Here is a 57,671-nt window from a genome sequence, read left to right on the forward strand (position 1 = left end):
ATGGCAGGCACGATAATTTCAATTTGGTTCGACAATTCCACCACACATAGTAAAGCAGCTAAAGGGGCATTTAGCGTAGCCGCCATAAATCCAGCCATGCCCATTAAGGCAAAATCGCTTGCCTGTATATTCATAGGGACAAAATAACTGGCAATCATAGCAACACAGGTACCAACTATGGCACCAATACCTAATATAGGGCCAATGATTCCACCAGGAATCCCCAGTCCTAACGCGATAATAGTCATTAAAATTTTCGCGATAAGTAAGCCTAGCAATAGTTGCAATTCAGGATTGTGCTGCAAGGAAAAGTCGATAGCACTTAAATCAGTGCCCATGGCAAAAGGTACAGCATAACCAATAGCACCAGTAATAAACGCCGCGGTTAGAATTCGCGGTACAATATGAAAACGAGCACTATGCTTGATAATCAGTACTAAATAGCGGTTAAAGGCAAAGGCAATAACACCTAATACAATCCCAAGTAGCACTAATGTTAAATAATGCTGGCTATTTAAGGTAATGGTTGTGAAGTATTCAAATTCATGGGCAGGACCAAAAATACTACTGGTTGTCATTGAGCCTACAATTGCCGCGATCATCACCGGAATAAAAATATGTACTTTATATTCTCGTAAAATCACTTCCATCACAAAAAGTACCGCAGCAACCGGGGTATTAAAACATGCGGCAATTCCGGCTGCGATACCACAAGCACTTAAGCTTCGAATTGCGTTATAAGGTAAATTCAGTTTATTACCAATATAACTACTACAGGCAGCGCCTAAATGAACCGCAGGACCTTCTCGCCCAACCGAAAAACCACTAGCAAGGGCAATAGTGCTACCAATAAATTGATTAATGGTGTTACGTAGTGGCATAACACCATTGGCAATTTTTAAGCGATGTAAAACAAATGGAATACCGGTACGGATGTATTTATAGCCAGTTAACCAGGCAAAGAATAAAATGATTACTGCGCCAATAATTGGTAATTGAAAACGACTTAATGAACTTAAACTGCTATAGTCGTCTTTTTCGTTCAAATAAAATGATTGAATGCCCTCTGTGGCAAATACAAACAAAACGACGAGCATAGCGGATGCCAAGCCACCGATGGCGGCAAGTAAACAAAGCTGCCATGAGGTTTGTGGCATAGCTAAACGCTTTTTAAGCTGGATTAACGTTTTCATATTATTATCATTTTAATCAAGCGAATTTATAGGCTTTTTGGATATCATAATACTTTTCAAATGAATTGGTTAGCAAAAATAAATCTCAGTACCGTTGTTACACGCTTAGGCGCTTTTCGTTCAGCGCTTCTATTAGTTGCAATTATCGCTATTTGCTTGTTCTGTGGTTATCGAATAGGCAATTTTTACCATGGATTTCAAGTACAAACTTTAGCGCAACAAGAAAACAGGCTAGATATGCTTTATCAAAAGCTTGTTGAAAAATCCCAGCGTATTAATACCTTAGAAGTTGAGCTTGAAGTGGAGCGTATGGCTAATTTACGTAGTCAGCAAGATCTTAAGGCAATTGAACAAGAACATTTTCAAGTAAAAAAAGAGTTGGCATTTTATGAAAAAGTGATGGCGCCAGAAAAACAAGCAAATGGTTTAGTTATTGATGGTATTAAGCTAACAAAAACAGAAAGTGCTAATCACTATCGCTTTCAAGTGATACTTGTACAGCAATTATTACGAAAACGCTATGCTAAAGGTTACGTTGAATTATCATTGACGGGGAGTTTAGATGGCAAGCCGACAAAATTATCATTGGCTGAGGTGTCGTCAATAACAAAAAAAGAGTTATCCTTTAGTTTTCAATATTTTCAAATTGTTAGCGGCGAAATAACACTACCGGAAAATTTTATTGCGGAGAAAATCGATGTTTCTGCAATTTTACCTAAAGGCAAATGGCAAACTTATAATCGTGTTGATCACAGTTATTCTTGGCAGAAAACACTAGAAAATATTGAGCAGAATCTACCATAATACTTGATTAAAACAGTCAAGTTTAAGATAATTAGCCCAGTTCATTCGTATTAAGTAGAGTTTTATGTCAAATCCTGAATTACCAATTAAATTTTCTGATGCAGCGGCCACTAAAGTATTGTCGTTGATCACGGAAGAAGAAAACCCAGACTTAAAACTACGCGTTTATGTTACTGGTGGTGGTTGTTCTGGCTTTCAGTATGGTTTCACCTTTGATGAAAATGTAAACGATGGCGATATGACCATAGTAAAAAAGGGTGTCACTATGGTGATAGATCCTATGAGTTTACAATATTTGGTTGACGGCGAAGTTGATTATATTGAAGGCTTAGAAGGAAGTCGTTTCTTAGTGAATAACCCCAATGCCAGTACAACCTGTGGTTGCGGCTCTTCATTCTCAATCTAACGCTAGATAAATAGTTTAAAGAAAAGCCGACTTTATGTCGGCTTTTCTACTTTTACTAATGTACAAATATTTTCACACTGTACATATGTATTGGATACCTTATAATGTGCGGATTTTTTACGCATAAACACTTTATAAATCAATAAATGGAATTAAATTTTGATTAAATTTACCCCCCTAATATTTATTTTATTTTTACTTTCTGCTTGTGGTGGAGGTTCATCATCTGACTCACCAGCACTAGCACCAGCACCAGCACCTAATACAGCGCCAACTATGAGTGGTACATTTACCTCTGATGCAAAAGCAATGCAAAAAACCGTAGTGGTATTTGATATTGCTGATGCCGAGAATGATTCATTGACCTTAGCTATTACTGAGCAGCCGCAGTGGTTAAGTTTTGAATTAAGTAATAACAATCAAGTAACGATTACAATTGAGCCTGACTTTTTTGATATAGATAATTATGAACTCGCATTGTCCTTATCTGATGGTAAAGCAAGCACAGAATATAAATTCATTGTAGACGTTATTGATAACCCTGCACAGTGGCAACATGTTGACATGACGGAGCAGGAGCTTATAGGTACATGGTCAACGGATGAAAATGGTGGATTATCACTTACCTTTTTTGAAAACGATAAGGGGCTTTATTTTTCTGATAATAAATTAGTACCTCATTCTTGGGAGCTAGATGGCACAATTGTCGTTGATATACAGCAGCCGGGTTGTAATTCGAGTTGTGGAATTATTGATTTCATGGAAGTTGCATTGCTTGCACAAGAAGGCGATAAATTGAGAGTTGAGATAGATATAGAAGACGGTGTACGCCAATATGTCAACCTTACTAAAGAACAATCAAATGAATTTATCTATGAGAACTTTATTAATATTCCTCAGGCAGCATATAACACTCTTTCTGTTGTTAAAGTGGATGATGGTATAGCCAATATTGGCGTAACTGTAGAAGATATTTCGTTAGGTGATACTTCATATGGTTCTTTTTTTACAATTGAAGGTAACTTAATAGATAAGTCAGGGCACTTTGATATCTCCTTAACGTCTTCTAATAAATTGCTCGACGGTAAAACGGGTAGTTTTTATAATTTTGATACTAACCAAGAAGAAGAATTAATGTTTGATGTTATTGTTGATAATGTCGAGCTGCAGCCAATATCATCAGGATTTGTAATTGTAAAAGTTTTATATCACGCTGAATTATTAACGGATATTGAGCCTTCAAAATATAATAATTACAATAACCTAGGGCATTCGTTAGAGCCTAAGTATACTTACGATGTTCTGAATGGAATATCAGAAAACAACGAAGTTAACTTAAATTTAAATACAAGTTATGCCGCTAGGTTGTTACCTATAGTTTCAACAAATATTGACGGTGTTGATTATCGAGGAGGAGCAAGTGTTTTTAAATTTGTTAGCGATAAAGACGGTGAAACAAAACTAAAAGTAGCTGGCGAGAATAGCTCAATAACGCAAAACTTTTCGTGGTCGAAAGATGGTGGAATTTTAACGGTAACAATAGATGGCAATACTCGGGCTCATCAATTTTATACTTTACCTAACGGTATGCTAGGTTTATCGCTAACCTTTGAAGAAGATGGTACTGAAACTCGAACATCTATTTATGAATTTTCCGAGGTAACAGAAAATAATCTAAATGCTGAAAAATATATCGGTCAATTTGAAACTCAATATCAGTCATTTTTTGGTAACTCAAGTTATTCTGATATGAAAATTGGTGCAAATGGACGAGGTGATAATTCTTATTTTGGTGGTGATGAGCTTAAGGATTTTTGGAAGTTTGAAGAGGATGGAAGTATTTCTTTTATTAATTCATATGACTGTCCTAATGCCTACAGTAGTGCTCTTGATTTTGATGCTTGTTATGCCGAAGCAAAAACAAATATGTTAAATAGTTTTGGGTTTGCTATTCGAAGCTATAAGTTATTGTCAGTAATTGATGATACTTATATTTTTCAATATGGATACAGAGCAAAATACGCTGAGGAAGATTGGGCCTACGAAAGCATTCGCCGATTTAAGAAAGTCGCGGAATAAAATAGCAGCATTTAAAATGTTAAAAAAAACCAGCTTATAAGCTGGTTTTTTTTAACTTAGCCTTGCAATACTATTTATGGTGCTGTTAGAAAGTAAATTAAATATGTTTATCTTTTCAAGCTGTTTTTGATTTACGTTTTGTTGCAAAGCTAGACAAGACGTAGGGCCGATTGCACTGTATTATTATCAGTAATATGACCAACAAGTGTCAGTTAAATAAAAATATTTAGGAAGAATTATGAGTACCGTAAGTCAGCGTCGCGAATGGTTAGCCGAACGCCCATATATCATTGCGATAATTATCACCTTAGCACTGGTATTGTGGATGACATCGGGATTAATGCAAGCGCAAGAAGTTCCCAATGAAAAAACACAACATAGCGTGATTATTCCAAAAGTGAAAGTAGAAACTAGGTATGCGGAAACTATCAGCGACTCTGTTGCGCTATACGGACGCACTGAGCCTGATCGCATAACAACGGTGAAAGCTGAAATTTCCGGTCAAATAGCACAAGTTTTGGCTAAACGAGGCGCTAAAGTAAAGCAAGGCCAAATTATCGTAAAATTAGAAATTAACGATCTTGAATCACAACTAGCGCAAGCAAAAGCGCTATTAAAGCAGCGGGAAATTGAGCACCAAGGTGCGTTAAAGTTAAGTGCCGACGGTTACCAAGGAAAAGTACAGGTTAGCAGTGCAGCAGCAAATTTAGCAGCAGTTAAGGCACAAATTAAACGTTTGCATATTGATATTGCAAATACAGTAATTCGCGCTCCTTTCGATGGAGTGCTAAACACACGTTATGTTGAACAAGGTGATTATGTACAAAGTGGCGACGATATCGCTATGATCGCTGATCTTGATCCGCTAATCGTTCGAGCCCATGTAAGTGAAAACAATATTAGTCAACTAGCGGTTGGTCAAAAAGCTAATGTGCGATTACTTCACAAAGAAAGCTTATTAGGGCAGGTGCGTTATATTGCAAGTGTTGCGGATGATGCAACCAATACCTTTAAAATAGAGGTAGCACTGGCCAATAGTGATAGTTCATTACTGGCAGGCTTAAGCAGTGAAGTTAATATTAGCCTAAATCACGTTCATGCTATTAAAGTTTCTCCTGCGCTTTTAGCATTAGACGAAGAAGGTAATATAGGGGTAAAAACGGTAGAAAAAAGCCATGTAAAGTTTACGCCAATAAATATCGTTAAAAGTGAAAAGGATGGCATTTGGTTGTCTGGGCTTGGCCAACAAGCGGATATTATTACCTTAGGGCAAGGTTTTGTTAGAGCTGGCGATAAAGTTGAAGCCGTTTTTTCGACAAATTCAGCATTAGCTAATAAAAGCGAATAAGGCGGGAATATATGCTAACACTTATTGATGCAGCATTAACTCGCACACGTTCGGTGTTAATGGTTTTTGTACTATTGCTTATTTCAGGGGCAATTACTTATGCCAATATTGCAAAAGAGTCTAATCCAGATATAACGATTCCTAATATTTATGTTTCTATTGTTCATGATGGTATTTCGCCAGAAGATGCGGAGCGAATGCTTATTCGGCCAATGGAAAAGGAGCTTAAATCGATAGCAGGCATTAAAGAAATGTCTGCAACAGCAAGTGAAGGCCATGCTTCAATTAATCTCGAGTTTATTGCCGGGTTAGATCCAAAAGAAGCACTTGCCGATGTTCGCGATAAAGTGACATTAGCAAAAGCTAAGCTTCCATCTGAATCAGAGGAGCCAGAAGTACATGAAGTGACTATGGCTAATCAAAATCCAGCAATAACCGTTATTCTGTCAGGGGCAGTGACTGAACGTGGTTTATTGACGATAGCACGTGACGTCAAAGATAAAATTGAAGCATTACAAGAAGTCTTAGAAGTTGATATTGGCGGTGACCGTGAAGATATGGTTGAAATCATCGTTGACCCCTTATTAATGGAAAGCTATGGCTTAGATCAAAACGATATTTACAACCTTGTTGAGCGCAATAACCGCTTAGTACCTGCAGGTACTATGGACACAGGTAAAGGGCGTTTTGCCATTAAAGTGCCGTCAGTATTTGAAACCATTCAAGACTTACTAGAATTACCAATTAAAGTTGATGGCGACAAAGTTATTACTTTTCAGGATGTTTCAACTGTTCGTCGGGCGTATAAAGATCCGAGTTCATTTGCTCGTTTAAATGGTGAGCGCTCCGTTGCAATTGAAGTGAAAAAACGTTCTGGTGAAAACATTATTAACACTGTTGCTAAAGTTAAAGCATTGATTGAAGTTGAACGTCAGCGTTGGCCAAATCAGGTGTTTGTTGATTATGTTGGTGATCAATCTATTGATGTACAAGATACCTTAAATGATTTGCAAAACAATGTACTGTCGGCAGTTTTATTAGTTGTAATTGTTATTATTGCTACCTTAGGTTCACGCACTGCGTTATTGGTTGGCTTAGCAATTCCAGGAGCCTTCTTAACGGGTATTCTTGTTTTAGCCATTGCCGGATTAACGGTTAACATCGTGGTGCTATTTGGTTTGATTATGGCTGTCGGTATGTTGGTTGACGGTGCAATAGTTGTTACTGAGTTTGCTGACCGAGAACTCAACGAAGGAAAAACCAAACGCCAAGCCTACGGTTTAGCTGCGAGGCGTATGGCATGGCCTATTATTGCATCAACAGCAACAACGTTAGCCGCTTTTGCACCACTAATGTTTTGGCCGGGCATTATGGGCGAGTTTATGAAGTATTTGCCTATTACCTTAATCGCCGTATTAACGGCGTCATTAGCAATGGCGCTAATATTTGTACCTACAATAGGTAGTATAATCGGCAAGTCGCGCAAAGTTAGTGCGAAAGAACAAAAGCAAATAGAACAAGCTGAAGAAGGAGACTTAACTCAGCTAAGGGGTTTTACTGGCAAGTATGTTCGTGTTTTAAAAAAGGCAATTAATCACCCTTGGAAAATATTAATTGGGACACTTGCCATGTCGGTATTTGTCATGTTCATCTATGGGGCATCTGGTTTAGGCGCTATTTTCTTTCCTGAAATAGAACCGTCCAGCGCTACTATGGTGGTGCGCTCTCATGGTGATTTATCGATTAAAGAAAAAGATGAAATTATGGTTTCTATTGAGGACCGTATTTTAGATTTAGCAGAAATTAAAACACTCTATACTCGTACAGGTGGCAATGATCAAATTGGTACTTTTCAAGTTAATTTCACTAACTGGCAATTTAGACGAACAGCCGATGAAGTGATTGAAGATATTCGTAAGCGAACTGATGATTTAGCTGGTGTTGAAATTGAAGTACGAAAAAATGAAGACGGCCCGCAAAACGGCAAAGATTTGGTCATTGAGTTAAGCTCACGTTTTCCTGAAAAACTTAATGAATCAGCGCATATTATTAGTGCAGCATTACATAACCACGATAAGTTTACCGACATTGAAGACTCGGGCTCTAAGCCAGGTATTGAATGGCAATTGCAAATTGACCGTAGTTTGGCGGCAACTTATGGAGCTGATGCTGCATTGGTTGGTTCAACAGTTCAAATGGTCACTAATGGCTTGAAACTCGGTGAGTATCGTCCGGACGATGTAGATGATGAATTAGATATTCGCGTACGCTTTCCAGAAGATAAACGCAATATTTCCAGATTAGATACCTTGCGATTAAAAACTTCGGCAGGTTTAGTGCCGGTCAGTAGCTTTGTTGAGCGCAGCGCAGCTCCTAAAGTTGATAGTATTCGTCGCATGGATGGTAAGCGCATTGTTAGCATTAAAGCAAACTTAATTCCCGGGGCGCAGCTGGTTAAAGAACTACCTCTTTTGCAGGAGAAATTCCCTGAATTAGGTATAGATCCATCAGTAGAAATAGCGATAAAAGGGCAAAATGAAGATCAGCAAGAGTCAGAAGACTTTTTAGTAAAAGCGTTTGGAGTTGCGCTGTTTGTGATGGCAATTATTTTAGTGACCCAATTTAATAGCTTCTATCAAGCATTTCTTATTTTAAGTGCCGTTATATTTTCAACGGTGGGCGTATTCTTAGCCTTGTTTATAGTACAAAAACCGTTTGGTATTGTAATGGGAGGTATAGGGGTAATTTCATTAGCGGGTATAGTGGTTAATAATAATATTGTTCTTATTGATACCTACAATGTGTTGCGCCGAGAAGGCTATGCCGTAGTTGACGCTATTTTACGAACTGGAGCGCAACGTTTAAGACCGGTTATGCTAACAACCGTAACAACTATTTTAGGTTTATTACCTATGGTGTTGCAGGTTAACTTAGACTTTTTTAACAGAACTGCGGTTGTTGGTGCGCCGTCAACGCAATGGTGGAATCAATTAGCAACCGCTATTGCTGGCGGCTTAGCATTTGCCACTGTTTTAACACTTATTTTAACGCCATGTTTATTAGCATTACGCGATCTTCGAAAAGTGAAGAAACAAGCACGCAAACAAACACAGCCAGTTGATATTAAAGCAGTAGACTCTGCAGCTTAAGTAGCAAGCAAAAAGCGCATTAGATGATGGTTTAGGCATAGTTATGGTTGTTGCCTGGCCGAATTACCATTCGGGTGATTTTATTTGCTGCTGAGGAAGTTGGATTGCTTGGGCAAAGGAATACATCAAAGTTCATAAAGATAATGCTAAGTGACACAATGCTATAAAGTCTTGTGTCACTTTTAGTTTTGGCGCAATGTGATGTTTTCGGGCTTAACCTTCCATTAATAAAAACTCAATAATTCTATTCATGTCTAAATCAAAGTCACTGGCTTTAACCCCACGGATGATAAAGTCAGGCTCTTTTGCCAAGTCGATATCTTTCGCTAGTGTGTACCTATGTTTATCTAGGCTATAAAAACTGCGCACTTTTGGGTTGATGGGGTCATCTTGGTTACGGCTTTCAACAATGGCCAATTGATGAGAGTTTAATTCTACCAGTGTACCGACAGGGTAAACCCCTAAGCATTTAATAAATAAATCGACTAGCCTTGGCATTAGCTTACCTTGCATGGCCAAGTTTCGTAACACACTAAAAGCCTTAATTTGGCTATAACTGTCTCGATAGCAACGGTCTGCGGTTAGAGCATCAAAAACGTCACATATTGCGATCATTGCACCGTAATTAGAAATATTGTCTTGTTGCAAGTGTAGCGGATAGCCCGAACCGTCAGCTCGCTCATGGTGCTGAGCGGCTACCTCAACACTTAGCGCTGAAATACCTGGTATTGTTTGAATAATATTAACAGAGTGATTGACGTGTTTTTGAATAATTTTATATTCATCGCTTGATAGTTTTCCGGGTTTATTAAGGATTTGGTCCGGTATTTGTATTTTACCAACATCATGTAAAAAGGCACCAATAGCCAGTTGTTGAATAATATCTCGTTCTATTTTTAAAAAGCGCGAAAAAATTGTCATTAAAATAGAAACCGATACTGAGTGTTCAAGTAAGTATTCATTTTTATCACGAATATTTATAACACAGGCCAAGGCATCGGGGTTTTTAAATATCGCATCTATGGTTTGATTAGTTACATCGATTATTGGTGCGATATTGACAGGGTGGCCTTGTTGAATAGAGCGAAAAACTTGCTGTTGTATTTTTTTTGAAGCAGTAAAAAGTTTTTTGGCTTTCGTTACTTCTAAAATCACCGGGCCAGTACTGACTTGACTTATCGCAGAAGCTTCACTGAGGGCCTGGGCAATGCTTTTTGTGGTATCAACTAATACTGAAACTACACCTTTAGCTTTTAAATGCTTTATGGCATTTTGATTTTTAATATGGCCAGCACGCGTTAAGTTATAACTACCTTGTTGTTTCACAATATCGACAACAAAGTGGCCAATTTTTAATTCGCTAATACTGACTTCTATGATCATAGGTAACCTAGTTAGCCGAGAATAATTTTAGTATAGATGAGTGAAGTGCGATTAAAAGTAGCTAAAGCTAAGGTTACAATTTAAATACCATGCCATTTTGTGCTTTCTTGTTGGCATATAAATTTTTATCTGCTGTTTTTAATAGCTCATCCATATTCTGCTTGCCATCACTAGCAGCTGCGCCGCAACTAATGGTGATAGGTAAACGCATATTCTGATACGGCATTGGATTATTAATAAAAAAATCACATAAACGATCGCTAGCTTGTTCGGCTTCGGGCAAGGTTTGGCTAGCAAGTACCACAACAAATTCATCACCAGCATAACGAAAGCATTTATCATTTTCTCGTACTAGCTCTTGCAACTGGCTTGCAACATACGCTAAAACCTTGTCGCCGCAGTCGTGGCCATAAGTGTCATTAATGGCTTTGAATTTATTACAATCGATAAAAAGTACAGAAAATGGTACGCCATAACGTCGTTGGCGAATTAGTTCTTCGCCAATACATACTTCCATTAAACGGCGGTTAGCAACGCCTGTTAAGCGGTCATAATGTGCCATATATTCAAGTTGTTCTCGAATTAGTACATTAGATAAACATAAACTCACTTTTACCGCTAATTGCTCTAAATGAAATGTTCCAAGTTTGCTGTGAAAACGAGAAGACGCTTTATCGGTAAACAGCAAGCTACCAAACAACTTGCCTTCAAGTGACAATGGTGTCAATGCGGCAGATTTTGCCCCTTTTAATAATGCTTTTGGTAATATTTTATCAAGCTGTGCTAATTGGTTGGTTAAAAAAGGTTTTCTGTTGGGGTGTAACTGACTTAATTTTTCTACCGAAATATGCTTAGTGTTTTTTTGGTGCCAGTTTGACTGTAATTTACCGTTAATTAAGTAACTTAATGGTGTTGGTTCAGCCAGTAATAATGAAATGCCTGATAATTGAAACTTATCCTGAATTAAGCCAAGTAAACGTTGTAGCAACTCTTCGCTTGATTGACAGGCAAGTATTTCTGTTTCAATTTCAAATAACTTGCGGGCAATGCTTTCATTAACTTTTGAGTTTTCAATTAACTGCTGAATATTTGACACTTGCGTAGCTCGGCTTGCTCAAATTTTGCTCATTGTGAGGTTTTCTTCGCAAATGTGCAAGTACGGTTTTTGGCCGCTGAGTAATCTCAGGCGGATAACTGACTTTTATATACATTGGTACTATATTTGCTTTAAAATTACTCATAGATTCTTAAAATATTCTGCTGACAGAATATGTTGAAAACTTATATAACGTTTGAGTTAAGTTTTTCTCTGATTTTGACGATAACTGGGTAACTGAGTGAAAAGTTTCACTGTACAAAGAGGCCATATGCAACGATTAATCATAGCAATATTATTAGTGTTAACTAGTGTTTTCAGCACTTCGGCTGCGGAATTAACCGCTGTACAAATTTATAGCGATAATGTTTTGCTCGATTTAATTAAAGAGAATAAGCATTTAAGCCAAGTAGTTATTGATGACTGTCAGTTAGTGCAAGATATTGAAGCAAGAGCAGTTAAATCAAAAATGCCTTCTTATCAATTTTTGTGGGGAGACATGTTAGCCTATGGCGTTTGTGTGAAGAAAAATGTGCCCTTAGGTTTGCACTATATGCAAGCCTCGGCAGATCAAGGCTTGTCTGAAGCTTTAGAACAAATGGGCCGTTATTATCATGTTGGTAAGTTTGTACAAATCGATATTAATCAAGCAATTATTTTCTTAAAAGAAGCAGCCGCTTTAAATAATTTAAAAGCCCAGTTGCGCTTGGCAGATATCTACTTAGCAGGCAAGGGTAGTCCGTTAGATTTTCCACAATTATATGTACAATTGCACCAATCGGTTACCGATGATAAAAAAGTCCATAAAAATATCGCCACGCAATTAGCCAGTTTGGCAGAAAAAATGCCCGAGCGGGTAGTTAATGCCGCTAAAAAAGGCAAGTATTAGCCTTTAAGTGGCTAAATGATCTTTCATGATAAGAGTCGGTAATGGTGGTAGTGGTTTGGGGATAACACAAATCTACGATATACTTAATAAAAAACCATTATTGAACAAATGTGACCGAAAACGATCCGCACCAACAGCGAGAAGCTGAAAAATACGAAAAGCCGGTAGCTAGCCGCGAGCTACTTTTGTCTTTGATTGAAAAATCCAATATTCCACCAACTTTTAAAGCCTTAGTTAAGCAGCTTAATTATCATGATGAAGACATGTTAGTTGGCTTAAAACGTCGTTTACGTGCGATGGAAAATAGTGGTCAAATAGTTTTCAATAAATTTAAACAATATGCCATAGCTTCGCGTAGCAATGTTTTGACGGGTAAGGTTATTGGACATCGCGATGGCTTTGGTTTTTTTGCGCCAGACAATGGCTCTAAAGATTTATTTATTTCCTCACACGAAATGCAACGTGTACTTCATGGTGATGTGGTAGAAGCTATATTGCTCGATCGCACCGATCGTAAGGGTCGCAAAGAAGTCAAAATTCTCGATGTTATTGAACCTCGAAAAGCTGGTGTTGTAGGTCGATATTATGTTGACCATCATATTGCTTGTGTAGTGCCGGATGACGCTCGCATTCAGCAAGATATTTTGATAAAACCTGATAAAAAGTCTGGTGCTCGTCATGGACAAGTGGTGGTGGTAGAAATTATTCAACGGCCAACTAAACGCTCTAATGCCGTTGGTAAGGTGGTTGAAGTTTTGGGAGAGCATATGGCTCCCGGTATGGAAATTGAAATTGCCTTGCGTGAACATGATTTGCCATATCAATTTTCGGCGCAAGTCAAAGAAGAAATTTCAGTGTTTGCCGATGAAGTGGAAGAGTCAGCAAAAGCGCCACGGGTTGATTTACGCGATTTACCATTAGTGACTATTGATGGTGAAGATGCTCGCGACTTTGATGATGCCGTTTATTGTCAACCTAAACCAAGCGGTGGCTGGCGTTTATGGGTGGCAATTGCAGATGTTAGCTATTATGTTCGCCCGCAAACAGCACTTGATGATGAAGCAATATCGCGTGGCAATTCTGTTTACTTCCCTAGTCAAGTTATTCCTATGTTGCCGGAAAAACTCTCTAATGGTTTATGTTCGTTAAACCCTGATGTCGACCGGCTTTGTATGGTTTGTGAAATGACCATTAGCGCTGCAGGTAAGTTGTCAGGTTCAAAATTCTATCCGGCGGTTATGCGCTCAAAAGCTCGTTTTACCTATAGTAAAGTGGCGACTATTTTAGGGGTTAATCCTCAGCAAACAGATGAAGAATCTCGTGAGGCATTAAGAGCTGAATACGAGCCATTAGTGACGGATTTAGAAAACCTTAATGAAATGTATTTAGCGCTAACCAAAGCGCGTGCGGACCGTGGTGCGATTGCATTTGAAACAACCGAGTCATTATTTCTTTTTAATCAAGAGAGAAAAATTGACTCAATTGTGCCGCTAGTGCGCAATGACGCACATAAAATTATTGAAGAATGTATGATCCTGGCCAATGTGGCGACGGCAAAATTTATTGAAAAACATAATAAGCCAGGATTGTTCCGCGTTCACGATAAACCAAGTGAAGATAAGTACAATAACTTTATGAGTTATATCAGTGAGCTTGGTTTAGATATAGCATCATTGGGCGAGCGAAAGGCACAACCTGAGCCAAGTGACTATTGCCATATTTTAGAAAAAATAGCTGAGCGTGCAGACCAAGAGTTGATCCAAACTATGTTGTTGCGCTCAATGCGACAAGCAGTTTATCAAAGTGAAAATATTGGTCATTTTGGTTTAGCGTTACCCTCTTATAGCCATTTTACGTCTCCTATTCGTCGTTATCCTGATTTAGTGGTTCATCGCGTCATTAAAGCGATACTGGATGAGCAGGCGCAAAATGATGCTAATGTTGGTAGCCATAGCTATACACCCGAAGCCGTTATTGAACTTGGTGAACATTGTTCGATGACCGAGCGACGTGCAGATGACGCCACACGTGATGTTTCAGATTGGTTAAAATGTGAATATATGCAAGATCATGTTGGGGCAATGTTTACCGGTGTTATTTCTACGGTCACTAATTTTGGTCTTTTTGTCCGCCTCGCTGACTTACATATTGAAGGTTTAGTGCATATAACCTCGCTAGGCCATGACTATTATCATTTTGATGATGTGCGTATGTGTTTGTCTGGTGAAAATACGGGTGCCAAATATCGCATTGGCGATACCATCGAAGTTCAGGTCGCCGCAGTTAACCTAGATGAAAAGAAAATTGATTTATCGTTAGCGGGCGATGGCTCGGTATTAAAACGTGCAAAACCACTACCTGCCGGCCGACGTTCAGATAAGAAGTCAAACGGTCGAGCTGGTAAAAAAGCTGCTGTGACATCTTCAACGCAAGCACAAGAGCCTTCTCAAGGGCGCCGAAAGAAAAAAAGCGCGGCAAAGAAATCGACTAAAAAAGAACAGAAAAAAGCCGATAAGACGAGTACAGCTAAAGCTAAAAAACGCAAAGCGCGGAAAAAAAGACCTGGTAAAAATGCACGAAAGGCTAAAGCCCTGTAAATATTTATAATAAGTAACAGGCAGTTATTGTGATGACTGCCAATAGCTCCATTTGAAAAATTAATAGCGAAAACATTTATGGCAAAGCAAGAAGAGTTGGTATTTGGTATTCACGCCGTTAAGGCATTGTTAGAGCACGCCCCTGAACGATTTATTGAATTATGGTTGTTAAAAGGTCGCGAAGATGAACGCTTAATGCCAATTATAAATTTGGCTCGCAAGTTTGGTATTGCCACGCAAATGGCTAACCGTAAGGTGCTTGATGATAAAAGTGACGGTGAACAGCATCAAGGTGTTGTTGCCCGTGTAAAGCCAGGTAAAACTTTTACTGAAGCTGATTTAGATGACATTCTTAGTGCAGCAGAAAGTAAGCAACAAGCACCATTTTTGTTGATTCTTGATGGCGTAACCGACCCGCACAATTTAGGGGCTTGTTTACGAAATGCCGATGCTGCTGGCGTACAAGCCATTATTGTCCCTAAGGATAACGCGGCTCGAATTACGGCAACAGTACGTAAAGTTGCTGTCGGTGCTGCAGAAAGCGTGCCTTTAGTGCAAGTTACCAATTTAGCTAGAACCATGAAAACTTTGCAGCAAATGGGGATTTGGATTATAGGTACAGCTGGTGAAACTGATACTTGTCTTTATGACGAAAAATTATCAGGACCTATGGCTTTAGTCATGGGAGCTGAAGGTAAAGGTATGCGCCGTTTAACTCGAGAAAATTGTGATCAATTGGTGAAATTGCCGATGGCGGGGGAAGTTTCTAGTTTAAATGTCTCTGTGGCTACAGGTATTTGCTTGTTTGAAATTGTGCGTCAACGCATGGGTAACTAAGATATATCTGTTAAAAAATAATCAACATGATGAAGATAAGTATAAATAAGCAGCTTGAGTGTCAAGCTGCTTATTCTGTTTTATATCAGTGATATTTTAAATACTCGTGTTTAACTTATAGGTTAAAAGGCTTAAGGTTTTTTCATTAGCCAAAGAGCAAGTTTTTACACTTTGCTGTGCTTGGGTAAGCATGGCGTCATTATCATCTTTCATATCCGTAATGTTTTCAGATATTTCATGAATCGCTATACTTTGCTCTTTGATAGCTCCTGCTATGTTGGCAGTCATTTCTTGGATTGAACTTACCTCAGAAATAATATCGTTCAGTGTTTGAGTCGACTGCTGCACTTGCTTCACATTATTAATGCTACCATCGCGACAATGGTTCACTTTCTCAACTGCGCTAACTGTCATCGCTTGTAGCTCTGTAATTATGTAAGTGATTTGTTCTGTAGAGGTTTGCGTTCTGTTGGCTAAGGTACGTACTTCATCGGCCACCACGGAAAAGCCTCGACCTTGTTCTCCAGCCCGAGCCGCTTCTATGGCGGCATTTAAAGCCAATAAATTTGTTTGCTCGGCAATGCCTTTTATTTCTTCAATAAAGCCATTGATGGACTGACACTTCTCTTTTAGTTGGCCAATGTCTTTGGTTGAGTCTATCAACTCATTGGTGTTTGTGTTGAGAAAGTCACTCAAATGACTTAGTTGTTGTTGCCCAACTTCGGCTTGTTGTGCAATCAAGTCTGCCGTTGAGGTTGTGTGTTGGGTACTTTTAACAATTTCAGCTGCTGAGCTGTCGAGTTGTACGGTTGCTGCTGATACTTGTTCATTTTTCATTGCTTGCTGATGCAAACTTTGCTGGGTTGACTGAGCATTTTGCTCAACCGAGGCACTGACTTTGCGTAAGTCTTCAACCGCGGAGTTTATTTTATGTGTAAATTTAATGAAATTGTTAACAGCATCAATAACTTTACCAAATTCATCATCAGTTTCTTTTAACACTTGTTTGGAAAAATCTCGCTCTTCAATGATGGTTTCTATATTGCTAATTGCACTTTTAATCGGCGAGATAATAATTTTTATTAATTTGATGATAAAGACAGATAACAGCGAAGAAATAATGAAAAATAGCATTAAAGAGCTCCAAAATGCTCTATTTTCTTGTTGCGTAACAAATAAATTGGTTTCTTGAATTGTCTCTGCTAATAAGGTTTCTGCTTTATGCGTTGCCGTGCGCATATTTCCACGAATACCAGTACTTTGTGTTAGACCAATACGCTTTTCTGCTGCGCTAAAGGCGGTCATGGCATTTTCATATTTATCAATTAGTTTACCGGTATTATTAATATGTTGAGAGTCTAACCTTAATGTGGCGAGTGCCTCTGATAACTTTGTTAGGTATTTAGTATCACCACGGAGCATATAGTCTTTTTCATGACGTCTGATCGTGAGTAAGATAACTTGCAGTTCGGGCACATTCAGAGATTTATAGATTGCTTCTAATTCGTGAGTTGCTTGGCGTAATTCGCCATATCGGCCGGAATCTTTGTCTAGGCCTTTTGCTTTCATTGCGGTCACCAATTCAACAAAATATTTTCTATATTGCGTGAAATTATCGTTTAGTTGTGTAATAGGAATATGACCACCTATGCTATTATTGAGCGTAGATAAGGTGGCTAATTCTTGCTTAATTTTTGCAAAGTTATCATTGTGTTTGTCAAAGTACTTGGGCAGTTTTCGTATTAAAAAATCCTTTTCATTTCTTCTTAGTTGTAATGCGGTAATGCCAACTTGTTGAATGGTAGATTTTGCTTGTTGCAATTGTTTAATTTGATAAGAAAAATAGTTAGTGGTAAACAGTAAAAGTAGTAAACCTGCAATAACGGCTGACAGTAAAACTAGCAGTTTATTTCTCAATGAAAGCGTTCTCGACGGCATGTGCATCTCCAGCATAATTAGAATTATTTTTTCCTTTTTCTTTAAGCTAGAACGTCATTTGGGGAAATGCAATAAAAACATGACATATGTCACACACTGTTAACAAGTTATTAAAATTCAACATGAAAAGTTGTAAATTGTACAATTTTGTTCAGATTAGTTTTTGGCTGCGTATTGACTAAACTGTTATCATAGCAATATTAACTTTTATCGATGAAAGCGAGTTATGTCACTTTGTATATAAAAGTTTTTTTACTGACTTAGTCAGGCACAGTAAAAAACAATGGCAGATTTATGATATGAGCAGAACAATATGGCAACGACTGTTTTTTACTTTTTGCTGGGCAATGTTAATAAACAAAGTCTGTGCCAGAGAAAGTCTAGATGATGATATTGTTTTAATTAGCTCAAACGCATTAACGGGCCCAAATCAACAGGTTGGGAAAAAGTTAACGCAAGGAGCACGGCTTTATTTTAATAAAGTTAATCGGCAAGGAGGTATTTTTGGCCGGCAAATTAAGCTAAAAGTGTTTGATGACGGTTATGAGCCTTTTAAAACTGTAGAAAATACCTATAAAGTATTGGATGCTGAAAAGCCTTTAGCCTTATTTAATTATGTTGGCACGCCAAACGCGCATGCAATATTGCCTTTTATTGAAAAATATCAATTACCTTTGTTAATGCCATTTACCGGCGCGGAATTTTTGCGTCAGCCGAGTAAACCTTATATTTTTAATCTTAGAGCAAGTTATAACCAAGAAACGTTAGCCCAAATTGACTATTTATTCACAAAAGTTAAGGCAAAAAAGATAGCGTTATTAGTACAAGCTGATGAATTTGGTTTGGCAGTGGAAAGTGGTTATTTATCGGCGATGGCAAGGTATAACCTTAAACCTGTTGTCACTACCCGCTTTCGTCGTAATACGCAAGATATTGAACTAGCGCTCGCTGTTATGCTAAAGCATGATATTGACGCCGTCGCCTTTGTCGGCACTTACACGCCATTGATTAAATTTATTGAACAAGCTTTCCATCAAGATTTTACCCCTTTTATCACTACCGTTTCTTTTATTTCCAGCCATGATTTATTTGCTGGCGTGAAAGTACCAGCAAAAATTGCAGTAACTGAGGTGGTACCGAATCCGCAAACATGTCAGTTAGCTATTTGTGAAGAATTTATCGACGACCTTAAGTCCTCAAATATATTTGCAGATCAGGTAGTTTTTGAAGGCTACCTAAATGCAAAACTATTTGTTGCAGTTGCCAAGCAGTGTGGCTTGTCGTTAACACGCGAGTGCTTAGTCGAGCAGTTTTTAACATTTGAAGCAGACTTTGGTGGCTTGGCAATTAAGTTTACTGATAAACATCATCAAGGAATGAGCAATATTTACTTCTCATTTTTTGATAATAAGTAGTTGATAGTAAAAAGCTGGTGCAATTGAGCGAGCGCAAAATAGCCGGCTTACAATTCCTACACGACTTACCGTTGCCTGTTTTAATTGAATTAGCTTGCTAAATATTAATCGCTTGCTATCAGCGCTTGATTTATCTACAATACGCGACCTTAATTCAGCCTGAACTTTTTTGTTCCTTGCCTCAACTGGTGTTGGCTGAGCCAGATAATGAGGCTACAACCGTAAGGAGCTCGTAATGCGTCATTACGAAATCGTATTTATGGTTCACCCTGATCAGAGTGAACAAGTACCAGCTATGATTCAGCGTTACAGTGATATCATCACTAATGCTGAAGGCAACATCCACCGTCTTGAAGATTGGGGTCGTCGTCAATTAGCTTACCCAATCAATAAACTACATAAAGCACACTATGTTCTTATGAACATTGAAGCGCCACAGTCAGTTATTGATGAATTAGAAACTTCTTTCCGTTATAACGATGTAGTTATTCGTAACATGATCATGCGCACTAAAGGCGCGGTTACTGAAGCTTCAGCTATGGCTGCTGCTAAAGAAGACCGTCGTGAAGAGCGTCGCGAAGTGAAGAAAGAGGTTACTGAAGCACCAGCTGCTGAAGCGCCAAAAGCTGAAGAAGCTGCGAGCGAAGAATAAGTAACCAGTGACCAACTCTTTGCCTATGAATAATAGTCAAGAGAATTGCCTAGTGTTGACCGGCCAGGTGGTAAAGCCGCCAAAAACGTCAACCAGCCCAGCGGGTATTCAGCATTGTCAGTTTTCAATAGACCATAAGTCTATACAAAACGAAGCTGGCATGAACAGACAAGCGTTTGTTCGAATACAAGTTGTTGCAACGGGTAATGTGTCGCCAAACTTAACTCGTGATTTAATTGAAGGCTGTAATGTTAAAGTGACTGGTTTTATTAACCGTCATGAATCTAGAAACGGTAATCCGCTTTTAGTGTTACATGCCCAACACATTGAAATGATTTAATTTAGGCCATTTTATTTAACCGACATTTTTCAGTTAAAATAAAATTAGCCAATTTAGGAGAAATCCATGTCTCGTTTTTTTAGACGTCGTAAGTTCTGCCGCTTTTCAGCGGAAGGTGCTGCTGCAATCGATTATAAAGATACAGCTGTACTAAAAAACTATATCACTGAAAGTGGTAAAATTGTTCCTAGCCGTATTACTGGTACAAGTGCTAAATACCAACGTCAACTTGGTCGTGCGATCAAGCGTGCTCGTTACTTAGCATTATTACCATATACTGATTTACATAAGTAACCTAATAAGGGGTTTTGAAAATGGAAGTAATTCTTCTTGATAAAATCGCCAAATTAGGCGGCCTTGGTGACAAGGTAACAGTTAAATCTGGTTACGCTCGTAACTTTTTATTACCAAAAGGTAAAGCTGTATTTGCCTCTAAAGCAAACGTTGAGCACTTTGAAGCTCGTCGTGCTGACTTAGAGAAAAAATTAGCTGAAACTTTAGCTGCTGCTGAAGCTCGTGCTGCTAAATTAACTGAATTAGCCGAAGTTACTATCGCTTCTAAAGCAGGTGACGAAGGTAAATTATTCGGTTCAATCGGTACTCGTGATATTGCTGATGCAATCACTGAAGCTGGCGTTGAAGTTGTTAAAGCTGAAGTACGTTTACCTTTAGGTAGCATCCGTGAAACAGGTGAATTCGATATCGTAATTCACGTGCACAACGATGTAGATGCAACAATTAAAGTTGTTGTTATTGCTGAAGCTTAATCGCGACTAGCAAAAGAATAATGAAAACCCTGAACTCTATGCGGAGTTCAGGGTTTTTTTATGCATTTAATAGGCTAGGACAAAGAGCATTGGGAGTAAGGCCGTATTTGGGTTCCCGTACTTATTACTAGGTTTGTGATTAACAACTCGTTTGGCTGAATATCGTCTACACTTACTTTTAATAACTGATGAACAGGGATATTTTTGTGATTATCGTGCAATTGTGGAGTGCTTATGTCATCGGCGGTTAACGCTTTAAAAAAAGACCTTAACCGTTTTTTTAGGCAATTATTTATCGGGCTTTATCTACTATTTAGTGTATTAATAGTTTTAGCTATTTATCAATCTCAAAATAGTGTTATTAGTGAGCTTGATGCTGGCTTAAACCAAGATGAAGTGACCACTGAATTCGCAAAAATATCAGCTCTGGATATTAGGGAAATTAACAAGCCGGTAATCACTAATGATATTGGCTATCGAAAAATTCCGCTTGCTAATGGCAACCAGTATGTTCAATTTAAGCAACCATTTTGGTTATTGATTTCCTCACCGTTTTTCATCATTGCAAGTTTATTGTTTTTTGCAATATTGATGTTTAGTCGTCGTAAGGCGTTGAGCTATTATCAAGAGGAATTCGCAGTTTTAGACAAATTAAGCACCTGGGCAAACATAGCGGTTATTCGTGGTGAGATAAATGACATTGAACTACCGTCAGCTACTGAAAAGTATCATGAAATATTGACCGCAATTCATAAAGTACAGCAGCAACTATATGACAACACAGTTAGTGATGTTAGCTCAGATCAAAATATTCGCTCAAGTGTGTTACTTGATCAAGAAACTCGTATTGGTAATCGTGCATTTTTTGATAATCGTTTGCAGGCTTTTTTAAAAGATGAAGATGTTCAAGGAGCGGTACTCTTAATTCAATTTCGAGAATTAGAATTAGTGCAAAGTTTGTATGGCTATCAGCAGGCGATGTCATTGCTATCTATGCTTATTCAAGTAACAAAGCAAAGGTTACATGGGCAACCTAATTATTTTTTGGCTCGCCGCAGTGATTTTGAATTGTCGTTGTTATTACCTGGAGTGTTTATCAATGAGGTAGAAAAGCTATCTGAACGACTCTTAAAAAATCTACAAGCCGTGGCCCTTCCTGTTGGTATTAACCAAGAGGAGTTTATTCATATTGGTGTCAGCTATTTTGGTCATGATCAGGCGGCATATCAGGTTATGGCAGAAGCTGACATGGCTTTACGTACCGCACAACTGCAAGGGCCGTCACAATGGTTTATGTTTGAAGCAGGTGAACTGGAAGATATAAAAGCTAAGGGGTCTTTGAAGTGGCGAACGTTTTTAACGGCAGCGATAGAAAGTAATGCCTTTGTTATTTTTTTTCAGCCTGTTATTGCCTGTGATACCGCGCAGGTTTTACATCATGAAGTGTTATCAAAAGTAAGGGATAGTAATGGCGCACTAATTAGTGCCCGTGTATTTTTACCTATGGCGCGTAAGTGTGCTCTCACGGTAAAAATAGACCTTCTCATTCTTGAGCAGGTTTGTCGCGTGTTGGCATATGAAAAAAAGCAACAAGATGGCTGTAGTATCAATATTTCACTTGATTCATTATTATCGAATGACTTTGTTGAAAAATTTCTGGGTATTGTTCATCAGTTTCCTCAATTACAAGGGCAGCTGATGATTGAAGTAAGTGAGTATCAATTGGTGAGTCACCTTGGTGAGTTAACTCCTGTTATTCATAAGTTAAGTAAAATAGGTGTTGAAATTATTGCTGATAAAGTTGGACAGTATGTTGTAAGTGCTCACTATTTAAATGTGTATCCTATTAAGGCCATAAAGTTACATCGAAGTATTGTACTAAATATTGATAAAAAAATTGAAAACCAAGTTTTTATTCAAAGCTTAAAAACACTCGCCACAGCGAAAAACATCCCGATATATGCGTTAGGTGTTGAGCATAAAAGTGAATGGAGAACACTAGTACAGCTTGGTGTCAAAGGCGGGCAAGGCCATTTCTTTACTGAGCCTGTGGCACAGGTAGCGAAGGCCATTCACTTGGATTAAGAATACCTCGCTCAAACATACCACCTAGCCCTTGTAAGCCGCCAGTATGTAGTAACACAATATGATGTTGCTGTGGGAAATATCCAGCTTCAACAAGATCTAATAATGCCAGTATCATCTTACCAGAATATACCGGTTCAAAATCTACTCCTGATGTGGCATTAAATGCTCTTATTTGATCAGTATCTTGAAGGTTAAACTTAGCATAGCCACCACAATGATATTGGTTTAGTACAGTCCAGTTTTCATGTTCTTTAGCCCCTTCAGGAAGTAAATCTATAATTTTATCCGTTAAGTAGTCTTTTTGTTTTAATACCGAAATACCAATAATGCGGTGTCGTCCTTTATCACCTAAAATTAGCCCAGCGAGTGTACCACCACTACCAACAGGAGTTATTAAGGTATCAAAATCTGTTTGCTGATTTAATTCCTCAATAACTTCAGCAACACCAGTTAATGCTAACGTGTTACTGCCGCCCTCCGGTATTATTGTGTAGTCAGGGTACTGTTGTTGAAGTGTTGTTAAATAATCATCATTGTCTCGTAAGCGGTAAGTTTTCCGATCGACGAAAATTAATTGCATTCCCCAGTGCTTTGCCCAACTTAAAGTGTAATTACTTTGATTGCTTTTTTCGCCGCGAATAATACCAATGGCAGGAATGTTTCTCTGATAACAGGCAAATGCCGCCGCATGAATATGATTAGAAAAACAACCACCAAAGGTAATTACCCCTTTGGCATTTGAGTTTTCTATGTGGCGTATATTGTATTTAAGTTTTCGCCATTTATTGCCAGAAATAATACTGTCAATTTGATCATCACGTTTTATTGATACACGCAGGTTGTGCTTTTTAAAGCTTGGGTGGTGAAGAGGTTGTAATTTTGAAAGTACAGCCATAAATACAGTATCTCAGAATAAGCCAAATAAAATGAAGTAATTAAAACACTTGCGTCGAAATTAGAATCAGCGATAATAGTTTTTATCTTGCACGTTTATAAAATAACAATATCGCTTAATGTCAATTATTACACGTATCACAAGTATTTTCTCGAAACCAAAATCCTCTGATGCGATTGGAATCGCACTGCGACAGCACTCAGTTGCATTTTTTGTAGAAAATGAAGAGGGTATTCAGTGTGATGCGGTTGATAATAAAGCGCTACCAGTTAATGAAACTTTGAAAACAATAACACGTGAATATAACTTTGCAGGGCAATGTCACTTAGTGTTATCGAACGGCCATTCCCAAATAGTACAGGTAGATAGACCTAATGTACCTGATGCTGAAATCAATGCTGCGTTAAAATGGCAAATTAAAGATTTGGTAAGTATTACACCCGATAATATGGTGCTAGATTATTTTGATGGCCCTACGTTAGCAGGTGGTCATGAAAAAATTAATGTTGTTTGTGCCGCAAAAAGTGATTTAGTAGAACTGGTCACCGTATTAACAACAGATAATTTAAATGTTGCAAGCATTACCACTGAAGAGTTTGCATTTGCGAGTTTAGTTCCGGTTCAACAAGATGCTGTGCTATTTGTTTGTCAGCAACCCAATGAAGAAGTTAACTTATTAATCATTAAAAATGGCCAGCTATTTTTTAGTCGCCGCTTACGCGGGTTTAATCAAATTGCTAATAAAAATGAATTAGAATTAAGTGCTGGTACAGTTGACTCATTAAGCTTAGAAATCCAACGTTCTACAGACTATTTTGAACGACAGCTAAAGCAAGCACCCATTAAAACCATTGAAGTGCTGATACCGATGAAAAACGAAGCCTTTTTGGCCCGTAAACTGGCTGAAAACACTAACGTTGAAGTTAAATTATTTACTATGCCTAATTTGCTTGAAAATGAGCGTGAAAAAGCGGTAGCAATAGCGGCAACTCAGCTAAACTTTATGGAGCCAGAAAATCATGGCTAAATATTCAATTAATTTATTGCAAGCTGATTTGCTGCCCGCAAAAGAATTGTGGACACTAAATCGTGTCATTAGCTTATGGTTAGTGGCATTAGCATTGATGCTGGCGATAATTTTTGCAGTGAAACTGCAAGTTAATAGCTTAAACGCCGAATTTCAGACATTAAATTCAATCAATAGTCAGCAAAAAATGCAGTTGCAAAGTCTTGAGCTGGCAATTGCCAATAATCAACAAGACGCTAACTTATTAGCGCAGTTAAATACAATAAAGTTAGTTATTGAAAACAAACAACATTTACATCAGCAATTAACCGATCCAACGCAAACATACAGTGCTGGATTTTCTACGGCAATGGCTGAATTGGCTGAGCTGCATAATAAAAATATTAGCTTGCAGCGTGTTAATATCGGCAATGGCAATATGACATTTGAAGGCTTGGCTCGCACCCCAGATGCGGTACCTAATTGGTTATCGGGTTTTGAATCTTCTACCTTCCTATCTGGCAAGCGTTTTGTTAATTTCTCTTTGTCAGAAAACGAGCAACGGGTTACTGAATTTGTCGTTAGCTCTTCTGAAGTGAAGGGAGAATAACAAGATGGCTCAGTGGCAGGTTTATAGTGAAAAATTCAGCAATACCTCAAACCGTGAGAAATACCTTATTATTGCGACAGGTTTAGTTGGTATTATTTTTGTTTTATATAGTTTATTTATAGATGCGCCTATGCAGCGTATAAGTCAGCTTAATAAGCAAATTGTACAAACCGAGCAAAGTAATCAAAATAATATTGATTCAATTGCCATGTTTGAGCAAGCATTAAGTGAAGATCCTAATTTGGCACTGAAAAGAGAATTGGTGCAGTATCAAACAAAATTAGGCGAAATTGATGAAAAACTGTTGCGTTTAACCTCAGATTTAATCGACCCAATTCAAATGCGCCATGCTTTAATTAAATTATTAAAGCTGCAAAAGGGCGTGAAAATGCTGTCTTTCGAAGTACTACCCGCTGTACCTGTAACAAAGCCTAAAGCCACTGCCGTGCAAGTAAGTACTTCACAGGATGATAACGCTGATATTAGCAAAAACGATGAGGACGCTGGCCAATTACGTTTATATCGTCATGGCATTAAAATCAAATTACAGGGGCAGTACTTTCAATTACGTGAATACTTGCAGCAACTTGAAGGTTTATCATGGAAATTTTTCTGGCAAGAATTTGACTACCAGTTAAAAGAGTATCCGGTGAGCGAGCTTGAAGTTGAAATATATAGTTTGAGTACAGCACAGGAGTTTATTGGTGTTTAAATATTCAATAGCCTTATTGTTACTTCTTCAAGCATTTATTGCCAGTGGGCAACAAACTGATCCAACACGGCCGTTTGGTGCTGTGGCATCTGTGAATCAAAGCGGTGAAAAAAAATCTGTGTTTGTTTTGCAATCGGTTATTCAAAGCAATGATATGAAAAAAGCAGTGATTAATGGCCAAGTGCTAAACCTTGGTGAAACGTATAAAGGTTTTGAGTTAATAGCAATAAATTCAAAAGGGGTGGTGTTGCAGTCATCACAGGGTAGAATGGAATTGTCTTTATTTTCCGGTGTTATAGCGAACTAATAAATGAAAAAAATAATGAATAATAAAAAACACCAAGTTCAATTGTTTTGTTGCACAGCTATATTAGTATTAGCAGGCTGTCAATCGGCTCCTAAACCACCAACGGATGTCACGCAAGCACTAGACAAGGCAATTGCCGAAACTAACCAACCTGCGCCTAAGCCTTTACAGAGTTTACCAAACTCTGTTAGACAAGAGTTGATGCAAAAAGAAGTTAGACAAGCTCGTCACGGCTTATTAGCCGAGAAGCGTTTGCAAATAGCTGCAAGCGGTGTGGCTGCAGAGCAGTTTTTTGCCGCTATTGTCGAAGACTCTCCGTATAGTATTGCAGTTCATCCTGATGTTGCCGGCGCTATTACCTTGAATTTGAAAGATGTAACACTTGACGAAGCGTTAGATGTTATTGAGTCGTTATACGGCTACGATATTCGTCGTCAGGGGCGTATTATTCAAGTTTATCCTGCAGGTATTCGTACAGAAACCATTCCACTAGATTATCTATATGTAAAGCGTAGTGGTATTTCTAGTACTAGTATCAACTCGGGTGGAGTATCTGAAAATGACCCGAATAATTCAAATGGCGGCAATAACAACAATAATAGCCGAAATAACAGTAATAGTAACAATAACGGCAATAACAACCAAAATGGTAGTAGCGGTATTAATATATATACCGAGAATGAATCTGATTTTTGGACTGAATTAAAAGAAACTTTAACGGCCCTTGTTGGTAATGAAAACGGGCGTTCAGTGATTGTATCTCCACAAGCCGGTTTAGTTACAGTTCGTGCTATGCCATCAGAAATTAGTGCCGTAAAAACATTTATAGAAAGCACACAAGAACATTTACGTCGCCAAGTGATTATTGAAGCGAAAATAATGGAAGTAACGCTTAATGACGATTACCAACAGGGTGTTAAGTGGGATAAAGTGCTTGGTCATATTGAAAGCACGGATATTGGCTTTTCAACCTCAGGCAATATAGCTGGTAACGCAATATCATCCGTTATTGGTGGTACAACAAGTCTTAGCTTTTTAAACAAAGATTTTAGTGGTGTAATTGAATTACTGTCAACACAAGGTAATGTGCAGGTACTTTCAAGCCCGAGAATTACCGCAACTAATAATCAAAAAGCCATTATTAAAGTTGGTGACGACGAGTATTTTGTTACGGATGTTTCGAGTACTACCACAACAGGTACTTCAACCACCACTACCCCTGAAGTTGACTTAACGCCGTTTTTCTCTGGTATTGCTTTAGATGTTACTCCACAAATTGACGCTAATGGCGAAGTGATTTTACACGTACATCCTTCGGTTACCATAACCGATGAACAAACAAAAACTATCAAGTTAAGCGAACAAGATATTGTATTACCACTTGCACAAAGTAGCGTTCGAGAATCAGATACTATTATTCGTGCTAAGTCTGGAGAAATAGTGGTAATTGGTGGTTTAATTGAAACACGTAAAGTGGATTTAGAATCAAAAACGCCATTATTGGGTGACGTGCCATTATTAGGTGAATTATTTAAGAGTAAAAGTGAATCGGTACAAAAGAAAGAGTTAGTAATTTTACTTAAACCTATCGTTATTGGTCACGATACTTGGAAGAATCAATTACAAGATGCTCGAGCATTATTAAAACAATGGTTTCCTGAAGACTCGGACGCAAACAACACGAGCAATTAAGCAGCCGTCATGTACCTGTACCATTTTGGCTTACGAGAATTACCTTTTACGCTAACCCCAAATACGAATTTTTATTTGGGCCTTGAGCCTCATAATGAGGCTTTAGCTGTTTTAACAACAGCTCTACAAACTGGCGAAGGCTTTATTAAGGTGGTTGGCGAAGTGGGTACAGGTAAAACCTTAATGTGCCGAAAATTACTTAACGAAATACCTGAACACTTTGTTACTGCCTACATTCCAAATCCGTACCTAAAACCTGATGAATTACGCCGAGCTGTTGCTGTTGAACTAGGTGTGAAACAGGCGCAACGTATGTCAGTACAATTGCTCACTCAACGCATTCAAACCCGGTTATTAGAATTACATAATCAGGGCCATTCCGTGGTTTTAATATTAGATGAGGCACAAGCACTACCAGCGGAAAGTCTTGAAGCCTTGCGGTTATTTACAAATTTAGAAACCGAAACGCGAAAATTGCTGCAAGTGGTGTTATTTGCACAACCCGAGCTCGATGAGCGGTTGGCTGAAACGGGTTTTCGCCAACTAAAGCAACGAATTACTTTTTCATATAAGTTACGTTCCATGACCGCGCAAGAAGTTGAACATTATATTCAACACCGTATGCATGTAGCGGGTTATAAAGGCGCAAGTTTATTTAGTCGTCCATTAGCAAATAAAATTGCGAAAGTAACAAAAGGTATACCTAGGTTAGTGAATATCCTTTGCCATAAAATGCTTATGCTTGGTTATGGTGAAGGCAGTTATCAATTGACGAAAAAGCATTTAAAAAGCGCAATTCAAGATACGGAAGGCATGCAAAATCAAAAAGCATCTAATACTATGCTACTGAGCTTGTTATTTATTCTTACTATTACTGTTTTGTATTATGTATGGAGTATTTCGGGAGTGCCTTTATGAGTGTTATCAATCAAATGTTGAAAGATCTTGATAAACGCCAAGCAGAGCAAAACACAGTGGCCAAGACTGGCCAACCTGTTGTGACAAAACATTCAAATGTTAAATTAATTTTATCGATTATTGTTGTCATCGTAATCATTAATATTACCGGTATATTTGCTTGGCAACTTTACAGCGAAAACCAACAATTAAAAACACAGGCCAAAGAAAATACTGCACAGTTGAGCAAGCTCGAGACACAATCAAAAGATAACGATACAAGTAATGTTGAGCAAAAGAGTAACGGTGAAGTTGTGGTTGAAGCTATTGCATCAACATTTGAAACCAAGCCGGTTGCTGAAAAGCTTGAAGCACAGTTTAGCGAAATTCAACAAGCAGCTCTTAAAGAAGAGCTCGTAAGTAGCACCAGCACGCCATCACAAGCAAAAGAAGAGTTGGAACCAATTAGCCTTGACCTTGCTAAAGATTTAAGCGCGCAAAACTCTGCTACGCAGTCGACGGCTAGCACTGAGAACATCGAGCCGAAAAAAGTAATACCAGAAACCGACCAACCAACAAAGGTTGATACGCCTCAGCCTCGTTTAAGTATTTCGCGAACACAACTATCTCCTCAAGCGCTGGCAAAAAAGAAAATAAGCCAAGCGGAACAAGCTATGGAAGTAAATGAACTTGCTAAAGCAGAATCATTATTTGAAGAAGTGCTACTACTACTGCCTGAGCATGAAACAGCAAGAAAACAGCTTGCAGCGTTATGGTATGGAAAGAAAGCTTATCAGGATGCGATAAACTTGCTGTCGCAAGGTATTGCATTAGCGCCACAAGCGGAGGAAATGCGTTTGATGAGTGCGCGTATTTATTTTGAGCAAGGACAAGCGAGACAGGCATTGAATATGCTCACTCCGGTCAGCAACAGCCAGCGTGTGGAATTATTGGCATTGCTGGCTAATATTGCCGCGCAATTAAATGAACATCAAAAAGCTGGTGATGCCTATAGAAAACTTTTGGATATTGAATCCGGTGTTGGGCGCTGGTGGCTAGGGCTGGCAGTATCATTAGACAGTCAGGGACAGTTTAAGCAGGCAAGCAATGCTTATAGTCAAGCAATCGTAACGGGTAACTTATCAAATAGTACTATGCAATTTGCTCGTCAACGACTTTCAGAGTTAGGAGAATAATATGGCAGCACCTAAATTAAAAATGCGCTTAGGTGACTTATTGGTTCACGAGCACATTATCAGTAACGAACAGCTGATGCAGGCGCTAAATAGCCAAAAGTCTACTGGTAGAAAGCTAGGTGATACTCTGATTGAACTAGGTCACATTGGTGAGCGACAGCTACTCGAATTCCTTGCTCAGCAACTTGATGTACCGTTTCTAGACATTAGTCAGCGTCGTATACCTGCCGATATTGCATTATTGCTACCTGAAGTACATGCTAGGCGTTTACGCGCTTTAGTGATTGAAGACCAAGGTGATTCAGTACTGTTAGGTATGAGTGACCCAGCCGATTTAAGCGCTTTAGATCAGCTTGAACAAATGCTGGCACCAAAGCGTTTAAAGCTTGCTGTGGTTATGGAGTCGCAATTATTTGAAGCGTTTGATGGCTTGTATCGTCGCACGGCAGATATAGAGTCGTTCGCTAGTCAGTTAGAAGAAGAATATGATCAAAGTAGTGACTTTGATCTTTCCAGTACTTTCCTTGAAGAAGGTGGTGACGCAACTGTCGGTAAATTATTGCAATCGGTTTTTGCTGATGCCGTGCAAATGCGCGCTTCAGACGTTCATATCGAACCAGATGAAAATTCCTTAAGAATTCGTCAACGTATTGATGGTGTGTTGCAAGAAAATATTTTAAAGGAAAATAAAATAGCCTCAGCCATGGTTTTACGCTTAAAACTAATGGCTGGTCTCGATATTTCAGAAAAACGTTTGCCACAAGACGGTCGTTTTAATTTACAAATAAACGGTCATAGTATTGATGTCCGTATGTCAACTATGCCAGTTCAGCATGGCGAGTCGGTAGTTATGCGTTTATTAGACCAATCAGCTGGGCTTTTATCGCTTGATGAAACCGGTATGCCAGAGCACTTTGTACAGCGTATTCGCCATCAAATATCACGTCCTCATGGTATGGTTTTGGTTACCGGACCAACAGGTAGTGGTAAAACCACAACCTTATATGCAGCGCTTAGCGAATTAAATAAAGCCAGTAAAAAAATTATTACGGTTGAAGACCCTGTTGAATATCGTTTACCGCGGGTGAATCAAGTTCAAGTTAATAGCAAAATTGATTTAACTTTTTCAAGTGTATTAAGAACCGCCTTACGACAAGATCCTGATATTTTGATGGTTGGCGAGATGCGAGACCAAGAAACTGTTGAAATTGGTTTACGAGGTGCTTTAACAGGTCATTTAGTTTTATCTACACTACATACCAATGACGCGATAACAAGTGCCTTGCGCTTACTTGATATGGGCGCAGCCGGATTTTTAGTTGGTAGTTCATTAAGAGCTATTATTGCACAACGTTTAGTACGTAAAGTATGTGATAGTTGCCGAAAAGTTCACACTCCTGATCAGCAGGAAATGTTATGGCTATCTCACCTTATTGGTGACGATGTTAAAGATATTGAATTTAGTCATGGTAGCGGTTGTCAAACCTGTCAATATACCGGATATAAAGGTCGAATTGGTGTATTTGAGTTATTGGAAATGAACGAGCCTATGATGGCAGCATTAAAGCGAGACGACACAGAAGCGTTCACTTCATTAGCTAAACAACACCCTGAATTTAAGCCGCTAGCTTTAGCTGCATTTGATTATGCTAAGCTAGGCATAACGAGTGTTGAAGAAGTATTGCGCTTAGTCGAAACTGTAGACGTAACAGGATAATAAGTTAAATTATGCCAGCATTTAATTATATTGGACGAGATGCCAGCGGGAGCCAAGTAAAGGGAGCGATTGAAGCGGCTAATTCTGCGCTTGTTGCCGAGCAATTGTCTCGCCAACGCATAATTCCAATATCAATTGAAAGTGCCAAAAATAACGCGGTTGAAAAGTCACCTCAAGATATCGACATTGCCGATTTATTAGGGTTCAATCAAGTTACTTTAGATGACCTTATCGTTTTTTGTCGGCAAATGTATGCACTTATTAAGTCAGGTGTGCCAATTTTACGGGCAATTAACGGCATGTCTGAATCTAGTACCTCGGTAAAATTAAAATCAGCCTTAGTGGAAATAGCAGCACAACTTGAAGGGGGCTTCCCACTTTCAACAGCATTGCATCAACACCCTAAGTTGTTTTCACCATTGTTTATTTCCTTGGTACATGTTGGAGAAAATACGGGTAACCTTGACGATGCATTTTTAAAGTTAGCGGGATACTTTGAACGTGAACAAGAAACGCGAAAGCGTATAAAAACAGCTTTACGTTATCCGTCATTTGTTATGATCGCCATCGTCGCCGCGATAGTAATTTTAAATATTTTTGTTATTCCAACCTTTGCTAATATGTTTGCAAAATTAGGCGCAGATTTACCTTGGGCCACTAAAATGTTGATCGCCAGTTCGAATTTCTTTTTGGATTATTGGCCGCATTTGTTAGTCGCTACTATGGTTGGAATTTTCTCATTACGCCACTACCTTAGAACGCCTAAAGGAATGTATTTATGGGATAAAAGAAAGTTAAAACTTCCAGTTGTTGGTGGTGTTATCGAACGTTCAATTTTGTCTCGGTTTTCCCATAGCTTTTCTATTATTTTACGAGCAGGCGTGCCTATGACTTCAGGTTTAACTTTGGTTGCCGATGCCGTTGACAACACTTATATGCGAGAAAAAATTATTGCCATGCGTAGTAGCATAGAAAGTGGCGAAAGTTTGTTGCGGTCTGCTGTTACCAGTACACTATTTACGCCTTTGGTATTACAAATGATTGCAGTTGGTGAAGAAACCGGCCGTGTTGATGAATTGCTTGAAGAAGTGGGTGATTATTACGAACGCGAGGTTGATTATGAACTTAGTACCTTAACCGCTCGTATTGAACCTATCATGATTGCCATTGTTGCTGCTATGGTATTGGTACTTGCACTTGGTATATTTACACCAATGTGGGACATGATGTCGGCATTTAAGGGTAACTAATGTTATTAGGGTTAGCACGATGACATCTCAACAAGTTGCTGAAAAAAGTGAAAAATCACTAGGTGAATTGCTCGTTGTTGTAGTGCTAGTTGCTTTACTGATGGCAAGTTTTATTTTCTATTTTTTTAAGCATCAGGGGCAGCTAACGCGGGCAGGTTTTGAATCGGTTAGCCATGTTTTTTCTGCTCGCGTCAATGGTATTCATGGGCAGTGGTTTATGGATCTTCAGCCTCAAAATGTTGTCATTGAAAGTAGTATTTCTAGTGAAAAAATTAATGTACCGATGAATAAAGCAGGTTGGGTCGATGTTAAAAATACTGCTTTACGGTGTCAACGAATTTGGCGCTATGTAATGGAGTCTCCATTAATTTATATGAAGCAGCCAATAGGGGCGGTTTTAATTGAATCTAGCAGCCAGAGTAGGAAAAGTTATTGCCAGTACAGCTTGCCAAGTGGCGAGTATTTCACTTATGACAGTGAAAATGGCAAAGTAAAATTTCAGTAATGGCTATACAGTGAATTTAAAAGCTACGTATAATTACAAGTAAGTAGGTGACTTTGCTAGTAATTCATTGTTAGAATTAAGTAAAGTGAAAATAAATGAGGTTGGTATGAAAAGACAATCGGGTTTTACCCTAATTGAATTGGTAATAGTTGTCGTGATTTTAGGTTTTTTAGCGGTAACTGCGATTCCCAAGTTTATAGATTTGACTGACCAAGCGAAACAAGCAAATATTGAGGGTATGGCGGGAGGTTTTGCAACCGCAATATCACTTGCTCGATCGCAATGGGAGGCTGAAGGTCGACCTAAAAATGCGAATGATCAAAATAATGTTGATTATGACGGTACCACGGTATTTTTAACGAAAGAAAACAATACAACTACGCCAAAAATTAGACCAGGTTATGTAACAGGGTTATCGGATAATGGTGATACGTTAGGTGGCTTGACAGCTAGTGATTGTGTTGATATTTGGCAAAGTATTTTGCAACAACCTCCTGGCATTACAGATACTTTAGCAACATTAAATAGCGATAGTTCTTTAGATTATTTGGCGGCTAAATCGGGGACAGGTAGTAACACTTTGTGTCACTACTATTTGAAAGAATCACTAAATAAAGATGCGAATAACAATTTTACTGACCCAGGTGTTTTAACAACGGTAGGTAATAGCTTTACATATCAGCCAGCTAACAGTTCGGTTGTGGTTTATATTAATAATAATTAATTCTTGATTAATAATAAAAAGGTTCATGTTATGAAGAAGTTATCAAATAATAGTTTAGGTCAGCAAAAAGGTTTTACTCTAATTGAGTTAGTAGTTGTTATCGTAATTTTAGGTATTTTAGCGGCGACTGCTGCTCCTAAATTTATTGACTTACAAGACGATGCCAGAACAGCGACTTTACAGGCTGTTAAAGCATCTATGCAATCTGCATCTACCATGGTATATAGTAAGTCACTAATTAAAGGAAACCAAAACAGTACGAAAGCTGCTGCGGTTAATGTTACGGTGAATGGTATCATTTTAGATACTCATTTTGGTTATCCGTTAGATGATTATACATCGGCAACAGGTGCTGGTCGTTGGACCGATTTAATTGAGGTAGCGACTGATTTTACGCCCGATGTAGTTGGTGGTTCTTTTATTGTTTATCCTAAGGGGGGAACTAAGCCTGCAGCCATTCCAGCATCACCATACGAAGCAACCGCAACTTCTAATTGTTTTGCATTCTATACTGAGCCTACAGCCGCTGGAGCTGTGCCAACTATCCAAGTTGTTGACTGTTTGTAAACAACGTATAGTTAAATATTTGAAAGGAGGGCAATGCTCTCCTTTTTTTCTGTGCTTATTTTTAGAACGATCCAGTCGATAAATTGTTAATTTCACGATACTATGGTAGATATTGAATTTAAACTGAAACTAAGTTGTTAGTTATAATCAACTTTTAAGCGATTTGCTGATTTATATTAAAGGCTAAACAGAATGAAGGCGAAAGGATTTACTTTAATTGAGCTCGTGGTTGTTATTGTTCTTCTAGGTGTTTTGGCCGCAATAGCTGCCCCTAAATTTATCAATTTGTCCGCAGAAGCAAGAACCTCAACATTACAAGCTGTAAAAGCAAGCATGCAAGGAGCTGCAGGACTTATTTATAGCAAGTCTTTGGTAAAAGGTAACCAAAAAGAGATTAACTCTACCGTTACAATTAATGATGGACCTCTAAATATAAAGTATGGTTATCCACGGGCTAATATTAATGAATGGAAGCGATTAATTGATATAGATGAAAATTTTGATTATAAAATTTTTGGTACCAGCTCTTTAAATGTTTTAGTTATTTATCGCAAAGATTCTCCTGTGCCGACTAATGCTGGTAGCCCTTGTATGGTTTATTATTTGGAGCCGACTGTTCCTAATACGCCTCCTCGCTATGAGCTAAACGATTGTGAATAAAATATCTCAAAACTAGTTTGAGGATAAAGTGAATATTATAAAACCGAAACGTGTTTCATTTTTAACTGCTAATCGAGGCTTTACTCTTATAGAGTTAATTATTGTTATCATTATTTTGGGTGTTTTGTCGGCTACTGTTGTCCCTAAGTTTTTTACTTCATCAGGTTTTTCAGAATTCGCGTATCGTAGTGATGTTATTGCCAAGTTACGATTGATCCAAACGCGTGCTATGCAGCAAGTTAATGAACCTTGCCACCGTGTTAAAGTTACTAATAAACAATTAGGAAAAATTGATTGTGATTCAGCTGCTACATTTGCAGATCAAGAGTTACAACGAGCGACAGTAGTGTCGGTTGATAATCATGATAACGTCTCATTTAGCCCCGAAGACCTTATATTTGATTTCAATAATTTTGGAAGGCCGTTTATTAATGGTCTCAATTCTAAAATTGAAATTACAATTACAGGCGAGCAAGCGTTAGTTGTTGTGGTTGAATCAGAAGGGTATATTCATGCTCGATAAAACACACTTAAAATGCCAACATTCACCTTCCTTTAAGTTATCACCTGGTTTTACTCTAGTGGAAACTATAGTGGGTATCGTTGTATTGTCGATTGCTTTTTCTATATTCACTTCATTGATTTACCCCTTAGCTAATCAAAGTGCTGAGCAAGTTCATCAAATTCGTGCTGCAGAGCTTGGTCAATCGATGATCAATGAAATACTTGGCAAAGCATTTGATGAAAATTCAGATATGTCGGGAGGCTTTTATCGCTGTGGTGAAGACCAAAATGGTGATGGTTCTGTAAAGCCCGTTGACGGTGAAACGTGCTCAACGACGCTTAGGAATGAAGAATCTGATAAACGTGAACTATTTGATGATGTTGATGACTACAACGGTTTGCCTAGTATTGAAAGCTCATTGGGAGGTAGCGACCCATTAGAGAATATTTATACGGGATTTCAAGTTAATGTTGATGTTATAAATGATAGCAACTACAACGGTAAAAGTGATGTCAATGATGATAACTTTACCGCAAAACTTATTACTGTAACGGTAACAACTCCTCAAGATACTGACTATGTATTTTCTGTTTATAAGGTAAATTATTAATGCGCGTGCCATATAAACAAAAAGGTTTCACCTTAATTGAAATGGTAACCGTTATTGTTATTTTAGGAGTTTTGGCAACTAGCGTTACGTCATTTATTCGTTTTGGTACCCAAGGTTACACCGATGCTGTTGACCGTGATGAATTAATTTCAACAGCACGATTTGTTATTGAACGACTGAACCGTGAAGTAAGGAATGCTTTACCTAATAGTATTCGAGTAACTAAAGACGATACTATGCAATGTTTGGAATATGTACCTATTGTAAACAGTATTGTTTATCTTGATATTCCTGTTGCACCAGATGTTGCTAGTAATAGTATTGAAGTTATGATGCTAAAAGCTTTACCGCCAGCATCAATTAATTCGATATCTATTTATGCTCTTAATAGTGCAGATATTTATAATAGAAAAACTGGAGTTATTGCCGAATTTACTAATATATCACTTAATGCAGATCGAACTTTGCCATCAACTATAATCTTATCTGCAAATACTTTGTTTGAAGCTGAGTCTCCAACAAATAGGTTATATTTGATTGATAAACCTATTGCCTATTGTTTAGTGGGTAGTTCACTATATAGGTATAATGACTATAGTTATTCTAGTGAGGAAACCCCGATATTTAATGGGACAAATCGTAGTTTAATGGCTGAGTATTTAGCGAACGATGTTTCTGATAATGACGAACTTCCTTTTAAAGTTGAGCCTGCAACTTTACAACGTAATGGTCTAGCCTTAGTAAGGCTAATATTTAGCCTTAATTTAGAACAAATAGTTTTTAATAATGAAATTCAGGTGCCAAATGTACCATAGTAAGCAGTATAAAATAGCTAAATTGCTTTGCAATATGCAAGGCAAGTTTTATAGCCAAGGGAGTGCACTAGTTATTGCAATATTTGTTGTCATTGTAATGTCGCTACTTGGTGCTGCTTTAGTGAAAATGATGGAGTCGAGTCAGGAAGGTGTTGTATACGAGGTGCTTGGTACCAGAGCCTTTGCTGCGGCACAAACAGGTGTTCAATGGCAATTAGGCGAGTTATTTCCAATTGATTCACCAGCTAGAACATGTAGTGATGTTAGTCAAATACCGCCGCCAATTGATCAAATTAATGGCTTCAAAGGGTGTAGAATTGTTAGCCCAATAGAATGCAGTGATTTTTCACATCAAGGTATTATTTATTATACGGTTACAAGTACTGGACAATGTGATCTCGATGGAGAGTCTACCTCTAGAGTTATAGAAGTTGAAGCTAGAAGTATCCAGTAATGAGGTGTTGTAAGTATTTTTTACACTCGTACATTATAATAACCCACCCTTCAGTTTAACTTGTTGTTTTTCATTCTTTAATTTTTTTTGGTATGCTCTTTGCTTATCTTTGGTTGATTATGCTGTTTTTCATTAGCTGAGGTTTATGATGATCAATTCGACTCTAAAGTTTATTTTTACACTGTGTTTTTTCTTAACAAGTAGCGTTTTTGCAGGTTATATAACAACTGATTTAGCGGAAGATACATATATTACATATAAAGGGTACGATTGGACTTGGGCATCTTCAGTAAATGTTACAAACTATGAAAAAAGTGACTTTTTCACAGGAGAAGTGGTAAGTAACACCTTTGAAGATGCAAGTGCGCATTCTGGTTGGATGAGTTTTACGGCGGGTAGTGATTTAGACCTTATTTTTCAAGAATTGACTCTTTCAGACTTTTTGAGGGGTGACACTGCAATTCAATCTTTTGTTTACTGGAATTCATATTTTGATGAGGTTGATACTGTTTTTCAAGTAGGGCATATTGATTTTAATGCATTGGAATTTGGTCTACGAAGTGGTTTAAAAGATGATACTGGCAGTTTTGAAAATAACGAAACCTTCTACGTTCGTGCTTCTGTAGCGAATGTTCCTGAACCAACTACATTGCTTATTTTTGGTGCCGGGTTATTAGGCCTTGGTATTCGTAAGAAAATGATGAAGTAGTTAACAAAATTTTTTTAAAGAACCCCGCTATAAGCGGGGTTTTTTATTGCTTATTGAATAGCTTAGCGGTACCGTTGATACTAGCTTTATTACCTAAATTGGGTACTATTATTTTTAGAGTATGCAAATTAGTGCTGATTTTTATTTATAAGCAGGATTTCTGAAGTATGAAGTACCTTTTAGTTTTTCTCTCTTTGCTATATCAAACAATAGCTTGGGCAGAAACCACAACAAGTTATGATTTTTCTAATCGTACTCCAGGTGTAAATATTTATGCCTATGAAGGTATTTCAGGTAGCCAACTTCCTGCAAACAATTCTTTTCCTTCGTCTCAATATTCAGCGTCCAGTTATAGCGATATTGCCACTAATAATAATAGTTATCACGACTATATAAACTACTCAAAGAACCAGTACCCATCTATTCGCTATGTAGTGAAAATTGATGAAGATGCTAATGCAATTAATAAGTTGAATATATTTTGGAATGGTTATGGTGTAAATAGTAAGAGAAACCAAACAGATGGCGTACGCATTTATATTTGGAATCATAGTAGTAATGGCTATGACTTTGTGACACAAAATACCAATGATTGGGTGGTGGAATTAGACCAAGATATTACCGCTAATATCACTAACTATGTTGATAACAACAGCCAAATTACGGTTTATGTAGTCTCACAAAAGAAAACATTTAATAGGGAGAGTAATTGGATTGGCACAGATTATTTTCGTTTGTCGGTAACTCATGACGATATTCCAGTTCCTGCAACAGCTATTGTAAATTACCAATTTGATGAATGTTCATACTCTGGCTCAGGAAATGAAGTTATTGATCAACTCGGTAGTTACTCTGGCACCAGTCACAATAGCGTTAATACCTCATTTGACGCTCAAATAGAAAAAGCTCTTGATGTTTCATTGGCTCAACATCATGCACAAGTTAGTATTCCTTTGCCGACAACATATAGTGTTTCTACGTGGTTTAAAAAACCAAGTGATAATAGTGGTAGTCGATACTTTGTTCTTGGTGCGATGGAAACAGGGGGCGATTTGTTGTTGCTTGACCGCAACCTAAATATGCGTTGGGCGGTGTATACCCCAAGTCAGGGGAATGTTTATGGTACCTATTCATTCGCGAATTTAGATGCTAATTGGCATCATATGGCACTTGTTTATCAAGGAAACAAAACAAGTCTGTATATTGATGGTAATTTTATTGAGTCTGTCAATTTGGCACCTTCTGGCACCTTAAAATATATAGCCACGTCATTTGACGGTGTTACAGGATCTAATCCACAAGGTTTTAGAGCACCATTAGATGAATTTATTGTTTTCGACGGGGCATTAACATCGACTGAAATTACCACTATTTACACCAATCAAAATGGCGGTAAAAATTATGATGGTAGTACTCGAGACGCCGTAAGTTGTATTTCGGCTATTGCTAATTATCAGTTTGACGAATGTGCATATACAGGAAATGGCAATGAAGTTATTGATCAGCTAGGCAATTATTCTGGCACCAGCCACAATAGTGTTAATACCTCATTTGACGCTCAAATAGAAAAAGCACTTGGCATTTCCTCTGCTCAGCAGCATGTGCAAGTAAATATTCCTTTGCCGGCAACCTACAGTGTTTCAACCTGGTTTAAAAAGCCGACAGACAATTCTGGAAATAGATATTTTATATTGGGTGCTATGGCCTCCGGAGGTGATTTACTCTACGTAGATCGCAATAACGGTTGGCGCTGGGGAATTTATGATGCTACAGCTGGTACTTCAATAGATGGAAATTATAGTTTTAGTAATTTAGATAATAGCTGGCACCATATGGCACTAGTTTATCAAAATAGCCAAACCAAACTTTATATTAATGGCAGTTTTATTGAAACAATAAATCTAGCTCCCTCTGGAACGTTAAAGTATATAGGCACCTCGTTTGATGATATAAGTACAAGCACACCACAAGGCTTTAGAGCGCCACTAGACGAATTTATTGTTTTTGAAGGTGCTTTATCTGTTGCTGATATAGGTACGATATATAGCAATCAAAATCTAAGTAAAAATTATGATGGTTCAACTCGCCAACCAAGCGGTTGTGCACAGATTCATCATTATGAAATAGTTCATGACGGTAATGGTTTGACTTGTGCAGCAGAGCCAATTGCCATTAAAGCCTGTGCCAATAGTGAGTGTTCAAGTTTGAGTACAGAGCCGGTAAGTTTAGACTTTCAAGTAAATGGAGTGACTAAAGCGCCTGTAACATTTACCGGTAGTACTGACCTAAATAACCCATCATTTAGTTTTAATCACACCACAGCTGAAATTGTTACTTTATCTATTACTAATGCCACCGTTAATGCCAGTAATGCGTTTGAGTGCTCAGGTGTTGGTACGAGCTGTAATATGCAATTTTCAAATTCTGAATTCAGGTTTTTATATGGTGCTAGCAATAACGAAACGATTGACAGTCAAATTTCGGGCGATGTGTTTTCTGGATTAAAAATTCAAGCAAGAAAAAATGTCAATGGAGAATGTAAAGGAGTTTTTAATGGTCTGGTGAATGTAAAGTTGTCACAAGAGAATAGACCAACAATTGCCTCTGACACAAATGTAGGTTTGATGTTTCAAGTAAACGGTAATGATATTGGAAAATACACAACCTTTTCAAATGATATCGAGTTAAATTTTACTTCAGATAATGGTGAAGAGAGTGTTGCAATTATACCTAACCCTGTTTATCTCGATGCGGGAAGAATTAGACTGCATGCAAATTACAATCAAGGTAGTGTCTCATTAGTAGGGACATCAAATGACTTTTGGGTCAAGCCTGCTAAGTTTGTAATGAGTGCACGTAAAACAGGTAGTGTGATAGATATAAACGGTAATTCGACAGATAGATCTGTGGCAGAAGGTAGAGTAATTCACCCAGCTGGTGCTGTATTTGATTTCTCTGTAGAAGCTCTAAATGTATTGAATAACCGTGTTGAAAATTACCGTCAAGTAGATGGCCAATTGCAATTAAAAGTGCAGCGACTATTACCTAATAATACAGGTACTGTTGATGGCAAGTTTACCTATGCTAATAATGCTTATATTTTTACCGCTTTAGTTCCAACATATAGTAATGTTGCTTTAACAAGTTTTTTTTCAGATTCCAATAATATTGGCTTATCAAAATATGCTGGGGCTAAGTTTGACGAGGTTGGTATTATCAATGTTGATATTCAGGATAATAATTATGGTGGATTGGGTTCATCAAATGGTTTAGTCGAAGGGGATGATATAACCATAGGTCGTTTTACGCCTGCTTATTTTAAACAAACTGTTGGAAATACAGGTAATTTAGATGCAAAGCAAAGTGATGCTACAACGTGTTCTAGTGTTGATTGGGCGTATACCGGACAACAAAATTCGGACGGGAAAGGTGCAATTTTCTATGGTATTCAACCTGAAATAGTTGTTACTGCGTATAATGCAGGTGGTATTGTTACCAAAAACTATACGGCCACCAACTTTATGAAGTTAGAACCTGATGATTATGATATTACAGCCCCTACTCATGATTTGAATCAGTTGCGTAAAGGTGAGATAGATCCTAATGATATTGATAATTTAGTCGCTTTAACGGCGAGTATCAATTCAGGAAGTATCGCAAATGGTAGCAGTGCAGGAGAAGTAATATATACTTTCTCTGACAAAGACCACTTTACTTATACTCGAGATAATACAAGTTTTATTAAGCCGTTTCAGGCTAAAATCCCTTTAACTATTAATCAAATTACTGATGAAGACGGTGTTATAATAGGTACTGATTTAAGTAATGATAAATTCGTTAAAACCGTCGAAGTAACTGGCCTTGAAGTGCGCTTTGCTCGTATGGTTATTGAAAATACTTTTGGTCCCGAAACTTCGAATTTACGTGTGCCACTAAATGTACAAACTTATAATGGCACCAGCTTTGTTCAAGCAAATGACGAAAGTTGTTTAGTGCCTTTAATTTCTGCTAAAAAAGTAGGTGCTAAATACTCAGGAAATATGAACTTGTGGGATTATCGTTTGATTGATATTGATAATTCAGATGGACTTGGGGTTGATGACACTAATGCAAGTATTGTTAATGGCTTTTTAGCTGGCGAACACGGCGATTTATTTTTTAGTGCGTCGCAAGCACAAGGTTCTTTAGAATTGGAATATGAAGTACCGGCTTGGTTAAAGTTTGATTGGCAAAATTTGGATACTGATAATGATGGCCCATACACTGATAATCCAACGGCTATTGTAACCTTCGGCTTATACCGTGGTAACGACCGAATTATCTCTTGGCGTGAAGTAACGAACTAGATAATAGCTCCTATTCTTAATGGATAATATTAACCTTCACTTGGTTGATATTATCCAATTTTGAGTCTTTCACTAAAAATTCGTAAATTTTCGTTATATTTCTATCATTCTACCAACACAAACGTTAAAGTCTGCGGTATGATAGCCAGTTAGTAACGCTATTATATATGCAAGCAAGCGCTAACTTGTGTATCAATAACCCTAATATTTTGGCAATTTGTTGCCTAGGTGATGTTTAAAGGACATTTCGACAATATGTTTAAGAAATTACGCGGCATGTTTTCTAACGATTTATCAATCGACTTAGGAACAGCAAATACTCTGATTTATGTAAAAGACCAAGGCATAGTATTAAACGAGCCTTCTGTGGTAGCTATTCGTCAAGACCGTGCTGGTGGCTCTAAAAGTGTTGCTGCTGTTGGTGCTGCTGCAAAGCAAATGTTAGGTCGCACGCCGGGCAATATTGAAGCGATTCGTCCAATGAAAGACGGTGTAATTGCTAACTTTTTCGTGACCGAAAAAATGTTGCAGTACTTTATTAAGCAAGTACACAGTAATAACTTTTTGCGCCCAAGCCCACGTGTTTTAGTATGTGTGCCTTGTGGCTCTACACAAGTTGAGCGTCGAGCGATTCGTGAATCTGCTTTAGGTGCTGGTGCTCGTGAAGTTTATTTGATTGATGAGCCAATGGCGGCAGCAATTGGTGCCGGCATGCCAGTGTCAGAAGCAACGGGTTCTATGGTTGTTGATATTGGTGGTGGTACGACAGAAGTTGGAATTATTTCATTAAATGGTGTGGTTTATTCTTCTTCAGTGCGCATTGGTGGTGATAAGTTTGATGATGCCATTATTAACTATGTACGTCGTAACTTCGGTAGTTTAATTGGTGAAGCAACAGCTGAGCGCATTAAGCATGAAATTGGCTCTGCCTACCCAGGTGAAGAATTGGTGGAAATTGAAGTGCGTGGCCGTAATCTAGCCGAAGGTGTACCACGTAGTTTCACGTTAAATAGCAATGAAATATTAGAAGCATTACAAGAGCCGTTAACCGGCATTGTGAGCGCTATTATGGTGGCGTTAGAGCAATCACCACCAGAGCTAGCCTCTGATATTTCCGAGCGCGGTATGATTTTAACAGGTGGTGGTGCATTGTTAAAAGACTTAGACCGTTTGTTAATGGAAGAAACGGGTATCCCTGTAGTGGTTGCTGATGATCCATTAACTTGTGTGGCTCGTGGTGGCGGTAAAGCCATTGAAATGATTGATATGCACGGCGGCGATTTATTTTCTTACGAATAAGCGCTAGTTCATAAATGAATCCAATATTTAAACATGGACCCTCTCCGCAGCACCGACTTGTTTTGGTGCTGTTTTGTTCTGCCCTTTTGATATTTTTTGATCATAAAATGAATAGCTTCGAGTCGGCTCGAGGCTTTTTGCAATCTATGATTAGCCCATTGCAATATTTGGCAACAGCTCCTAAACAGATGATGAATTGGGCGGCTGAGAATATTGTCACTCGTCGACAATTAATTGCTGATAACGAACAATATAAAATTAACGAGTTAGTCTTCCATGAACAAGCACTGCAATTAGATATTGTTAAAAAAGAAAATGAGCGTCTACGAGCGTTGCTAGCATCACCATTACGCGGCGATGCCAGAAAAATGGTTGCAGAAATTCTTGCCGTTGACAGTGATCCATACACTCATCAGGTTGTTATCAACCGTGGTGCTAACGATGGTGTATTTGAAGGGCAAGCGGTAATTGACGACGAAGGTATTGTTGGTCAAATTTTGCATGTAGGTACTAGCAGTAGTCGAGTTTTATTAATTACCGATGTTACCCATGCAGTGCCAGTAAGAATTAGTCGCAATGGCGTACGCTTGATCGCCAGTGGTGTAGGGGTTATTGACCGCTTAACTCACAACCACGTGCCCCATAGCACTGATATTCGCGTTGACGATGTATTAGTAACATCGGGCTTGGGCGGTAAGTTTCCTGAAGGCTATCCTGTTGCGAAAGTTTCTTCTGTCGTCCAAGACGAGTCACGTGAATTTGCACGAATTCAAAGCCAACCTGTCGCTAAAATAGATCGTTTACGTTATGTGTTGTTACTTTGGCCTGAACAGTCAGAGGTTGCTAGCGCGAAAAATGTCAGCACAAAGATAGTAAACAAAGGAAAAAGTGAATGAACTTTTCTGGCTATTTAATTGTTTTATTAACCTTTTTAGTGGCCTTGATGGCTAGCATTATGCCGCTACCGTTAAGTGTAGATGCGTTTCGTCCTGACTGGGTGTTAGTTGTTCTTTTGTATTGGTGCTTAGCGCTACCAAGTCGAGTAAATGTGATTACAGCTTGGGTAATGGGCTTTATTCTCGATGTTTTATTAGGCTCAACGTTAGGTGTTCATGCTGGTGCTATGGCGTTAGCGGTTTATATTGTTGCCGGTAATTTTCAAAAGATACGTAATTTTTCGGTTTGGCAACAGGCAATGATTGTTGGCGTTTTGTCAGCGCTTTACCATTTAATTGTGTTTTGGTTACAGCGCTTTTTAACTGATGCGATATTTTTGCCAAGTTATTTGTATCCTGTCGTGACTACGATTGTCTTGTGGCCATGGGTATTTTTATTATTACGTAAAATAAGACGAAACTTTCGAATCAAATAACATGTCTACTACTTTAATATTAGCGTCACAATCTCCGCGCCGTCGAGAGCTGCTCGAACAGCTAGGATATAGTTTTCAATGTTTGCCAGCAGATATTGATGAAAGCATTCTAAATAATGAAGCTGCGGAGCAATACGTTGCGCGTTTGGCTCTTGAAAAAGCTAAGGCCGTTGCAAAGCGCCAAGTAAATGAAAATGCTGTAATACTGGGCTCTGATACTAGTGTTGTATTTCAAGAAAAAATATTAGGCAAACCAGAGTCTTTAGAAGATTGCATCGCTATACTTAATATGCTGTCTGATAGCACGCACAAAGTGCTGACAGCGGTTGCAGTCGTTAAAGCTCAACGTAGTGAAGTCGTTGTAGTGACAACCGAAGTGAAGTTTAAAAAGCTCTCAACAAATGAAATTGTTCGCTATTGGCAAACTGGTGAGCCGCAAGATAAAGCAGGAGCTTACGGTATTCAAGGTATCGCTGGACAATTTGTGAAACAAATTCAGGGTAGTTATTCTGCTGTGGTCGGGTTACCTTTGTATGAAACGGCTCAGCTGTTATCTTCTTTCGGTGTAAATTCAGCAATTACACAAGAATAATCAACTTGCGATAAATAGGAATTGAAATGAGCGGTGAATTACTGATCAATGTTACGCCGAGTGAAACCCGAGTGGCACTTATCGAAAATGGTTCTCTGCAAGAAGTTCATGTTGAGCGCGAAGGGCGCCGTGGCTTAGTTGGTAATATTTATCTTGGTAAAATTATTCGTGTATTACCTGGTATGCAAGCCGCTTTTGTTGATATTAATTTAGGTAAAGCAGCTTTCTTACACGCTTCTGATATTAACTCGAAACTTATTCTAAAAGATGACAACAATAATCATGACCATGTGCCTGATATTCGTAGCTTAGTGCACGAAGGCCAATATATTGTTGTGCAAGTTGTTAAAGACCCAATAGGAACAAAAGGCGCAAGATTAACCACAGATATTACCGTTGCGGCACGATTTTTAGTGTTAATGCCTAATGCTAGCCACGCGGGAATTTCTCAGCGTATTGAAGATCCAGCAGAGCGAAATCGCTTAAAGTCTATTGTCACACCATATTGTGGTGATGATCATGGCTTTATTGTTCGCACTGCTGCCGAAGGTGCGGGTATAGAAGAACTACAACACGACGCTGAATTTTTGCGCCGTGTCTGGACCAAAGTGGTTGAGCGCAAAGAACGTAAGCAAACCAAAGACCCAATATATCAAGATTTATCGTTAGCGTTTCGTATGCTGCGCGACTTTGTTGGCGTATCGCTTGAGCGAATTCGAGTTGATTCAAAATTAACTTATGAGCAATTGGTAGAATTTACCACAGAATTTGTGCCTAACTTAACGCCAGTACTTGAGCCATATCCAGGCGAGCGACCAATATTCGACTTATTTGATGTTGAAAGTGAAATTCAACGTTCGCTGCACCGCAAAATTGAATTGAAGTCGGGTGGTTATTTGATTATTGACCAGACGGAAGCCATGACGACTATTGATATTAACACCGGTGCTTTTGTTGGTCATCGTAACTTAGAAGAAACCATATTTAATACCAATATTGAAGCGACATTGGCAATTGCAAGGCAGTTAAGGTTAAGAAACCTTGGTGGTATTATCATAGTTGATTTTATCGATATGAATGACAAGGACCACCAACGTCGCGTTTTACATAGCTTAGATGTCGCCATGTCACGTGATAATGTAAAATATAGTTTATCTGGCTTTTCGGCACTTGGTTTAGTTGAAATGACACGCAAACGTACTCGAGAAAGCTTAGAGCATATTTTGTGTGGGGAGTGTGAAGTTTGTCACGGGCGAGGATATGTAAAAACTGTAGAAACCGTTTGCTTTGAAATATTGCGAGAAATAGTGCGTGTTAATCGTGCTTATGATGCTGATAAGTTTATTGTTTACGCTTCGTCTTCGGTCAGTGAGTCCTTGATCAATGATGAGTACCATAATCTTGCTGAACTAGAGGTTTTTATTGGCAAACAGATTAAAATACAAACAGAAAATATGTATAACCAAGAGCAATTTGACGTGGTTATGATGTAACTATTGGGTAATTTTGGGGTAATTATAGGTTTGGTTAAAAAGTAATGAGTGTTTCAGCAGTATTAAATAGATGGTTAAAACGTCTGTATAAATTATTGGCAATTTTGTTGGTAATTTTTGCAGTGTTGATCAGCACTTTGCGCTTATTTTTACCTTACGCACATCATTATCGTGAAAATGTTGAAGAGTATTTAAATACGACATACCACACTAATATTAGTATTGGTTCATTTACCATGGGCTGGCAAAAGTTTGGGCCAAGTTTAGTGGTACGTAATGTTGAATTACTTTCAAACGCAGACGCTCAAATTTATATTGATAGTTTAGAAGTTGAAGTTAATTTTTGGGCAAGTTTACGAACCAGAAAACTCGTTACAGAAGACTTTGCTATCTCGGGTGCAGAACTTGAGTTTACACAAACCTTAGCGGGAAACGATGCAAGTACCATAGAGGTTAGTGATGAAAACAATACGATTATTGATAATTTATCGTCTATATTCTTAGAGCAAATATCGCGGTTTTCTATTCGTGACAGCCATGTTTTATATCGAACTATTGCAGGCGTTAGAGCCTTTACAATTAATGAAATGTCTTGGCTCAATAAAGATGACAATCATAAAGCATATGGTACTGTGATAGTTGATGGCTTAAGTTCAAATAACCTGAAAGTACTACTCGATTTTAAAGGTAATGAATTTGATAATTTAACTGGTCAAGCATACCTTGAAGCGAATGAAATCGATATTACGCCATGGCTAGGCCGAGTTTTAGCGATTGAAGATAAAAATACTAATTCTTCAATTAATTTTAGTACCTGGCTAAATGTAATAAATGGTCAGCCGGAGTACATTCAAGTTGCCTTGGGTGACAATGAAATTAGCTGGCACCACAATAACAGTGAACAAAAGTTTGAAGTAGCTGGTGGCGATATTCGCATAACCACGCTTGATGAACTTGTTTATGACCTGTCAACTTCACCAATTACGATTAAGCGTAATGGCACGCAAACCGACCAAATAACTGTGTTAGCCAATGTTGATACAGGTATTGTTAATGGCTATGTTAGTGGCCTTGAACTTACCAGTTTCCAAGGGGTTTTTCCTTTACTCTTTGACGATAAGTCAATTGAAGATTTATTGCTTGAACTAGCCCCTACGGGACGAGTGGAGAATATCCATTTTTCACATCTTAACGGTGAGTTAGCCGTTGCTGCGAACTTTAAAAATATTGATAGTCGTTTTAGTCATGGTATTCCGGGAATTGAGAATGTCAGTGGTGCGATAACTTATCAAGCTGGCAAATTACACATAGGGTTAAGTGCAAAAGATGGCGCCCTTGATTTTGATAAACACTTTCAGTGGCCTATTCAATATAGCCAGTTAGATACAGATATTTATGGCCAGTTTTCTTCTGATAGCTGGCAGTTTTCAGCAGAGAATGTTTTTTTCACTTCACCAGAAATTACCTTAACGGCTGATGTTGCGGTAAATAGCGAGCAAGATAAACCAGTGACTATGGCGTTACTTGCCAGTGTTAGCCATGGTGATGCAAAGGTTGCTGAACATTATTATCCGCACTTGTTAATGGGGCAAGATCTCGTTGATTACTTAAATGCTGCGATTGTTGACGGCAAAGTTGAGCAAGCCTTGGTACTCTTTAATGGCCCTTTGCAAAGCTTTCCCTTTGAAAATCACGAAGGGATTTTTGTTGTAGATGCGGAATTAACAGAGAGTACTTTTGTCTTTGATCCTGAATGGCCAGCAATTGAGAACTTTTCAGCGAACTTAAATTTCACTAACAATAGTATGTTAATTACTGGCAGAGGCGGCTCATTATCTGGTGTTGATGTTACCGGTGTTGAAGCGGCAATTGCTGATTTGTCGGATGAGCAAATATTAACGGTTGATGCACATTTTGCTGAGACAGCGCCACAGTTAGTTACCGCATTAATGAATTCAAGCCCGATGCAGGGCTCTGTCGGGGCGACATTAGCGCAAGTTGTTGTTGAAGGAGATATCAGTGGTGACTTCTCATTGCTGCTACCTTTGAATGACACTGATAATGTTGTTGCAAAAGGGCAAGTCTATTTTAACGATAATAAAGTTGCTTTGCAGGCTCCACAGATGGATTTTACTCAGGTAAATGGTCGCTTGGCATACAACAACGATGTGATCACAGCTTCCGATGTTTCGCTTAATTGGCGAGGTTTACCGCTGACATTGAACGTGGAAACTCAGCAAAAAAGTGATTACTACCATGTTGGTATTGAAACGCTTGCCCAGTGGCAGGAGCAACAATGGCAAACGCAAGTTCCCGACGACTTAACTAAGTATGCTAGTGGTGTTTTAAACTGGCAAGGTCAGTTAGTGTTAAAGATAATGGATGATGACTTTACCTATGACTACCAAGTAAATTCTAACTTAAAGCAAGTACAGCTGTTATTGCCCGCGCCATTTAGTAAGGCTTTAGATAAGCAAATGAAGGTTAATGTTCATGCTTTTGGTGATGAGTTAAATAGCACCATTAATGCTGAAGTAGGTGATAAAATTGACTTTTACGGCTTGCTAAATCATCAGCAAGTCAGCTTCTCTTTAGCGCACTTAGTTTTAGGAAAACAACAGTTGTGGCTGCCCACCAAAGGCTTTCATATTACAGCAGACTTAGACAACGCGATTTATGAACAATGGCAACCGCTCGTTTTAGATATATTGTCGTCAGTTGCAAGCGAAGATGTTAATGCCGATTCGAAAAGCGAATTGGTTACCCAGATCGACGAGACAAAATCATCTCGCCCGTTATTATCGGCTCCGAATAAAATAAACGGTCGTATTGATACCTTAATGAGTTATGGTCAACGTTTTACCGATGTCGACTTTGAGCTTAACCCTGAAACAAATTGGTGGCTATTATCTCTTAGTGCGAAGGAGGCAAGAGCACGCGCTAAATTTTACCCTGATTGGCATCAACAGGGGATTGATTTAGATATCGATTTTTTACAATTATCAGATGATCAGCAGCAATCTCAAGCTGACCTTGTCACCAAAAATATAGCAAATGACGAAAACGTTAGCGCAACAGATGCAGAACAAGCAATACAAGATAGTGGTAACAATAATAAAGCCAGTATTGCACTGAACGAGCTTTCTCAAGAAGCTCCAATGCAAGAGCAAATTAAAAGGCAGTTAAATCAAGAAATTTTTACTCATATGCCAGCAATAAAAGTTAAGTGTGCCAGTTGTAAATATGGTTTGTATGACTTTGGGCAGGTTTCGTTTACTGTTGAGCGTGAAAATGAAAAAACATTGCTGCTAAATAAATTTACCGCAAAACGTGGTAAAACTGATATGGCCTTTGATGCTAGATGGCAACTTGGAGACACTACCTCAACCACCTATGTAAAAGGTGAATTAAATACAGATAATGTTGAGCGAGAAGTCGAAAAAATTGGCTATGCATCAAGTATTAAAGATAGTGGCGTGGCGATTAATTATGATGTGAATTGGCAAGGTGGCCCTCATGACTTTGCCATGGCAACATTTGATGGCGATCTTTCTGCTAAATTTGATGATGGCTATTTGGCTGATGTTGATGATAAAGGTGTGCGGATTTTATCTTTGTTAAGTTTGCAGTCTTTAGTACGTAAATTGAGTTTCGATTTTAGAGATATTTTTAGTGACGGTATGTTCTATCGTGAACTAAAAGGTAATTTTACGGTAAAAGATGGAGTTGCATACACAGACAATGTACGCATGAAAGGAACTGCAGGTGATTTAACGATAATTGGCAACACTAACTTAAATACCAGTGAACTTGATTATCGTATGTCTTATAAGCCCAACTTAACGTCAAGTCTGCCAGTGCTGGCTTGGATCGCTACGTTAAACCCTGTGACATTTCTTGCCGGAGTCGCGCTGGATGAAGTGATTACCTCATCTGTTATTGCCGAAATTAAATTTGAAGTTACCGGTAACTTGGACGAGCCACAATTTAAACAAGTGAGTAAGAAAACTCAGAATATTAGTGTTGGTCGCTCAACGCCTCCAACAATTGTCGATAATGTTCCTGATGAAAATAAACCGTCGACAAATAAGCCAGAGCAAAAAGAGTTGCCGAAAAAAGATAAAATTGATGGCAAAGCATAATGGTAAATAACGGGCTTGAACTTTGTGCGATTCAAATGTGCTCTAGCACAGATATTGATGAGAATATCGCCGATATTGAACGTCAGCTAGCGACTTTAGCGCCAAAGTCGCAGCAATTGGTTGTTTTGCCGGAATGCTGTTTATTTTTTGGTGGTCAAGAAAAGGCACAATTGTTTTTAGCTCAAGAAAATGACAGTTCGCAATTTTTAGTGACTAAATTGGCGGCTTTAGCGAAACAATATAATATCTTCCTGGTTGCTGGCAGTATTCCGGTTTTAGCCAAAACAGCAGGTAAATATACCAACACCAGTTTAGTGTTTTCTCCACAAGGAAAACAACTTGCACGTTATGACAAGTTACACTTATTTGATGTTACCGTCGCCGATAGTGAGCGCAACTATTGTGAGTCTCGTCATGTATTGGCAGGTGAGCAGGTAACTAATGTTGACGTATTAGGGATTAATGTTGGTTTATCTATCTGTTATGATCTGCGCTTTCCTGAACTTTTTCGGCAATTAACCCAGCAAGGGGCAAAAATAATTACCGTTCCCAGTGCATTTACTCGAGTTACTGGCGCTGCTCATTGGCTAGCACTGTTACGCGCTAGAGCGATAGAAAATCAAGTATATATTATTGCGCCGGGTCAAGAGGGCGTGCATGTCAATGGCCGTGAAACCTGGGGACACAGTGTCATAATTAGTCCTTGGGGAGAAATATTAGCACAGCGTGATACTGGCAAAGGTATTATTTGTGCACAATACAATGAACAAACAATACTTGAAGTACGTAGCGCTATGCCCGTAGCTTCACATAACCGTTTTAATAATAAGTTGATGTCGTATGAATAATGTTGAGCAAGAGCTCTTAGCCAATAGTGAAATTGATAAAAGCATACTAAAGAGTACGCTAGATAGTATTTATCAACGTAAAGTAGATTTAGCTGATCTGTATTTTCAAGCAAGCAGCCATGAATCTTGGATGTTAGAAGATGGCATCGTCAAGGAAGGGTCATATAACATTGAGCGTGGAGTTGGAGTTCGCGCTATTTCAGGTGAAAAAACAGGTTTCTCATACTCGGATGATATTTCCCCATCTGCACTAAAAAAAGCGGCAGATGCAGCTAAAGGTATTGCTAATGCGGGTCAGTCGGCGCAATTGCAAGTGTTTTCGGGCAATAAACTCCAACAAGATAAGGAGCAGTATCGGGCACTTGATCCATTAGCAAGTTTACCACAAGAGCAAAAAATCACTTTGCTTCATGAAGTGGAAGCGCATGCTCGCAGTGTTGATAAACGTGTAAAGCAAGTTATTGTTAATCTCTCTGGTGTATATGAAAAAATATTAGTAGCGGCAAGTGATGGCACTTATGCCACCGATATACGCCCGTTAGTGCGCTTAAATTGTTCTGTGTTGGTTGAAGAAAATGGTAAGCGCGAACGTGCCAGTGCCGGTGGTGGTGCTCGTACAGACTACAGCTACTTCTTTGAGTTAGAGCATAATAAACCTCGTTACTTGGCCTACGCTGAAGAAGCGGTTCGCCAAGCGTTAGTAAATTTAGTTGCCATTGACTCGCCTGCGGGCTTATTACCCGTTGTATTGGGGGCTGGTTGGCCAGGTGTTCTTTTACATGAGGCGGTAGGCCATGGGCTAGAAGGTGACTTCAATCGTAAAGGTTCATCTGCATTTTCAGGTAAAGTGGGCAAACAAGTAACATCAGAGCATTGTACTATTGTTGATGACGGCACTATGGCAAATCGTCGAGGATCCTTGAATATTGATGATGAAGGCACGCCAGGTCAATACAATGTCTTGATTGAAAAAGGTATTCTTAAAGGCTATATGCAAGACAAGCATAATGCTGGCTTGATGGGGGTAAAACCAACAGGTAATGGCCGTAGAGAGTCTTATGCGCACTTACCTATGCCACGTATGACCAATACTTATATGCTTGCTGGTGAGCATAAACCAGAAGATATTATTAAGTCAGTTAAAAAAGGCATATATGCCCCTAATTTTGCTGGCGGCCAAGTGGATATTACCTCTGGAAAATTTGTTTTTACCAGTTCTGAGGCTTACTTAATTGAAAATGGTGAAATTACCTCGCCAATTAAAGGTGCTACGTTAATTGGTAGTGGTCCAGAAGCCATGCAAAAAGTGAGTATGGTTGGTAATGATTTGAAGTTAGATGCCGGTGTTGGAGTTTGTGGTAAAGATGGGCAAAGTGTGCCAGTAGGGGTTGGACAACCGACCTTGAAAATTGATGAAATGACGGTTGGTGGTACTCAGTAAACTTTAACAGGCTCCAGATAGTAAAAAAGCCCGTTAGGGCTTTTTTACTTTTTATTTTGCTAAAGTTATTTTAAGCGAATGCCATTAGCTTCAATCGTAATCTTGCCTTTTTTCAGCAAATTACCAACAGTTGCCTTAAAGGTTTTTTTACTTACACCTAATGTACGCTTGATTAACTCTGGGTCACTTTTATCATGTAAAGGGCTTAAACCATTGTGCTCGGCAATATGGGCGAGTAGTTTATCACTAAAGTCTTTAACTTTACCTTCACCTGGGCGTGTTAGTGATAGGTCAATACGTCCATCTTCACGCACTTGTTTTATATAGCCGGTTATTTTTTTGCCAATACGTAACGGCTTAAATATTTCATTATCGTAGAGTAGACCCCAGTGCATATCATTAATAATGGCTTTAAAGCCTAAATCTGTTTTGCTACCTATAGTTAATTTTACTTTATCCCAACGTTGATATTCCGCAGGCCAAATATCAATAAATTTATCGAGCTTACTTGAAGCAACTAGACGATTGGTTTTTAAATCTAAGAAAATGCGTACTAGGTAATATTTGCCTACTTCCATTTTACTGTGTTGCTGGTTGTATGGCACGAGGAGATCTTTAGGTAAGCCCCAGTCTAAAAATGCCCCCATTTTATTTACTTGCACAACCTTCAATGAAATAAATTGATCAACTTCTGCCAAAGGTTTTTCAGTTGTTGCAATAATACGATCGGCGGTGTCTAAATAAATGAATACTTTAATTTTCTGATCTATTTGACAATTTTCAGGTACAAAACGATTTGGTAGTAGAATTTCACCTAAATCATCCGCATTTAAATATGCGCCGTTATCGTTTATTGCTACAACAGGTAGCGTATTATATTTGCCTATGCTTGCCATGTGGGCTCTTGGGTCAGTTAACTTGCGGTTATAATAACCGATTTGATACAAAGTTAACTATAACTTTCCCTGTTTAGCTACGGTTTATTTTCTTCCTTGCTGTTTTGCTTGGCAGTTTAATTTGGTTTCAATATATTCACTGTGACGTAAGTGCAGTAAGTCAGCAATTTTGCGAATAATATGTTCTTCAATACTTGCAAGATCACCATCTGCATAAGCGACTTGCCACAGTAACTCTAGCATTTTTATGCGCTGTTCAAGGCTATAATTTTCGTTAATTTTCGAGGTGAATTGATAGAAATCAGTGGCGCTTTCGCATAGTACTAGGGCATGTTGAATTATTTCGGTAACTTCGTCACCACTCAATTGAAATTGAGTGGCGATAATATCATGTAATTTTGCTTGTTCTGCTTCGTCAAGCTGGCCATCAGCAAGCATAACTTCGCAAAGCAATACACTGCAGGCTATCTCTAGGCTTATTTCACTTTTTTGCTCGTCTTCGGTTTCAGCTAAAGACTGAAAAAATGCACTAATTTTTGACAACATAAAATACCCTCTAAAGACTACCTTTAATACTAATGTATTTTCTTTTTGATACAAGCGCTTAAGCTTGTTAATTGATTACAAATTGTAACGGTGAACATTTTGTACAATTAATTACCTGATTTGCTATTCAATGTATTAGCTATTAGTATGAATTAATTTCAAAATGACAGCGTTGTCTTTATTGCTTTTTGTGCTATTTAACTGAGGTTTAGGGAATTCAAATGAATATTGATGGAAAATCAGCTAATACAAGATTAAATAATGGGGTAATGAAACCGCAAAGAGTACTGTCAGTTGATGCCCTTCGTGGCTTCGACATGGTTTGGATTTTAGGGGCAGAAGGTATTTTTGCGGCATTATTTGTTGTAACTGGCTGGCCATGGCTAAATAATTTAGCTTCGCAAATGCAACATTCATCTTGGCATGGTATTACGGCCTATGATGTTATTTTTCCGCTTTTTATTTTTCTTGCTGGGGTCAGTTTAGGCATTAGCGCTAAACCTATGAATCAATATTCAGTACAAAAGAGAAAGACACTATTTCTTGGCTGTGTTAAGCGACTTTGTTTGTTAGTGTTACTGGGAATAGTATACAACCATGGCTGGGGAACCGGTATTCCTATGCATGTGGAAGAGGTGCGTTTTGCTAGCGTATTGGGACGTATCGCTATTGCGTGGTTTGTTGCAGCAATGTTGTGTTGGTATGTTAGTGAAAAAGGGCAGTGGTTAGTTGCTGGCTTTATATTAATTGCTTATTGGTTACTGCTGACTTTTGTTGAAATTTCAGGCTTGGGTGCAGGTGATTTCAGTGCTGACGGTGCATTAAATGTGTGGTTTGATAAAGTCTTTTTGCTTGGCGCTAGTTATCAAGATTTAGCTATAGATCCTGAGGGGGTTTTGTCGAATCTAGGTTCAATAGTTAATGCATTAGCTGGGGTTTTTGTTGGGCGAATGTTGATGCGTTATGCTGCAAGCCCTTTGAAGTTAATTTTAAAGTTAACGACTTTTGCAATTTTATGCTTAATGACGGGCTATATTTGGCACTTTATTCTACCAATTAACAAAACCTTATGGACAAGTTCATTTGCGCTGGTAAGCATAGGATACAGTTGTTTATTGTTAGCAATTTTTTATTTTTTATTTGATGTGCTCGCATTGACAAGAGTTGCGAAATTTTGGTCGGTGATAGGCTGCAATTCAATTTTGATTTATTTGTCGACTAGTATAGTGGACTGGCAATACCTCAGTCACAGCTTATTCGGAGGAGTTATTACATTTTTTGCACATGACTGGCAAGCGACCGTAAACATCGTTTTTTTACTGCTTGTTCAATGGCTCTTTCTGTATTGGTTATATCGACGAAAGATATTTATAAAAGTTTAACTATTTGGTTAAAATCGCTAACTAGTGAAAAAAGTCACATTTATTTTGTGGCTTTTTTTTGTGAAGGTGAAAAATAATTCTACCTAAATCATTGTAATTTATGGTCTTTTAATTTTTTCAAAGCTCTTTTTTAAAAACGGCGTGGATTTTGTAACAAGCATTTACATCTTTGTTAGTTTTTGTAGCCAGGGATTTCGGTATCCTGTATGCAATTATACTAATTATTATAAAATTTATACTTTGTGAGGACGTTATAGTGACACGGAAAAAACAGATATTCATACCTATTGTCATTTTAATTGCAGGTTTTTTACTGTTTATGCTTTTTTCAAGCATGAAAAAGCCACCAGAGGAAAAAGAGGAAGTTGATAATACGCCTATCGTTGCTGTGGAACAGATTTCAGTTATGCCAATGACATTACAAGTTGAATCTTATGGTGTTGTTAAACCTAAATATGAAACTGAAGTAGTTGCACAAGTAAGTGGTCAAATTGTTGAATTA

50 protein-coding genes (2 of these 50 only partly in view) are annotated in these 57,671 nt (G+C 38.3%); 43 read left to right on the forward strand and 7 right to left on the reverse strand.

The genetic code is table 11. The features are described from left to right. A protein-coding gene (locus AC27HL_RS02125) for a chloride channel protein (RefSeq protein ID WP_487078683.1) crosses the window boundary here: on the reverse strand, window positions 1-1,193 show its 5' portion. The gene continues 502 nt to the left of window position 1, outside the view; the window shows 1,193 of its 1,695 coding nt (coding positions 1-1,193); the start codon lies at window positions 1,191-1,193; the stop codon falls past the left edge of the window. A gap of 60 nt (window positions 1,194-1,253) precedes the next feature. Here AC27HL_RS02125 and AC27HL_RS02130 point away from each other — a divergent pair, with 60 nt between their 5' ends. The 5 genes from AC27HL_RS02130 (at window position 1,254) to AC27HL_RS02150 (ending at window position 8,979) form a co-directional block, all read left to right on the forward strand. Further along, on the forward strand, window positions 1,254-1,997 hold the full coding sequence (locus tag AC27HL_RS02130; RefSeq protein WP_487078685.1) for a DUF6776 family protein: 744 nt from the start codon (window positions 1,254-1,256) through the stop codon (window positions 1,995-1,997). A 64-nt stretch (window positions 1,998-2,061) separates the two neighbouring features. Further along, a complete protein-coding gene (gene erpA / locus AC27HL_RS02135; RefSeq protein ID WP_487078687.1) occupies window positions 2,062-2,403 on the forward strand; it encodes an iron-sulfur cluster insertion protein ErpA in 342 nt (113 codons plus the stop codon). Window positions 2,404-2,562: 159 nt separating this feature from the next. After that, a complete protein-coding gene (locus AC27HL_RS02140) occupies window positions 2,563-4,482 on the forward strand; it encodes a hypothetical protein (RefSeq protein WP_487078689.1) in 1,920 nt (639 codons plus the stop codon). A gap of 238 nt (window positions 4,483-4,720) precedes the next feature. Beyond that, window positions 4,721-5,830: an efflux RND transporter periplasmic adaptor subunit gene (locus AC27HL_RS02145; RefSeq protein WP_487078691.1), complete on the forward strand. Its 1,110-nt coding sequence runs from the start codon at window positions 4,721-4,723 to the stop codon at window positions 5,828-5,830. Between the two features lie 11 nt (window positions 5,831-5,841). Continuing rightward, complete coding sequence (locus AC27HL_RS02150; protein WP_487078693.1) at window positions 5,842-8,979, forward strand: efflux RND transporter permease subunit; 3,138 nt, start codon at window positions 5,842-5,844, stop codon at window positions 8,977-8,979. A gap of 213 nt (window positions 8,980-9,192) precedes the next feature. Here AC27HL_RS02150 and AC27HL_RS02155 read toward each other — a convergent pair whose 3' ends face one another. Together AC27HL_RS02155 and AC27HL_RS02160 are read right to left on the reverse strand one after the other, a co-directional pair. Beyond that, window positions 9,193-10,362 (reverse strand): cyclic di-GMP phosphodiesterase, encoded by a 1,170-nt coding sequence (locus AC27HL_RS02155; RefSeq protein ID WP_487078695.1) that lies wholly within the window; start codon window positions 10,360-10,362, stop codon window positions 9,193-9,195. A 73-nt stretch (window positions 10,363-10,435) separates the two neighbouring features. Then, window positions 10,436-11,458 (reverse strand): sensor domain-containing diguanylate cyclase, encoded by a 1,023-nt coding sequence (locus AC27HL_RS02160; RefSeq protein ID WP_487078697.1) that lies wholly within the window; start codon window positions 11,456-11,458, stop codon window positions 10,436-10,438. A gap of 271 nt (window positions 11,459-11,729) precedes the next feature. Between AC27HL_RS02160 and AC27HL_RS02165 the strand changes: the two genes are divergently transcribed. The 3 genes from AC27HL_RS02165 to rlmB all read left to right on the forward strand — a co-directional run bounded on the left by AC27HL_RS02165 (window position 11,730) and on the right by rlmB (window position 15,781). Beyond that, window positions 11,730-12,347, forward strand: a complete 618-nt coding sequence (locus AC27HL_RS02165; RefSeq protein WP_487078699.1) for a tetratricopeptide repeat protein — start codon at window positions 11,730-11,732, stop codon at window positions 12,345-12,347. Window positions 12,348-12,457: 110 nt separating this feature from the next. Next, window positions 12,458-14,944, forward strand: coding sequence for a ribonuclease R (rnr, locus tag AC27HL_RS02170; protein WP_487078701.1), 2,487 nt, complete (start codon window positions 12,458-12,460; stop codon window positions 14,942-14,944). Window positions 14,945-15,022: 78 nt separating this feature from the next. After that, window positions 15,023-15,781, forward strand: coding sequence for a 23S rRNA (guanosine(2251)-2'-O)-methyltransferase RlmB (gene rlmB / locus AC27HL_RS02175; RefSeq protein WP_487078703.1), 759 nt, complete (start codon window positions 15,023-15,025; stop codon window positions 15,779-15,781). Between the two features lie 96 nt (window positions 15,782-15,877). On the opposite strand, the gene AC27HL_RS02180 is transcribed toward rlmB, so the two are convergent. Then, window positions 15,878-17,719: a methyl-accepting chemotaxis protein gene (locus tag AC27HL_RS02180; RefSeq protein ID WP_487078705.1), complete on the reverse strand. Its 1,842-nt coding sequence runs from the start codon at window positions 17,717-17,719 to the stop codon at window positions 15,878-15,880. Between the two features lie 299 nt (window positions 17,720-18,018). On the opposite strand from AC27HL_RS02180, the gene AC27HL_RS02185 reads away from it, so the two are divergent. From AC27HL_RS02185 to AC27HL_RS02210, 6 genes are all read left to right on the forward strand, one after another. Then, on the forward strand, window positions 18,019-19,134 hold the full coding sequence (locus tag AC27HL_RS02185) for an ABC transporter substrate-binding protein (protein ID WP_487078707.1): 1,116 nt from the start codon (window positions 18,019-18,021) through the stop codon (window positions 19,132-19,134). 235 nt (window positions 19,135-19,369) lie between these two features. Continuing rightward, a complete protein-coding gene (gene rpsF / locus AC27HL_RS02190) occupies window positions 19,370-19,786 on the forward strand; it encodes a 30S ribosomal protein S6 (RefSeq protein WP_487078709.1) in 417 nt (138 codons plus the stop codon). A 25-nt stretch (window positions 19,787-19,811) separates the two neighbouring features. Further along, window positions 19,812-20,126, forward strand: coding sequence for a primosomal replication protein N (priB, locus tag AC27HL_RS02195; RefSeq protein WP_487079874.1), 315 nt, complete (start codon window positions 19,812-19,814; stop codon window positions 20,124-20,126). Between the two features lie 66 nt (window positions 20,127-20,192). Next, complete coding sequence (rpsR, locus tag AC27HL_RS02200) at window positions 20,193-20,420, forward strand: 30S ribosomal protein S18 (RefSeq protein ID WP_077283912.1); 228 nt, start codon at window positions 20,193-20,195, stop codon at window positions 20,418-20,420. A 20-nt stretch (window positions 20,421-20,440) separates the two neighbouring features. Then, window positions 20,441-20,893 carry a 50S ribosomal protein L9 gene (gene rplI, locus AC27HL_RS02205; protein WP_487078711.1) on the forward strand — a complete coding sequence of 151 codons (453 nt, stop codon included), beginning with the start codon at window positions 20,441-20,443 and terminating at the stop codon, window positions 20,891-20,893. A 234-nt stretch (window positions 20,894-21,127) separates the two neighbouring features. Continuing rightward, window positions 21,128-22,978, forward strand: a complete 1,851-nt coding sequence (locus AC27HL_RS02210) for an EAL domain-containing protein (RefSeq protein ID WP_487078713.1) — start codon at window positions 21,128-21,130, stop codon at window positions 22,976-22,978. Here the strand turns inward: AC27HL_RS02210 and AC27HL_RS02215 are convergent. After that, a complete protein-coding gene (locus AC27HL_RS02215; RefSeq protein ID WP_487078715.1) occupies window positions 22,932-23,876 on the reverse strand; it encodes a 1-aminocyclopropane-1-carboxylate deaminase/D-cysteine desulfhydrase in 945 nt (314 codons plus the stop codon). The two genes, AC27HL_RS02210 and AC27HL_RS02215, sit on opposite strands and share 47 nt — an antisense overlap. A gap of 118 nt (window positions 23,877-23,994) precedes the next feature. Between AC27HL_RS02215 and AC27HL_RS02220 the strand changes: the two genes are divergently transcribed. From AC27HL_RS02220 to tldD, 27 genes are all read left to right on the forward strand, one after another. After that, window positions 23,995-24,903: an MSHA biogenesis protein MshI gene (locus tag AC27HL_RS02220; RefSeq protein WP_487078717.1), complete on the forward strand. Its 909-nt coding sequence runs from the start codon at window positions 23,995-23,997 to the stop codon at window positions 24,901-24,903. Beyond that, window positions 24,896-25,492, forward strand: a complete 597-nt coding sequence (locus tag AC27HL_RS02225; protein ID WP_487078719.1) for a PilN domain-containing protein — start codon at window positions 24,896-24,898, stop codon at window positions 25,490-25,492. The genes AC27HL_RS02220 and AC27HL_RS02225 overlap by 8 nt, the downstream gene beginning before the upstream one ends. A gap of 4 nt (window positions 25,493-25,496) precedes the next feature. Continuing rightward, complete coding sequence (locus AC27HL_RS02230) at window positions 25,497-26,204, forward strand: hypothetical protein (protein ID WP_487078721.1); 708 nt, start codon at window positions 25,497-25,499, stop codon at window positions 26,202-26,204. Next, a complete protein-coding gene (locus AC27HL_RS02235) occupies window positions 26,197-26,511 on the forward strand; it encodes a hypothetical protein (RefSeq protein WP_487078723.1) in 315 nt (104 codons plus the stop codon). The genes AC27HL_RS02230 and AC27HL_RS02235 overlap by 8 nt, the downstream gene beginning before the upstream one ends. A gap of 15 nt (window positions 26,512-26,526) precedes the next feature. After that, window positions 26,527-28,203, forward strand: a complete 1,677-nt coding sequence (gene mshL / locus AC27HL_RS02240) for a pilus (MSHA type) biogenesis protein MshL (RefSeq protein ID WP_487078725.1) — start codon at window positions 26,527-26,529, stop codon at window positions 28,201-28,203. 9 nt (window positions 28,204-28,212) lie between these two features. After that, on the forward strand, window positions 28,213-29,121 hold the full coding sequence (locus AC27HL_RS02245; RefSeq protein WP_487078727.1) for an ExeA family protein: 909 nt from the start codon (window positions 28,213-28,215) through the stop codon (window positions 29,119-29,121). After that, a complete protein-coding gene (locus AC27HL_RS02250) occupies window positions 29,118-30,296 on the forward strand; it encodes a tetratricopeptide repeat protein (RefSeq protein WP_487078729.1) in 1,179 nt (392 codons plus the stop codon). Before AC27HL_RS02245 ends, AC27HL_RS02250 begins: the two co-directional genes overlap by 4 nt. Window position 30,297: 1 nt before the next feature. Next, entirely contained in the window at window positions 30,298-32,013 is a 1,716-nt protein-coding gene (locus AC27HL_RS02255) for a GspE/PulE family protein (RefSeq protein ID WP_487078731.1), read from the forward strand. 11 nt (window positions 32,014-32,024) lie between these two features. After that, the gene (locus tag AC27HL_RS02260) at window positions 32,025-33,263 is read left to right on the forward strand and encodes a type II secretion system F family protein (RefSeq protein WP_487078733.1); all 1,239 of its coding nucleotides are present in this window, start codon (window positions 32,025-32,027) and stop codon (window positions 33,261-33,263) included. Window positions 33,264-33,282: 19 nt separating this feature from the next. Next, window positions 33,283-33,768, forward strand: coding sequence for a hypothetical protein (locus tag AC27HL_RS02265; RefSeq protein ID WP_487078734.1), 486 nt, complete (start codon window positions 33,283-33,285; stop codon window positions 33,766-33,768). 106 nt (window positions 33,769-33,874) lie between these two features. Further along, entirely contained in the window at window positions 33,875-34,492 is a 618-nt protein-coding gene (locus AC27HL_RS02270) for a type II secretion system protein (protein ID WP_487078736.1), read from the forward strand. A gap of 30 nt (window positions 34,493-34,522) precedes the next feature. Continuing rightward, the gene (locus AC27HL_RS02275) at window positions 34,523-35,059 is read left to right on the forward strand and encodes a prepilin-type N-terminal cleavage/methylation domain-containing protein (RefSeq protein WP_487078738.1); all 537 of its coding nucleotides are present in this window, start codon (window positions 34,523-34,525) and stop codon (window positions 35,057-35,059) included. A gap of 192 nt (window positions 35,060-35,251) precedes the next feature. Next, the gene (locus AC27HL_RS02280) at window positions 35,252-35,719 is read left to right on the forward strand and encodes a prepilin-type N-terminal cleavage/methylation domain-containing protein (protein ID WP_487078740.1); all 468 of its coding nucleotides are present in this window, start codon (window positions 35,252-35,254) and stop codon (window positions 35,717-35,719) included. 28 nt (window positions 35,720-35,747) lie between these two features. After that, complete coding sequence (locus AC27HL_RS02285) at window positions 35,748-36,242, forward strand: prepilin-type N-terminal cleavage/methylation domain-containing protein (protein ID WP_487078742.1); 495 nt, start codon at window positions 35,748-35,750, stop codon at window positions 36,240-36,242. Next, window positions 36,232-36,834: a prepilin-type N-terminal cleavage/methylation domain-containing protein gene (locus AC27HL_RS02290; protein WP_487078744.1), complete on the forward strand. Its 603-nt coding sequence runs from the start codon at window positions 36,232-36,234 to the stop codon at window positions 36,832-36,834. The genes AC27HL_RS02285 and AC27HL_RS02290 overlap by 11 nt, the downstream gene beginning before the upstream one ends. Beyond that, on the forward strand, window positions 36,834-37,649 hold the full coding sequence (locus tag AC27HL_RS02295; protein ID WP_487078746.1) for a PilW family protein: 816 nt from the start codon (window positions 36,834-36,836) through the stop codon (window positions 37,647-37,649). Before AC27HL_RS02290 ends, AC27HL_RS02295 begins: the two co-directional genes overlap by 1 nt. Further along, a complete protein-coding gene (locus AC27HL_RS02300) occupies window positions 37,639-38,103 on the forward strand; it encodes a pilus assembly PilX N-terminal domain-containing protein (RefSeq protein ID WP_487078748.1) in 465 nt (154 codons plus the stop codon). Before AC27HL_RS02295 ends, AC27HL_RS02300 begins: the two co-directional genes overlap by 11 nt. 145 nt (window positions 38,104-38,248) lie before the next feature. Beyond that, window positions 38,249-38,812 carry a PEP-CTERM sorting domain-containing protein gene (locus tag AC27HL_RS02305; RefSeq protein WP_487078750.1) on the forward strand — a complete coding sequence of 188 codons (564 nt, stop codon included), beginning with the start codon at window positions 38,249-38,251 and terminating at the stop codon, window positions 38,810-38,812. Between the two features lie 167 nt (window positions 38,813-38,979). Then, window positions 38,980-43,158: a DUF6701 domain-containing protein gene (locus AC27HL_RS02310; RefSeq protein WP_487078752.1), complete on the forward strand. Its 4,179-nt coding sequence runs from the start codon at window positions 38,980-38,982 to the stop codon at window positions 43,156-43,158. A gap of 255 nt (window positions 43,159-43,413) precedes the next feature. Then, a complete protein-coding gene (locus AC27HL_RS02315; RefSeq protein WP_487078754.1) occupies window positions 43,414-44,457 on the forward strand; it encodes a rod shape-determining protein in 1,044 nt (347 codons plus the stop codon). Window positions 44,458-44,471: 14 nt separating this feature from the next. Then, entirely contained in the window at window positions 44,472-45,353 is an 882-nt protein-coding gene (gene mreC, locus AC27HL_RS02320) for a rod shape-determining protein MreC (protein ID WP_487078756.1), read from the forward strand. Further along, complete coding sequence (mreD, locus tag AC27HL_RS02325) at window positions 45,350-45,829, forward strand: rod shape-determining protein MreD (protein ID WP_487078757.1); 480 nt, start codon at window positions 45,350-45,352, stop codon at window positions 45,827-45,829. The genes mreC and mreD overlap by 4 nt, the downstream gene beginning before the upstream one ends. Before the next feature lies 1 nt (window position 45,830). Further along, window positions 45,831-46,421 carry a Maf family protein gene (locus tag AC27HL_RS02330; RefSeq protein WP_487078758.1) on the forward strand — a complete coding sequence of 197 codons (591 nt, stop codon included), beginning with the start codon at window positions 45,831-45,833 and terminating at the stop codon, window positions 46,419-46,421. A gap of 26 nt (window positions 46,422-46,447) precedes the next feature. Further along, window positions 46,448-47,914 carry a ribonuclease G gene (gene rng / locus AC27HL_RS02335; RefSeq protein WP_487078759.1) on the forward strand — a complete coding sequence of 489 codons (1,467 nt, stop codon included), beginning with the start codon at window positions 46,448-46,450 and terminating at the stop codon, window positions 47,912-47,914. A 44-nt stretch (window positions 47,915-47,958) separates the two neighbouring features. Beyond that, window positions 47,959-52,056, forward strand: a complete 4,098-nt coding sequence (locus AC27HL_RS02340; protein WP_487078760.1) for a YhdP family protein — start codon at window positions 47,959-47,961, stop codon at window positions 52,054-52,056. Continuing rightward, complete coding sequence (locus AC27HL_RS02345; protein WP_487078761.1) at window positions 52,056-52,904, forward strand: carbon-nitrogen hydrolase family protein; 849 nt, start codon at window positions 52,056-52,058, stop codon at window positions 52,902-52,904. Before AC27HL_RS02340 ends, AC27HL_RS02345 begins: the two co-directional genes overlap by 1 nt. Further along, window positions 52,897-54,345 (forward strand): metalloprotease TldD, encoded by a 1,449-nt coding sequence (gene tldD, locus AC27HL_RS02350; protein WP_487078762.1) that lies wholly within the window; start codon window positions 52,897-52,899, stop codon window positions 54,343-54,345. Before AC27HL_RS02345 ends, tldD begins: the two co-directional genes overlap by 8 nt. Window positions 54,346-54,410: 65 nt before the next feature. Here tldD and AC27HL_RS02355 read toward each other — a convergent pair whose 3' ends face one another. Continuing rightward, window positions 54,411-55,241, reverse strand: a complete 831-nt coding sequence (locus AC27HL_RS02355; RefSeq protein WP_487078763.1) for a CvfB family protein — start codon at window positions 55,239-55,241, stop codon at window positions 54,411-54,413. Between the two features lie 84 nt (window positions 55,242-55,325). After that, complete coding sequence (locus tag AC27HL_RS02360) at window positions 55,326-55,787, reverse strand: tellurite resistance TerB family protein (protein WP_487078764.1); 462 nt, start codon at window positions 55,785-55,787, stop codon at window positions 55,326-55,328. Window positions 55,788-56,008: 221 nt separating this feature from the next. On the opposite strand from AC27HL_RS02360, the gene nagX reads away from it, so the two are divergent. After that, window positions 56,009-57,169, forward strand: coding sequence for a transmembrane glucosamine N-acetyltransferase NagX (gene nagX / locus AC27HL_RS02365; RefSeq protein WP_487078765.1), 1,161 nt, complete (start codon window positions 56,009-56,011; stop codon window positions 57,167-57,169). Window positions 57,170-57,425: 256 nt separating this feature from the next. Continuing rightward, window positions 57,426-57,671, forward strand: partial view of an efflux RND transporter periplasmic adaptor subunit gene (locus tag AC27HL_RS02370; RefSeq protein ID WP_487078766.1) — the 5' end (the start) only. The gene runs 972 nt beyond the window's last position; 246 of the gene's 1,218 nt are visible here — the first part of the coding sequence; the start codon lies at window positions 57,426-57,428; the stop codon falls past the right edge of the window.

It is taken from the genome of Colwellia aquaemaris (assembly GCF_057548755.1).

Bases quoted from the DNA above. Each gene is read 5' to 3' on its own strand.
- AC27HL_RS02130 (WP_487078685.1), top strand. From the start codon at position 1,254: ATGAATTGGTTAGCAAAAATAAATCTCAGTACCGTTGTTACACGCTTA.
- erpA (WP_487078687.1), top strand. From the start codon at position 2,062: ATGTCAAATCCTGAATTACCAATTAAATTTTCTGATGCAGCGGCCACT.
- AC27HL_RS02145 (WP_487078691.1), top strand. From the start codon at position 4,721: ATGAGTACCGTAAGTCAGCGTCGCGAATGGTTAGCCGAACGCCCATAT.
- AC27HL_RS02150 (WP_487078693.1), top strand. From the start codon at position 5,842: ATGCTAACACTTATTGATGCAGCATTAACTCGCACACGTTCGGTGTTA.
- AC27HL_RS02155 (WP_487078695.1), bottom strand. From the start codon at position 10,362: ATGATCATAGAAGTCAGTATTAGCGAATTAAAAATTGGCCACTTTGTT.
- AC27HL_RS02165 (WP_487078699.1), top strand. From the start codon at position 11,730: ATGCAACGATTAATCATAGCAATATTATTAGTGTTAACTAGTGTTTTC.
- rlmB (WP_487078703.1), top strand. From the start codon at position 15,023: ATGGCAAAGCAAGAAGAGTTGGTATTTGGTATTCACGCCGTTAAGGCA.
- AC27HL_RS02180 (WP_487078705.1), bottom strand. From the start codon at position 17,719: ATGCCGTCGAGAACGCTTTCATTGAGAAATAAACTGCTAGTTTTACTG.
- AC27HL_RS02185 (WP_487078707.1), top strand. From the start codon at position 18,019: ATGAGCAGAACAATATGGCAACGACTGTTTTTTACTTTTTGCTGGGCA.
- rpsF (WP_487078709.1), top strand. From the start codon at position 19,370: ATGCGTCATTACGAAATCGTATTTATGGTTCACCCTGATCAGAGTGAA.
- priB (WP_487079874.1), top strand. From the start codon at position 19,812: ATGAATAATAGTCAAGAGAATTGCCTAGTGTTGACCGGCCAGGTGGTA.
- rpsR (WP_077283912.1), top strand. From the start codon at position 20,193: ATGTCTCGTTTTTTTAGACGTCGTAAGTTCTGCCGCTTTTCAGCGGAA.
- rplI (WP_487078711.1), top strand. From the start codon at position 20,441: ATGGAAGTAATTCTTCTTGATAAAATCGCCAAATTAGGCGGCCTTGGT.
- AC27HL_RS02210 (WP_487078713.1), top strand. From the start codon at position 21,128: ATGTCATCGGCGGTTAACGCTTTAAAAAAAGACCTTAACCGTTTTTTT.
- AC27HL_RS02215 (WP_487078715.1), bottom strand. From the start codon at position 23,876: ATGGCTGTACTTTCAAAATTACAACCTCTTCACCACCCAAGCTTTAAA.
- AC27HL_RS02220 (WP_487078717.1), top strand. From the start codon at position 23,995: ATGTCAATTATTACACGTATCACAAGTATTTTCTCGAAACCAAAATCC.
- AC27HL_RS02225 (WP_487078719.1), top strand. From the start codon at position 24,896: ATGGCTAAATATTCAATTAATTTATTGCAAGCTGATTTGCTGCCCGCA.
- AC27HL_RS02230 (WP_487078721.1), top strand. From the start codon at position 25,497: ATGGCTCAGTGGCAGGTTTATAGTGAAAAATTCAGCAATACCTCAAAC.
- mshL (WP_487078725.1), top strand. From the start codon at position 26,527: ATGAATAATAAAAAACACCAAGTTCAATTGTTTTGTTGCACAGCTATA.
- AC27HL_RS02245 (WP_487078727.1), top strand. From the start codon at position 28,213: ATGTACCTGTACCATTTTGGCTTACGAGAATTACCTTTTACGCTAACC.
- AC27HL_RS02250 (WP_487078729.1), top strand. From the start codon at position 29,118: ATGAGTGTTATCAATCAAATGTTGAAAGATCTTGATAAACGCCAAGCA.
- AC27HL_RS02255 (WP_487078731.1), top strand. From the start codon at position 30,298: ATGGCAGCACCTAAATTAAAAATGCGCTTAGGTGACTTATTGGTTCAC.
- AC27HL_RS02260 (WP_487078733.1), top strand. From the start codon at position 32,025: ATGCCAGCATTTAATTATATTGGACGAGATGCCAGCGGGAGCCAAGTA.
- AC27HL_RS02265 (WP_487078734.1), top strand. From the start codon at position 33,283: ATGACATCTCAACAAGTTGCTGAAAAAAGTGAAAAATCACTAGGTGAA.
- AC27HL_RS02270 (WP_487078736.1), top strand. From the start codon at position 33,875: ATGAAAAGACAATCGGGTTTTACCCTAATTGAATTGGTAATAGTTGTC.
- AC27HL_RS02275 (WP_487078738.1), top strand. From the start codon at position 34,523: ATGAAGAAGTTATCAAATAATAGTTTAGGTCAGCAAAAAGGTTTTACT.
- AC27HL_RS02280 (WP_487078740.1), top strand. From the start codon at position 35,252: ATGAAGGCGAAAGGATTTACTTTAATTGAGCTCGTGGTTGTTATTGTT.
- AC27HL_RS02290 (WP_487078744.1), top strand. From the start codon at position 36,232: ATGCTCGATAAAACACACTTAAAATGCCAACATTCACCTTCCTTTAAG.
- AC27HL_RS02295 (WP_487078746.1), top strand. From the start codon at position 36,834: ATGCGCGTGCCATATAAACAAAAAGGTTTCACCTTAATTGAAATGGTA.
- AC27HL_RS02300 (WP_487078748.1), top strand. From the start codon at position 37,639: ATGTACCATAGTAAGCAGTATAAAATAGCTAAATTGCTTTGCAATATG.
- AC27HL_RS02305 (WP_487078750.1), top strand. From the start codon at position 38,249: ATGATGATCAATTCGACTCTAAAGTTTATTTTTACACTGTGTTTTTTC.
- AC27HL_RS02310 (WP_487078752.1), top strand. From the start codon at position 38,980: ATGAAGTACCTTTTAGTTTTTCTCTCTTTGCTATATCAAACAATAGCT.
- AC27HL_RS02315 (WP_487078754.1), top strand. From the start codon at position 43,414: ATGTTTAAGAAATTACGCGGCATGTTTTCTAACGATTTATCAATCGAC.
- mreC (WP_487078756.1), top strand. From the start codon at position 44,472: ATGAATCCAATATTTAAACATGGACCCTCTCCGCAGCACCGACTTGTT.
- mreD (WP_487078757.1), top strand. From the start codon at position 45,350: ATGAACTTTTCTGGCTATTTAATTGTTTTATTAACCTTTTTAGTGGCC.
- AC27HL_RS02330 (WP_487078758.1), top strand. From the start codon at position 45,831: ATGTCTACTACTTTAATATTAGCGTCACAATCTCCGCGCCGTCGAGAG.
- rng (WP_487078759.1), top strand. From the start codon at position 46,448: ATGAGCGGTGAATTACTGATCAATGTTACGCCGAGTGAAACCCGAGTG.
- AC27HL_RS02340 (WP_487078760.1), top strand. From the start codon at position 47,959: ATGAGTGTTTCAGCAGTATTAAATAGATGGTTAAAACGTCTGTATAAA.
- AC27HL_RS02345 (WP_487078761.1), top strand. From the start codon at position 52,056: ATGGTAAATAACGGGCTTGAACTTTGTGCGATTCAAATGTGCTCTAGC.
- tldD (WP_487078762.1), top strand. From the start codon at position 52,897: ATGAATAATGTTGAGCAAGAGCTCTTAGCCAATAGTGAAATTGATAAA.
- AC27HL_RS02355 (WP_487078763.1), bottom strand. From the start codon at position 55,241: ATGGCAAGCATAGGCAAATATAATACGCTACCTGTTGTAGCAATAAAC.
- AC27HL_RS02360 (WP_487078764.1), bottom strand. From the start codon at position 55,787: ATGTTGTCAAAAATTAGTGCATTTTTTCAGTCTTTAGCTGAAACCGAA.
- nagX (WP_487078765.1), top strand. From the start codon at position 56,009: ATGAATATTGATGGAAAATCAGCTAATACAAGATTAAATAATGGGGTA.